Here is a 53,050-nt window from a genome sequence, read left to right as displayed (position 1 = left end):
GCGGCCGGCACTACCCCCTGCAACAACCGCCGCATCGCCCTGGTAGGTGCCAACCTTGGTTGGCCCGAAACCCACAGCGCCGACCAAGGTCGGCATCTACCAAAACCGGTTGCCGGCCAGCGGCCGGGACTACCCCTGCAACAACCGATGCATCGCCCTGGTAGGTGCCAACCTTGGTTGGCACGAAATCCACAGCGCCGACCAGGGTCGGCATCTACCAAAACCGGTTGCCGGCCAGCGGCCGGCACTACCCCTGCAGCAACCGACGTTGCAACCGCTCCACCGCACGCTGCAGCAGCACCCGGTTGCGGCCCAGCTTCATCCACTGCGGCAGGCGCGAGAACATCGAACCGTTGGTAACGCCCGCGCGCTCGCGCAGAGGCGCGGCAGCGTAGTCGTGCAGTGCCTGCAGATGGGCTTCGTTGTAGGCCCACAGCACTCCGGCCGCAGTCTTTTCGACCAGCCGCAGCGGCAAGCCAAAATGCGGATCGATCGCCTCATTGCCACGCCATCGCGACAACGTGACCTCCACCTCGCTGCTGCGTCCGCACTGACTGCAGTCCGCCGCCAGCGTCCGCAACGGCGACACTGCACGCGCACGGTGCAGCTCGGCGCGGACCCATTTGTGCCCGCAGTATCCGCAGGGACGATAGCCGCTGTAGCGCACGGGCCCGACCCAGTCGCCCGCGGCACAGCAACCGCAGCCGCATCCACTGTCGAGGGCTGCGCTGCAGCCCAGGCAGCGGAAACGTCGCGATTCCGGCGTCCGCACCACCCAGCCGGGCGTATCGCAGCGGTGGCAGCGCACCGCGATGCGGTCCGAATAGCGCCACAGGGCGTGGCCGTCATCCAGATGCCGGCCCGGCAGCGGCGCAGGCCGCAGGTCGCGATTGCGCCGCACCGTCATCAGACGTAGATCCGCGTCGGCGCCTCGTCGACGATCGCGTGCGGCACGAAGCGCGCACTGTCGCGGGTGATCGCGCTGTCGTCCTCGCGGATGCCGATGCCGCAGGCATGGTCACCGATCACCCAGCTGCCGATCAGCGGGTAACCGCCTTCGAAGCGGGTGAGCGGATGGGCGCGCTGGATGATCGCCGGGCCGTCGTAGGGCCCGTCGCTGCGTTGGGTGCTGCCATCGGCCAGGTGCATCTCGATGTTGGCGCCTTCGCGCGAGAACAGCGGTTTGCGTACCCAGCCCGACGCCAGCGTGCTGCCGTCATCGAAATGCGCTTCCAGCAGGTTCGGATGGCCCACGTTGCGCTGCCACAGCAACGGCAGGATGCCCTTGTTGCTCAGCACCGCCTTCCAGGCCGGTTCCAGCAGCTGCACGCCCGAACCGGGCAGCGCGCGGCCGAATTCCTCGGCCATCAGGTCTTCCAGCGGATACAGCTTGAACAGCGTGCCGATCACCGAGTCGTCCAGCGCGGTGAAGCGGCCGTCCTCGGACAGGCCAATGTCCTCGATGGCGATGGCCTGCCCGAACAGGCCGGCCTGGGATGCGCAGTCACGTAGGTACTCGACCGTGCCACGGTCTTCCTCCGAAGTGCCGACCGCGCTGAAGTACAGCGGCGGCGGCAGCTGCGTGGCGAGGTCGCCGAAACGCTCGACCAGCGCTTCGTGGATCGCGTTGAACTGGTCGGCATGCTGCGGCAGGCGGCCGGCATTGCGCTGGTCTTCCAGCCACTGCCACTGGAAGAAGCTGGCTTCGAACAGCGAGGTCGGCGTGTCGTAGTTCAATTCGTACAGCTTGGCCGGGCCGGTACCGTCGTAGGCCAGGTCCAGGCGGCCATAGAGGTGCGGCTGGCGCTGGCGCCAGCTGTCGGCGATCCAGTCGCGGTAGTGCGACGGAATCGCCAGCTGGTCCATCAAGCGTTCGCTGCCGATGACATCACCGACCAGATCCAGCGCCATCTGGTGCAGCTCGGCGCTGGGGTCTTCGATGTCCTGTTCGATCTGGCGCAGGGTGAAGGCGTAATACGCGCGTTCATCCCAGTACGGCTGGCCGTCGATGGTGTGGAAGCGGAAACCCGCCTCTTCCGCGCGCGCCCGCCACTGGGCACGCTCGGCAATCCGGATGCGCTGCATGGGTTGATCAGCCGCCGTAGCTGCCGCTGGTGCTGCGGCGTGCGCTGGTGTTGCCGAAGCCACCACGGCTGGCAGTGACCGCACGGTTCGGCTCGCTGGTGACCGGGGCCAGGCCGGCCTTGCCAGCACCGATGCCGCTGGCGGTGTTCAGGCCACCGGTGCCGCCCGGTGCCGGGCGCGCCCAACCCGCATTCTTGTCCTGGTAGGCCGGTGCCGACGCCGGCGCCTGCGGGGCGAGGCCGCCGCGGTTGCTCAGCATCTGCGACATGAAGAAGCCCATCATCATCGGGCCGATGAACGAGGTACCGGCCGAGGTGTGCTGCTGCACGCACTGCTCCGGCTTGTAGTCCTTCTCGCAGGCTTCCTTGCTGGCGTACTTCGGCGCCGCATCGGCGGCCTGCTTCTGCGCTTCAGCGAACGCATTGCGGCACGACGACGGATCGCCGGTGGCCTCGGTGCAGGCCTCCACCGAGGTATACAGGCCTTCCTGCACCTTCACCTCCGGCTCCTTCTGGCAGGCGGTGAACAGCAGCGGCGCGGCGCTCATCAGCAGCAGCGCGGTGGTGCGGGAACGTTTCATGGCCTCATGCCCTGTCGACGGATCAATGCCCCAATGATGCCAAATCCGGGCCAGCAACCGGAATCGGCAAAGTGCGAAAGATGAACGGACTTTCATTTTCGTCGGCATTGGGGTCAGAGCCCATCGCGCCGCGATGGGATCCGACCCCAGGCGACGCACCGCTCTGGTAGGTGCCAACCTTGGTTGGCACACATCCCGCGGCGCCCGGTCATGCCCGGCGCGCGCAGCCAAGTCTCCGGCAAGAAGCCCCCTTGTTGTTCAAGGGGGGCGCGCCGAAGGCGCGGGGATAAGGGGAAATGCGCGGACCGCCAAGCCGCTGCAAGCGGTGAAGGTGGTTGCAGCAGCAACCGAAAAAATTGGCCATGATCGGCTGACCCCCACGTCGTACGGCCCGCCCGTTCCGCCCGCCATGCCCGAATACCGTTCCCGCACCTCCACCGCCGGTCGCAACATGGCCGGCGCCCGCGCCCTGTGGCGCGCCACCGGCATGAAGGACGGCGACTTCCACAAGCCGATCATCGCCATCGCCAACTCCTTCACCCAGTTCGTGCCCGGCCACGTGCACCTGAAGGACCTCGGCCAGCTGGTCGCGCGCGAGATCGAACAGGTCGGCGGTGTCGCCAAGGAATTCAACACCATCGCCGTGGACGACGGCATCGCGATGGGCCACGACGGCATGCTGTATTCGCTGCCCAGCCGCGAGATCATCGCCGACGCCGTGGAGTACATGGTCAACGCGCACTGCGCCGACGCGCTGGTGTGCATCAGCAACTGCGACAAGATCACCCCCGGCATGCTGATGGCCGCGCTGCGCCTGAACATCCCGGTGGTGTTCGTCTCCGGCGGGCCGATGGAAGCGGGCAAGACCAAGCTGTCCGAGCACAAGCTGGATCTGGTCGATGCGATGGTGGTGGCCGCCGATGACAGCGCCTCCGACGAGAAAGTCGCCGCGTTCGAGCGCAGCGCCTGCCCCACCTGCGGTTCCTGCTCGGGCATGTTCACCGCCAACTCGATGAACTGCCTGACCGAGGCGCTGGGCCTGTCGCTGCCCGGCAACGGCACCACGCTGGCCACCCACGCCGACCGTGAGGCGCTGTTCCGCCGCGCCGGCCGCCTGATCGTCGAACTCTGCCATCGCTGGTATGGCGGCGAAGACCCCAGCGCACTGCCGCGCGGCATCGCCACTCAGGCCGCGTTCGCCAATGCGATGACCCTGGACATCGCCATGGGCGGCTCCACCAATACCATCCTGCATCTGCTGGCCGCAGCACAGGAGGCGGAGGTCGACTTCGACCTGACCCACATCGACGCGCTGTCGCGGCGCGTGCCGCAGCTGTGCAAGGTGGCGCCGAACACGCCGAAGTACCACATCGAGGATGTGCACCGCGCCGGCGGCGTGTTCGGCATCCTCGGTGAGCTGGACCGCGCCGGCCTGCTCGATACCACGGTGCCGACCGTGCACAGCGCCAGCCTGGCCGACGCGCTGGAACGCTGGGACGTGGTGCGCAGTGACAACGACACCCTGCATGCCTTCTTCAAGGCCGGCCCGGCCGGCATCCCCACCCAGGAGGCCTTCAGCCAGGCCACGCGCTGGCCGACCCTGGACATGGACCGCGCCGAGGGCTGCATCCGCTCGCTGCAGCATGCGTACTCACTGGAAGGCGGCCTCGCCGTGCTGCGTGGCAATCTGGCCGTGGATGGCTGCGTGGTGAAAACCGCCGGCGTGGACGAATCGATCCACGTGTTCGAAGGCCCCGCGCGTGTCTATGAAAGCCAGGACGCGGCCGTCGCCGGCATCCTCGCCGACGAGGTGCAACCGGGTGAGGTAGTGGTGATCCGCTACGAAGGGCCGAAGGGCGGCCCCGGCATGCAGGAAATGCTCTACCCGACCAGCTACCTGAAGTCGAAGGGACTGGGCAAGCAGTGCGCGCTGCTCACCGATGGCCGTTTCTCCGGCGGCACCTCGGGCCTGTCGATCGGCCACGTCTCGCCGGAAGCCGCCAGCGGCGGCACGATCGGTCTGGTGGAGAACGGCGACCGCATCCGCATCGACATCCCCGCCCGCCGCATCGACCTGCTGCTGGATGAGGCCACGCTGGCCCAGCGCCGCGCCGACGCCGACGCACGTGGCTGGAAACCGCGCGCGCCACGCCCGCGCAAGGTTACCAGCGCGTTGAAGGCCTACGCCCTGCTGGCCACCAGCGCCGACAAGGGCGCCGTACGCAACACCGCCCTGCTCGGCGATTGATGCCGATCCGGTAGTGCCGGCCGCTGGCCGCCATCTGGGAAAAGGGGACGGAGGGGATTAAGTCGTTTGTGCCTCAAACGACTTAATCCCCTCCGTCCCCTTTTTTCAGCCGATCACGCGCTTGAACGGGGGCAGCGCGTCGATGATGCGCTTGCCGTAGCGGCGGGTCAGCAGCCGCGAATCAAGAATGACCACGCGGCCGGTGTCGGTGGAGGTGCGGATCAGGCGGCCGGCGAACTGGGTCAGCGTGCGCAGCGCATGCGGAATGGCGATCAGGTTGAACGCGTTGAGCCCGCGTCCCTCGAACCACTCGCTGAGGGTGGCGGTCTGCGGGTCGGTCGGCACGGCGAACGGCACCTGGGTGATCACCACCGTGGTGCAGGCCTCGCCGGGCAGGTCGAGGCCCTCGCCGAACGAGTTCAGGCCGAACAGCACCGAGCCCTCGCCTGCCTCGACACGCCGCAGGTGTTCCTCGATCAGCCGGGTCTTGGACATCTCGCCCTGCACCAGCACCTGCTTGCGGCGCGCGGCCGGCATCAGCCCGGCCACCTTCTCCATCTTCCAGCGCGAGGTGAACAGCACCATCGAGCCCTTGGCCCAGTCCAGTTCGGTGTCCAGGTAGCGCGCCACTTCGCGCGGGTGGCCTTCGCGGTCGTCCGGCGTGACCGGGAACTTCGGCACGATCAGTTCGGCCTGGTTGGGCAGGTCGAACGGCGACGACAGCGAGACCATCTCGGCCTCTTCCGGAATGCCGTTGTCGATCGCCAGCGCCTGGAAGTCGCCACCGCCGGTCAGCGTCGCCGAGGTCATCACCACCGAGTCCACTTCATCCCACAGCAGCTTGCGCAGCACGTGCGCGGCCGACACCGGCGAACCGTGCAGCACCAGGTCGCCATCGCGGGTGGCAGTCACCCAGCGCGCCATCGGCGGCGCGCCGTCCTTGTCTTCGCGGCGCCACGCCTGCCACAGGTTGTACTGCTGCTCGATCATCTCCAGCGCCATGCCCAGGTTGCGCTGCAGGCGCTCGCGCGCGGCATCGTCCGGCTTGCCCTTGGCCACCTGCGTGGTGGCCGCATGCGCCCAGTTGTAGAGGCTGCGGGTATCGTCGGCCAGTGCCTCGATCGGCTCGCGCCAGGCCTCGGGCAGGCGTCCATTGGCCGCGCGCCACATCGGCTCTTCGTCCGCCGGCGCCGGCATCCACACCCGCTCGATGTGATCACGGAACGCGCGCAGCTGCTTGGCCACGTTGCTGGCGACTTCGATCGCTTCGTTGGGCAGCAGGTTGCCCAGCCGGTCCTTGTCGACCGCGCGGTACGCACCGGCGATCAGGATCTGCAGGCGGCCGGTGCGCTTGGCCATCTCGTCCAGCGCGAGGCTGGCCGCGCCCTGGTCGATCGCCACGTTGCCGATGTGATGGCCTTCGTCCAGCACCAGCAGCATGTCCGAGGGCGGCGCGATCAACGGCTGCCCGTTGTCGCTGTCACCGATCGACAGCGCCGACAGCAGCAGCGCGTGGTTGGTGACCACGATCTGTGCGTCGCGCACCGTATTGCGCGAGCGCAGCACCGCGCACTGCGCCGAATAGGCGCAGCGTCGCCCGGCACAACCCGAGGCCGGCGTGGTGATGCGGCTGCGCAGGCCGGGACTGATGGTCTCCGGCGCATTGTCGATATCGCCATCCCAGCTGCCGCTGGTGAAGGCGTCGGTCAGGCGTTTGGCGATGTCCATCTCGATCGGCGCCAGCGGCCGGTCGAACAGTGGCGCGTCATCCTCGAACATGCCGCCCTGCGAGCCCTCGCCCTGCGCCTCGGCGGCATTGCGCGTGCACAGGTAGCGGGTGCGTCCCTTGGCCAGCGCCACGGTCGCTTCCAGGCCGGTGGCCTTCAGGAAATTCGGGATATCGCGCTCGACCAGCTGCGACTGCAGCGCCACGGTGCCGGTGCTGATCACCAGCTTCTTCTTGGTGGCCAGCGCGATCGGCACGCCTGCGGTGAGGTAGCCCAGGCTCTTGCCGACGCCGGTCGGCGCCTCGACCACGCCAACGCCACCGCTTTTCGACAGCGCGCGCGACACCACGCCGATCATCTGGCTCTGCGAGCGACGGGTGGAGAAGCCGGGGGTATTGGCCTGCAGCGTCGTGTACGCCTTGCGGATCGCGTCCTTCAAGGTGTCATCGAGCGTGCGCGGAGCGGCGACGGTTTCGGTCACGCCGGGAACTACCGTAGCTGGATCAGGCCGGTCATTGTCGCATGGCCGGCCGCGTTCACTGTTGCTGGCACCCTGAACGAGCCAGCGACGACGCCCGTCGGCGCGCACGGTCCGAAGCCCGCGCCGCACAGGGGCGAAACACGCCGGGCGTGGCCCGGCGCCAGCGCTCAGGCGACCGGGGCGGGACGGCTACGCAGCAGGCGCACCAGCGCCCACACCAGCAGCACCACGCCGATGGCCTCGACCATCGCCAGCGCGAAGTGCACCACGCCGAAGATGGCGCTCATGCCCGAGATGGCGCTGAAGTTGCCGCTGCTGACCAGCCACATCGGCAGCATGCCCGCCGCCAGGCCACCCAGGCTGGACAGCAGCAACAGCAGCAGGCCGACCAGCGCGCCGGTGCGGGTGGCATCGCGCGGCGCACCGACCACCCAGACCAGGCCGACGCACAGCGCGATCAGCACCGGCAGGCGCACGCCGACCATGCTCAGCACGGTCACCATCAGGGTTGTGCTGTCCATCGGTCAGTCCTCGCCGGCCAGCACGGCCGAGCCCTGGCGCAGCGACTGGTAGACCTCGCCGGTCTGCGGGCGCACGCCGTGCCACTGCAGGAAGCTCTCGGCGGCCTGCTCGACCAGCATGCCCAGGCCGTCGACGGTATTGCGGCACTGCGCCGCACGGGCCCAGGCCAGGAAGGCGATGGCCGCCTCGCCGTAGTTCAGGTCGACAGCAGTGGTCATCGAATTGACCAGCGACAGCGGCAGCTTGAACTCGACGTCGCGGTCGCGGCCAGCCGAGGTGGCATTGACGATCAGTTCGAAGTCGCCGAGGTCGCGCAGGTCTTCCCAGTAGCGGCTGATCGCACGGCCGGGCTCGCCCATCGCGTCGATCAGTTCGTCGGCGCGCTCCGGCGTGCGGTTGACCACCACCAGTTCGGTGATGCCGGCATCGAGCAGCGCCGGGGCGACGCTGCGCGCCGAGCCACCGGCGCCGATCATCAGCACGCGGCGGCCGCGCAGGTCCAGGCCGTGGCGGTCGGTCAGGTCGCGCACCAGGCCGATGCCATCGGTGGTGTCGCCGTGCCAGCGGTCGCCCTTGCGCAGCAGCGTGTTGACCGAGCCGGCGCGGCGCGCGCGCGCGGTCAGCGTGGTGCACACCGAGAACGCGGCTTCCTTGTGCGGCAGGGTGACGTTGGCGCCGACACCGTCCTCGGCGGCGAAGGCCTCCAGTCCGGCCAGGAACGCATCCGGGGCCAGGTCGATCGCGCGGTAGTCGATGGCGATGCCTTCCTGGCGACCGAACGTCGCGTGGATCTGCGGCGACTTCGAGTGGGCAACGGGGTGTCCGAAGACGGCGTAACGGTCGGTCATGGAATCCTCAAGCTGGCTAGACTGATGCTCTTTCGTGCACGGAACCGGATGATGCGCATCACCCCGCCCCTGCTGGTGCTCGCCGCCAGTCTACTCTCTGCCCCCGTGGCGATGGCGTTGAACGAGTACGGCATCGAAGGCATGGGCGTGGTCTCGACCCGCGCCGACGAGGGTCGCGCCACGATCAGCGCCGATGGCCAGCGCATCGTCTTCGCCCGCCGCGGCGAGGCCGGCTGGGGCCTGTGGGAGGCGCGCGTGGTGGACGGTCGCTGGCAGCAGGCACAGGTACTGCCGGTAGGCGTGGCCGGTGAAGCCCGCGATCCCTACTTCAGCCGTGACGGCCGCTGGCTGCTGTTCGCGGCCGGCCGCGAGGGCGCGCTGGCGCTGTACCGCGCCGCGTTGGCCGCCGACGGCCGGCTGGGCCCGGCGCAGCCGCTGGCCGGTGACGGCGGGCGCCGGGAAGAGCGCGGGCCGGCCCTGAGCGCGGACGGCAAGCAGCTGTTGTTTGCCCGCCAGCAGGGCCGTGGCGCCGGCTGGGACCTGTTCGTGGCGACGCTGGATGCGCAGGGCCTGCGCGGCCCGGCCAGCGCACTGAGCGCGTTGAACAGCGCCGACGACGAGACCGACGGCGACTGGCTGGGCCAGGACGGCGCCGTGGTGTTCAGCCGCGGCAACGGCAGTACCGCGCAGGTCTGGAGCAGCGGCTGTGCGTGGAGCGGTGTAGCGCTGCAGCCGCTGGGGCTGTCGTTCAACCAGGCCGGCGGCTGGACCGGTGCGCCGGTGGTCGACAACGCCAAGCCGGGCGAGATGATGGTGGCCAGCAGTGCAGCGAAGGCGCCGCGTGCCGGTGGCGTGGACGTGTACCGGTTGGCGGTGCCGAAGGTGGCGGCGGTGGCCGGGTGCGCGCGGTAGATCCACGCCATGCGTGGATGGCCGTTTGGTAGATGCCAACCTTGGTTGGCATACGTGAAAGCGCCAACCAAGGTTGGCGACTACCAGTAGATCCACGCCACGCGTGGATGAAACGCCCCGTCAGCGCGACAACACCTTGGCGCGCAACTGCTCGTACTCCATCTCGCTCAGCTGGCCGTTGTCCTTGCGCTGGTTCAACGCGGCCAGCTCGGCCTGCACGGTCTCCGGCAGCGCCTGCTCACGGGCCACGTGGCGGGCAGCGGAGAGCTGTTCCGGCGGGCGCTTGCCGGCCCGCCAGGCGGCGATGAAGACAGCGACGATGATGGCGCCGAACACCAGCGTACCGGTGCCCCAGATCAGCCATTGCACCCATCCCAGTTCGGGTCCCATCGCGCAGTCCTCCGTCTATCGTGGCGCTATTGTCAGCGCTCGCGCAGCCATCGCGCCACCTGCGGCGCGAAATAGGTCAGCACGCCATCGGCACCGGCCCGCTTGAAGCCCAGCAGCGACTCCAGCACGCAGGCGCGCTCGTCCAGCCAGCCATTGGCGAAGGCGGCCTTCATCATCGCGTACTCGCCACTCACCTGATAGGCGAAGGTCGGCACGCCGAATGTCTCCTTCACCCGGCGCACCAGGTCCAGGTACGGCATGCCCGGCTTGACCATCACCATGTCGGCGCCCTCTTCCAGGTCCAGCGCGATCTCGCGCAGGGCCTCGTCGCCGTTGGCCGGGTCCATCTGGTAGGTCTTCTTGTCGGCCTTGCCGAGGCTGGCCGCGCTGCCCACCGCATCACGGAACGGGCCGTAGAACGCCGAGGCGTACTTGGCCGAGTAGGCCATGATGCGCACGTTGATGTGGTTGTCGGCATCCAGCGCACGGCGGATCGCGCCGATGCGGCCGTCCATCATGTCCGACGGCGAGACGATGTCCACACCGGCCTCGGCGTGCGACAGCGACTGCTTGACCAGCGCTTCGACAGTGATGTCGTTGAGCACGTAACCCTTGTCGTCGATGATGCCGTCCTGGCCGTGGGTGGTGTACGGGTCCAGCGCCACGTCGGTCATCACTCCCAGTTCCGGGAAGCGCGACTTCAGCGCGCGGATCGCACGCTGCGCCAGGCCGTCCTCGGCCCACGCCGCCGACGCGTCCAGCGACTTCAGCGACGGGTCGATCACCGGGAACAGGTCGATCACTGGAATGCCCAGTTCCAGCGCTTCTTCGGCCACCTTCAGCAGCTCTTCGATCGACAGCCGCTCCACGCCCGGCATCGACGGCACTGCGGTGCGGCCCGCACGTTCGTGCACGAACACCGGGTAGATCAGGTCGTCGGTGGTCAGCGTGTTCTCGCGCATCAGGCGGCGCGAGAACTCGTCGTGGCGCATGCGGCGCGGGCGGTAAAGCGGGTGGGACATGGCAGGCTCCGAGGAGTGGCTATTGCAACAGGTAGCCCTGCGGCAGCAGGGGTTCGGGCAACGGGCGTTCGCCGAGCGCGTCGAGCTGGTCGATCTCGATCGTGCGCACCAGCGCGTCCAGCGGCAGGTCGTTCGGCTCCAGGCCGAACGGGTCTTCCATTTCTTCGCCCAGCTGGTCCAGGCCGAAGAAGGCGTAGGCCAGCACCGCCGACAGCACCGGCGTGCCCCAGCCCAGCGAGCTGGCCAGGCCGAACGGCAGCAGCACGCAGAACATCCATGCGCAGCGATGCAGCAGCAGGGTGTAGGCGAACGGCAGCGGCGTGGTGAGGATGCGCTCGCAGCCGGCCTGGATCGACGACATCGCGTGCAGGCGCTCTTCCAGCTGGGTGTAGAGGATCGGGTCGAGTTCGCCGGCGCGCAGGGCCTGGGCCAGCTCGGCAGCGATCATCGACAGCAATGCGTCGGGCACGTTCTCGCGCTGGCCCAGCTGCTCGCGCTGCGGCTTGTCCAGCCACGGCAACGCCGCCAGGGCCACGATGCGCCCGCGCAGGCGCGCGGCCAGCGCATGGGCAAAAGCCGTAGTGAGGTAGGCGATGCGGCGGCGGCGACCGGCGTCATCGGCCAGCAGCAGGTTCACCTGGCGGGCCAGCGAACGCGATTCGTAGACCAGCTGGCCCCACAGCTTGCGGCCTTCCCACCAGCGGTCGTAGCAGGCGCTGTTGCGGAAACTGAGGAAGATCGACAGCACCAGGCCGAGCAGGGTGAACGGCGTGACGGAAACGCGCTCGATGCCGGTCGGCGGCGCCAGCTCCACCACCGCGGCCACCGCGATGGACAGGATCAGGATGGCCAGCACCTTCGGCGCGATCGCTTTTACGATCGAGCCGCGCAGGATGTACAGCAGTTGCCAGCCGTGGGGACGGGGTCGGATGATCATGGGGCAGCCGCGCCGGGCGCGGATTCACAGGCACGCGGGGGGCTCGCGCAGCCGTTCATTGTACGCCCCTGCCCGGCCCGCGGCCGTGTACCTGCGACGCCCTGTCGCACCCGGCGATGCGGCTCAGATCACGCCGCCCCCCAGGCCCAGGCGCAGGATGCCGACCACCACCACGATGCCGTTCAGCACCAGCCCGGCCCAGGCCCGGCCGCGCTTGGTCGGGTGGGTGAACAGGATGCCCAGCGCGGCGATCACCGCGCCCACGGCGGCGAACGGGATCAGGAACCAGTTGCCCCAGCCCAGCAGCGGAATCAGCGCCAGGATCATCCACAACAGCGCCAGTACGCCCCACAACAGACTGATCACGCCCATTCCACTCTCCCGCAGTTGGTTCCTGTCTGTGCACCATAGTCGTTCCCGCCGTCGCCGCCTACTGCCGTTGGCGGGGCTGTCACCGGCACCGTGCTAGCGTGCCGCCGTGCCTGCTCTGGGCCGGGTGTTGGCGCCGATTCAGAGTAGCCCGCCGATGATCGCAACCAGTCCTACAGGGGTCGTGCCATGAACATCCGTTGGGCCGCGTTGGCGGCCATCCTGCTGGTCGCCGCCGGCTGTGCCAGCACCTCCAAGGTCATGCTGGGGCGCGCCCGCGCGCCGATCGATCCGGCACTGGTGCAGATCTATTCGACGCCGCCGGCCGGCTCCCAGGAAATCGCCCAGCTGGAATCGGCGTCTGCCGTGGGCTTCGGCACGCAGGGCCAGACCGATGCAGCGGTGGCGCGCCTGAAGCGCGAGGCCGCAGCGCTGGGCGCCAATGGCGTGGTGCTGATGGGCGTGGGCAGCAGCGGCTCACCGGTGGGCATGTCGGTGGGTGCCGGCACGTTCGGCTCGCATGTCGGCGGTGGCGTCGGCATCGGTATTCCGACCACGCAGAAGCGCGCCGCCGGCGTGGCGATCTGGGTGCCGAACCCGGAACCCCCGGCACGACTGCCGACGCAGGTGATCACCCCGCAGCGGTGACGCGGCAGCATCACCGCGGGTAGTGCCGGCCGCTGGCCGGCAACCTCAGGAATCCTCCCGACGTCAGGGGAATGCCGGCCAGCGGCCGGCACTACCGGGGGGTGTTCAGCGCTTGTACTTCGGCACGAACACCTTGTTCACCGCGTCGGCCAGCTGGTCCGGCGGCAGCAGGCCCTGGTCGAGCAGGAAGTTGTTGAACGCCAGGCGGTCGAACTTCGCACCCAGTGCCAGCTCGGTCTGCATGCGCAGTTCCAGGATACGGGTGTAGCCGTAGAAGTAGCTGCCGGCCTGGCCCGGCATGCGCACCATGTAGCGGTCCAGTTCCTGGGTGGCCATCGCCTTGGACAGGCCGACCTGCTCCATCAGCACGCGCTCGCCGTTGGCGCGGTCGGTCAGGCCGAGGTTGAGCATCGGGTCGAGCATCGCGCGTGCGGCGCGCAGCAGGCGGAACTGCAGGGCGATCATCTGCCCGTCCAGCGGCTCGTACGGCACCATCTCGGCCTCGGCATACAGCGCCCAGCCTTCCACGTTCACCGAATTGAACGCGAACATGGTGCGTGCCAGCGACACGCCGCGCTCGACCATCGCGGTGAACTGCAGCTCGTGGCCGGGGCGGCCTTCATGCGCACTCAGCGTCCACGCCGCCGCACCGAAGTTGAAGTCGTCGTACTGTGCGCCCGGGCCCGCGGCCGGGTTGCCCAGCGGCAGCACGAAGGTGCCCTGCTGCCCGGTGTTGTTGACCAGCGGCGCCGGCAGGAAATGCGGGGCCGGGCTGGCCGCGCTCTCGGCGGCCGAACCCAGGCGCATCTGCATGGCGCGCTTGGGCACGTCGACGATGGCATGCTCGCGGATCAGCGGATCGATGGCATCGATCACCTTGCGGTAGTGGCCTTCCAGATGGTCGTCGGCGATCTTGTCGGCCTTCAGCGCGCGGATCACCGCCACCGGGTCGCTCGGGTCGGCCACCTTCAGGCCCTTCTCCTTCACCACCAGCGGCGCCAGCTGCTGCATCGCCGAGCGGGTTTCCATGAACTCCAGCTGCGCACGCTGCATCAGCAGCTTCGGGTCGATGTCGATGCCGACCTGCTTGAGCTGGTAGGCGTACAGCGGCGCCGGCAGCCGTGCGTCGGTGCGCGCCTTCGGCAGCACGGTCGAGCGCGTCCAGCTGGCGTAGTCCTTCATCTGCCCGGCCAGGGCCTTCATCGCTTCATCGGCGCCGGCGATCTGGTACTTCTTCAGCAGCGACTCGATGCCGCTGATGTAGGTCTCGACGTTGTCCAGCGACTGCTGCACTTCGATCTTCGTCGGCTGCAGCAGGCTGCTGTCCTTCAAGCGCTCTTCGTAGCGCTGGCGGGCCAGCGTGGTGAACGCGGTGCCGCCCGGCTGCAGGCCGGCGTAAGCCTTGAGGCGGTCGATCGCCTTGGCCCGGCGCTCGGCCGGCACCTGGTCGGACAGCAGCAGGTTGAGGCCGCTGAACACCGTCTGCGGCGCGTCACTCCACGGCAACAGGTACTTCTCGTTGAGCTCACTGCCTTCGATGTTCTGGTTGGCGGCGTGGATCATGATCTCCAGGTCCTGGCGGACGTTGGGATCCTGCTCGGTGGCCAGCTTCGCCTTCAGTTCGTCGCGGGCCTTGGCCATCGCGGCGCGGTAGCGCTTGCCGTTGTCCGCGCCGAGGTCGGCCACCTTGTCGTCGTAGCCGGGCACGCCGAAGAAGCCGGTTTCTTCCGGCTGGAACGGGCCCTGCGCATCGAGCAGGATCTGCGCCAGTGCGTTGCTGCGGGCGACCCAGGCCGGGCTGGCCGGTGTGGCGGCCTTGGCGGCGGGTGCCGCCAGCGCCGGCGGTGCGGACAGCAGCGGGGCGGCGGTCAGGGCCAGGGCAACGGCCAACGCGATCGGCTTCATGGTGCACTCCAGGACAGGGTTGCCCGCACCCTACGCGCTCAGCGCGGTGGCGACAATCGGCCGGAGGTCACAACGCTGCGGTCAGCGGGCATTCGCCGCGTTCGCGGCAGGCCTGCAGTTCGCATTCCTGCGCGGCCTCATCGTCATCCAGCGCAGTCAGGTCGAAGGTCTGCTTGTTCTCGCCCAGCACGTACATCACCGGGTAGTCCCACACGTCGTCACTGCGGGTGCCCTTCACGAACAACCGGCCGTGTGCGCGGGGGCCTTCCAGGGCCACGGTCAGGCCGACATCGCGCTGGCCGTTGAGCGCGGTCTGCATGCTGCCCAGCGGCATCGATTCGGCACGCAGCGGCTCGCCGAAGGCTTCCACCAGTTCGATGCTGCAGCCGGCGCGACGCATCGCCTCGCGCATCGGTGGGCTCTCGCGTGCCGCCTCACTCCAGCGCAGCACGCTCCAGGCCACCGTGCCACCGGCCCCGGCCAGCACCAGCAGCACGGCCACGGGCATCGCCCAGCGCCAGTGGCGGGACCACCAGCCGGCGGGCTTCGGGCCGTGGGTGGGAATCGGCGGCGGCAGTGTCATCGGCGGGCTCCTTCCCGTCTGTGTTTCAAGGCTTCAGGCAGCGCCCCAGGAAGGCTTCGGCCACACGGTAGCGATGCAGGGCATCGGCGCCGGACAGGCCATGCTTGGCACCCGGGTAGGTCATCAGCTCGAACGGCTGGCCGCGCTTCTGCAGCGCGCTCATCAAGCTGGTCGAATTGGTGAACAGCACGTTGTCGTCCGCCATGCCGTGGATCAGCAGCAACGGCGAGCGCAGCCCATCGATGTGGGTCAGCACGCGCGCTTCACGGTAACCGGCGTCGTTGCGCGCCGGCAGGTCCATGTAGCGCTCGGTGTAATGGCTGTCGTACAGGCCCCAGTCGGTGACCGGGGCACCGGCCACGCCGCAGGCGTACTGGTTCGACGCCTTGGCCAGCAGCATCAGGGTCATGTAACCGCCGTTGGACCAGCCCTGCACGCCGATGCGCGCCGGGTCCACCCACGGCTGCTGCTTGAGCCAGGCCACGCCGTGCAGCTGGTCGGTCACTTCCACCGTGCCCTGCTTCCCGTACAGCGCACCACCGAAGTCGCGGCCACGGCGCGGGGTGCCGCGGTTGTCCAGCGAGAACACGACGTAGCCCTGCTGGGCCAGGTACTGGTTGAATAGATGGTCGCCACGGCCGGGCCAGCTGTCGGTGACGGTCTGGCTGGCCGGGCCGCCATAGACATACACCGCCACCGGGTAGCGCCTGGACGGATCGAAGCCGGCCGGCTTGATCAGGCTGTAGTGCAGTGGCGTCTTGCCGTCGGCGGCGGTGAGCGTGCCGAACTCGACCGGGCGCTGCGCGTCGCGGTAGCGCGCATACGGGTGCTTGGGATCGGCCAGGTTGTTTTCCACCAGTGTGGCGATCTTCTCGCCGTTGGCGCGGAACAGCTCGATCTGCGGCGGCGTGGTGCTGTTGGACCAGCTGTCCACATAGACGCTGGCGTTGCGGGCGAAGCTGGCGCTGTGCATGCCCGGCGCCTTCGACAGGCGCTGCGGCTCGCCGCCCTGCAGCGATACCGCGTAGATCTGGCTTTCGCGCGGGCTTTCGATGCCGGCGCGGAAGTAAGCCTTGCCGGCCGTCTCATCCACCGCCAGCAGCTCGTCCACCGGCCAGTTGCCGTGGGTCAGCGCGGTGGTCTTGCCGTTGCTGTCGATGCGGTACAGGTGCTGGAAGCCGGTGCGCTCGGACGACCACAGCACGCTGCCGTCTTCAAGGAAGCGCAGGCTGTTGTGCAGCGGCACCCAGGTCGGGCTGGTTTCGTGGGCGAGTACGCGCTGGCGGTTGGAGTCGAGTGCCACTTCCACCAGGTCCAGCTGCTTCTGGTCGCGCGACTGGCGCTGGAAGCTCAGGTGCTGCGCATCGCGCCAATCGACGCGGGCCAGGTAGATGTCCTGTTCCTTGCCCAGGTCGATCCAGCGCGGCTGCGCCTCGGCGGCCGGTGCGATCACGCCCAGCTGCACGCGCACATTGGCGTCACCGGCGGCCGGGTAACGCTGTTCGATCACATCGGTGCGGTCGGCGTAGACCTCGTAGCGCTTCTGCACCGGCACCGGTGCCTCGTCGATACGGGCAAAGGCAATCGCCGAATCATCCGGTGCCCACCAATAACCGGTGTGGCGGTCCATCTCTTCATCGGCGACGAACTCGGCCACGCCGTTGCCGATGGTGGTGCTGCCGTCGCGGGTCAGCTGCAGCTGCTTTCCACTGGCCAGGTCGATCACCCACAGGTTGCGGCCGCGGATGAAGCTGACGAAGCCGCCCTTGGGCGACAGCTTGGCGTCGGTGGCGAAGCCCTCACCGTGGGTCAGCTGGCGCACGGCCGCCACCCCCTGCTGCTTCAGGTCGTACAGGTAGAGTTCGCCGCCCAACGGGAACAGCAGGCGCTGTGCGTCCGGCGACCACTGGTAATCGACGATGCCGGTCATCGCGGCGATGCGCTGGCGCTCGCGGCGCGCCTTTTCCTCATCGCTGAGGGTCTCGGTGCCGGGCAGCACCACCTTGGAATCAACCAGCAACCGGGTCTGGCCACTGCCGATGTCGTAGGTCCACAGATCCAGCTGGTTGCGATCGCTGTCCTTGCCGCGCAGGAAACTGACCTGCGAACCGTCCGGCGCCACCTTGGGCTTCATCAGGGTCGGGCCGGACAGCGGCAGCGGGCCGGTGATGGCCTCCAGGGTCAGCTTTTCGGCGTGGGCGGCGGTACTGGTGGCGAGCATGAGGGCAAGCGAAGCGAACAGGTGGCGCATGGAGGATCCCGGCAAACGGCAGGTCCGCCCGGCGGCGGGCGCGGGGCGGTCGTTCCCCCATCCTAACCAAGCCCGTGCAGGAAGGCAGCATGACCTTCTGCCCATGCTGCGGTGCTGGGGTCAGGGCCCTTTGCGTTGCAAAGGGATCCGACCCCGCGGCGGGTCAGCGCTGGCCGAACAGGTGCTTGCGCTCTTCGTCGCTGAGCGGCTTGCCGGCGTTCGGGTTCACCTGCTGGCGCAGCGCATAGGCGCGCTGGGTGGCCGGGCGCGCGGCGATGGCCTCGTGCCAGCGCTTGAGGTTCGGGAACGCGGCGAAGTCCACCGGCAGCTTGTCGTAGGCGCCGATCCACGGGTAGCTGGCCATGTCGGCGATGGTGTACTCGTCGCCGGCCAGGAAGGCGTGCTGGGCCAGGCGCTTGTCCATCACCCCGTGCAGGCGGCGCACTTCGTTGTCGTAGCGCTCGATGGCATAGGGAATTTTTTCTGGTGCGTACACGTTGAAGTGGCCCATCTGGCCACTCATCGGGCCCAGGCCGGCCATCTGCCAGAACAGCCATTCCAGGGTGGTCACGCGGCCGCGCGGGTCGCTGGGCAGGAAGCGGCCGGTCTTCTCGGCCAGGTACAGCAGGATCGCACCGGACTCGAACACGCTCTGCGGGGCACCGCCATCGGCCGGGGCGTGGTCGACGATGGCCGGCATCTTGTTGTTGGGCGAGATGGCCAGGAACTCTGGCTTGAACTGGTCACCCGAGCCGATGTTGACCGGGTGGATGCGGTACTCCAGGCCGGCTTCCTCCAACAGCAGGGTCACTTTGTGGCCGTTCGGGGTGGGCCAGTAATACAGGTCGATCATGGCGTCGGCTCGGGGTGCGGAAAGGAACCTGAAGTCTAGTGCGTGAGTTGGGTTGGCACCGTCATGGCGGGCCGGTAACCTCGCCTCTCCCCCGAAACGCAGCATCCCCCGCATGAGTGCAAACCGCCCGCCGCTCTCCCCGTTGTCCACGCTGATCTTCGCCTCGCGCTGGCTGCAGCTGCCGCTGTACCTGGGCCTGATCGTGGCGCAGTGCGTCTACGTGTTCCTGTTCGGCAAGGAACTGTGGCACCTGATCTCGCATTCCGCCTCGATGGGCGAGCAGCAGATCATGCTGATCGTGCTGGGCCTGATCGACGTGGTGATGATCTCCAACCTGCTGGTAATGGTGATCGTCGGCGGCTACGAGACCTTCGTCTCGCGCCTGCGCCTGGAAGGCCACCCGGACCAGCCGGAATGGCTGAGCCACGTCAATGCCAGCGTGCTGAAGGTGAAGCTGGCGATGGCGATCATCGGCATCTCCTCGATCCACCTGCTGAAGACCTTCATCGCCAGCGGTGCGCTGGGCGGTATCCCGCTGTGCACGCCGGAGCAGATGAGCGTGGCCGCCGCCAACATCGGTGTCGCCCGCTGCTCGATGCTGACCCAGGAAGGCGTGCTGTGGCAGACCATCATCCACTGCGTGTTCATCCTGTCGGCGATCGGCATCGCCTGGACCGACAAGCTGATGTCCAACGGCCACAGCAAGTCGCACGACAAGGCACACGACCACTGAGGTCGCCGCCGGTCACGACATGATCGCCGCGGCCCCACCCGGCCACCACCCCTTGTGCGGGGCGGTGGCCGGGATGCTAGATTGCATCCTCGCCGTTGCCGGCGGTGGCGTCGGGAAACGCCACCCTGCCGCGCCTGGACCACGGGTCCCGGCCATGCATATCAATGATTTACGTCACGTCGTCTTCTAAAGGGGAGCAGGATGTCGCACGTCTCAACGATCACCGCCGCGCGCCGGTGGCTGCCGGTTGCCTTGGCACTGGCGCTGGCCGCCTGCTCGGGCAAGGAAGAATCCGCAGCACCGGCTCCGGCCGCCGCCCCCACCGCCGCTGCACCGGCCGCACCGGTGGTCGCCGCCAAGGTGCAGTCGATGGGCACCGAGCAGCTGCGTGAGTCGGCCAGCCAGGCCCTGCGCGAGAACCGCATGTACGCGCCGGCCGGCGACAACGCCATCGAGTACTACCTCGCCCTGCGCGACAAGACCCCGGACGACGCCTCGGTGAAGAGCGCGCTGACCGACCTGCTGCCGTACACCCTGATCGCCGCCGAGCAGCACCTGGGGCGCGAGGACTACACCGAAGCGCAGCGGCTGGTGGCGCTGATCGAGAAGGTGGATGCATCCGCGCCGGCCCTGCCGCGCCTGAAGGACGGCCTGGCCAAGGGCGTGCAGAACGCGGCCAAGCGCACCGAGGCCGAAGCCGAGAAGGCCAAGAAGGACGCCGAGGACCGCAGCAAGCAGCAGACCGAACAGCAGCGCCTGGCCGAGCAGCGTGCCAAGGAAGCCGACGCGGCCAAGCAGATCGCTGCGCAGCAGGATGCCGCCCGCCGCGACAACGAGCGCCAGGAAGCCGAACGCCAGGCCGCCGCGCGCCGCGAAGCCGAGCTGAAGCAGCAGCAGGCCGCCGCCCAGCAGGCCAGTGCCGCACGCCAGGCCGCGGCTCCAGCGGCCGCTGCGGCGCCGAACCTGCGCCCGGTCAGCACCCCGGCGCCGCGCTATCCGTCCGAGGCACTGCGTGCAGGCACCTCCGGCGAAGTGCTGGTGGAAATCACCGTCGGCACCGACGGCTCAGTGACCAACGCCCGCGTGCTGCGCGCAACACCGTCGCGCGTCTTCGATCGCGAAGCCATGAACGCGGTCAAGCGCTGGCGCTTCGAGCCGGTCAGCGCACCGGTCACCACCCGCCGTACCCTGGTATTCGCCCCGGGCGGCACCTGACCGCAAAAAGGGGACGGAGGGGATTAAGTCGTTTCCGCCCCCGCAATGAGGACACGGCCCGGCATGTCCGGGCCGTGTTCGTTTCAGGAGAGGCTGTCGATCAGGCGTTGCAGTGCCGGATCGCGCGCGGCCAGCACCTGGAACAGGCCCAGCGCATGCAGGCCCGGCAGCAGCCCACGCAGATCTGCTTCGGCGGTGACGCGGGTGGCGTCATCGCTGGCGGGGTCCTGCCAGTCACGGACGCTGGCGAGGAAGGCGCCGACGCTGCCCTTGCGCACGGTGAGGCCGTTTACCTGCACCTCGTTCTGATGGTCGGGAAGAATGTCCTGCGGCTGCATGGGGCGGCTCGTGTTGGAATGGGCGCCCAGTGTGGCGCGCGCGGATCGGCGCTTCTGCCGTATAACTGCCAATGGATATGGCAGATCAGACACCGACCGGCTTGATTGATCCGGCATTGGCGGACGCCGACGACGGCCCCATCGTGCTGGCCGGCCAGCTGCGCGTGCCCGGGAGGCGGCGCACCGCCCGCCACCAACACCGGCGCGGTCAATTGCTGGGCGCCCATCAGGGCCTGTTGCGGATCGAAGCCGGGAATCTGCAGTGGCTGCTTCCGGCCGGGCACGTTGCCTGGATACCGCCGCTGCTGCCCCATGCGCTGCTCGGGGCAGACGGGTTCGATGGCTGGAGCCTGTACGTCCGCGCCGATGCCGGCCTGGATCTGCCCCCGCTGCCCCGTATTTTCCAACCCGATGCGCTGTTGCAGGCGGCGGTGACGCGCGCACTGCGCTGGCCGCATCAGGCACTGGACGCTGCGCAGGCACGCCTGGCCGGCGTCATCGCCGATGAGATCCGTGCCAGCACTCCCTTGCCATTTGCCCTGCCACAGCCGCGGGATCGCCGGTTGCGGCGGATCGCGGCGGCGCTGGCGCGTTCGCCGGATGACCTGCGCAGCGTCGAAGCGTGGGCAGCCGCCAGCGGACTGTCCAGCCGCAGCCTCGCCCGCCGTTGGCAGGCCGAAACAGGCATGGCCCTGGGCCAGTGGCGGCAGCGCCTGCGCGTGCTGCTGTCACTGCCACGCCTGCTGGCAGGCGAACCGGTGATCAGCGTCGCCCTGTCGATGGGCTACGACACGCCCAGTTCCTTCATCAACGTGTTCAAGCGCGTGATGGGGGTAACGCCCGCGCGGTACGCAAAAGGGGACGGAGGGGATTAAGTCGCTTCTGACTCCTCCGATACGCCTGCGCGGCATTACCTGATGCCCTACGCCACGGTGCCGATGCCAGGCTGAGGCCCCCTTCGACCTGGGAATCCCATGCCCCGACAAGCGCGCCTGATGCTGGCCGGCCAGGCCTATCACGTGATCCAGCGCGGTGTGAACAAGGGTGCGATCTTTGTCGACGACATCGACCGGCAACTGTTCCTGCATCTGCTGCACAGCGCTTTCCTCAAGCACCGCGTCGCACTGCATGCCTACGTACTGATGGACAACCACATCCACCTGCTGGCCACGCCATCCACGCAGCGTGGGCTGGCCGATGCAATGCGCATGCAGGGCAACAACTATGTGCAGGCTTTCAACCAGCGGCACGGCCGCACCGGTCCCCTGTGGCAGGGCCGCTTCCATTCCTCGATGATCGACAGCGACGCTTACCTGCTCAGCGTATACCGCTACATCGAACGCAATCCCGTTCGTGCCGGCATTGCGGTCAGTGCTGAAGATCATCCGTGGTCCAGCGTGCACGGCAACCTTCAACGACGCGATGACCCCATGCTGACCCCGCATCCCGCATTCAGAGCGTTGGCCGCGACCGCTCGCAACAGGACGACGGTGTATGCGCGATTCCTGCGCGATGTGAATGCGTCCGCCGATCTGCCCGCAATCCGCAGTCATAGCGCCAAACAGCGTCCGCTGGGGGATGCTGCGTTCCTGCGGATGGTAGAGAAGACGCTCGGGCGGCCGGTGGCGATGCGAAGACAAGGCCGCCCGCGCAAGGAGGGGACGGGAGGGGCAGAAACGACTTAATCCCCTCCGTCCCCTTTTTGGGGTCAGCCGGAGATGGCCAGGCGCTCGTTGTGGTAGCGGCGCACGGCGGCGAACCACAGCACGGCGGCCAGGCCGAGGCTGGCACCAAGGTAGATCGCCCAGACCGTCGGGGTGATGGTCTCGTGGCGGATCACCTTCAGCAGCATCTGGTTCTGCGACAGGAACGGCACGGCGTACTGCCACAGTTCGCTCTTCAGCGGATAGGCCACCAGTGCGTAGCCGGGCAGCATCGGCAGCAGCATCAGCCAGGTCATGTGGCTTTGTGCTTCCTTCATGCTCTTGGCCGCGGCCGACAGGAAGGTCAGCAGCGAGGTGCCGATCAGCAGCATCGGCAGCATCACCAGCAGCATCTGCAGCATCGAGCCGACGTTCATGTTGAACTGGCGGCCGATGTTGCCGGGTGCGATCTGCGCGCTCACCTTGAACGCGACCAGGGTCAGCAGCAGCGACACGAAACCGACCACGCAGGCGGCGGCGATCTTGCCGCTGACGATCGCGCTGCGCGAGCCCGGCGTGGCCAGCAGGGGTTCCAGCGACTGCCGCTCGCGCTCGCCGGCGGTGGCGTCCATCACCAGGTAGGCACCCCCGATGAACGAGGTCAGCGTCAGCAGTACCGGCAGCAGCATCGACAGGATCATGCCGCGCTTGGCCTCGGCACTGGCCAGGTCCTGGCGCGCCACGTCCAGCGGGCGTGCCACCTGTGCATCGATGCCGCGTGCCATCAGGCGCAAGGCACCGACCTGGCCGTTGTAGGTGGCCAGCGCCGCCTCCAGGCGTGCACTGGGTACCTCGGCCGCGCGACGCGTGCTGTCCTTGATCACCTCCACCAGCGCCGGCTTGCCCTCGGCCCAGTCCTTGCCGAAGTCCCCGCTGATGCGCAGCGCCACATCGATATCCTGGCTGCGGATGGCCTCGGCCAGGTCCTTCGGCGCCGGTGCGGCATTGAGGCCCTGTGCGGCGAGGAAGCGCACCAGGTTCGGCGCGTTCTCCGCGCCGATCGTCGGGATCTGCAACGGCTCCTCGATCTGGGTGCGCACCCGGCTCTCGGCCAGCTTGCCCATGCCCAGCAGCAGCACCGGGTACAGCAGCGGCCCGAACAGCAGGGTCAGCAGCAGCGTGCGGCGGTCACGCGACAGGTCGCGCAGTTCCTTGCGCATCACCGTCATCAGGGTCGACATCATGCTCATGCGTGCAGGCCCTCTTCGCTGCCGATCAGTTTCACGAACGCGTCCTCAAGGTTGGCTTCACCGGCCTGCGCACGCAGATCATCGGCGCTGCCCGCGGCCATCACCGTGCCCTTGGCGATGATCACGATGTGGTCACACAACGCGCCCACCTCCTGCATGATGTGGCTGGACAGGATCACGCAGCGACCCTCTTCGCGCAGGCCCAGCAGGAAGCGGCGCAGCGCGCGCGTGGTCATCACGTCCAGGCCGTTGGTCGGTTCGTCGAGGATGACGTTGCGCGGATCGTGCACCAGCGCGCGGGCAATCGCGGTCTTGGTGCGCTGGCCCTGCGAGAAGCCATCGGTCTGCCGGTCGAGGATGTCGCCCATGTCCAGCGCGTGCGACAGCACCTCGATGCGTTCGCGGATGCGCTCGGCCGACAGGCCATGCAGCTCGCCGAAGTAGGCGATGTTCTCGCGCGCGGTCAGACGCTTGTAGACGCCGCGCGCATCGGGCAGTACGCCCAGGTGGCGACGTACCTCCACCGGATTGCCGGCGGCATCGATGCCATCGACGCTGATGCTGCCCTGGTCCGGGGTCATCAGCGTGTAGAGCATGCGCATGGTGGTGGTCTTGCCGGCACCGTTGGGGCCGAGCAGGCCGGTGATCTGCCCATCGCCGGCGCGGAAGCCGACGTTGGCGACCGCCTGGATGCGGCCCGTGCGGGTATCGAAGGCCTTGTGCAGGTTGTCGGCGACGATCATGGTTCCCATCCGTTGAACGAGGTGAACGCCGGCACGTAGCTCAGCGTGTCCAGGCAGCCGGCATCCAGCGCCTTGGCATCGGTCTTGTCGATGAACTGGCCGAGCAGCCGCGGCATGCAGCCGGCGGTCAACGTGCCATGGCCCTGGCCACGGGCGACCAGCGCACGGCCATTGGGCAGGCCCTTGAGCACCTGTGCGGCGTAGCGCGGGGGGGTCACCGGGTCCAGCTCACCGGACAGCAGCAGTGCCGGCACGTCGCTGCGCAGCGGCACGGCATCGGTTGCCGGCGCCGGACGGTGCGGCCACACCGGGCAGGCGGCGAAGAAGGCGCTGGCCACTTCGTTGCCGAACAGCCGCTCGGGGTCCTCGGCCGGCGCGTGGTAGCGCGGCGCATCCTCGCTGCAGATCACCGACCACTGCATGCCGCGGTTGATCTGGAAATCCATGCTGCGGTTCGCGCCGCGCGCCAGCGATGCCAACGGGGCATAGCGCCCGTGTGCGGCTTCATCCAGCACCAATGGCAGCAGCGAGGAATACTGCGGCACGTAGGAGAAGGCGAAGGCCAGGCCGACCACGCTGTCCGGCGTCAGGACATCCTGCCGCGGTGCGTTGGTACCCGGGTCGCGATACTCGACCGAGACCGGTGCACGGCGCAGGGTGTCGACCACGCTGCGCAGCTGCGCGCGGGTGTCGGTCGGGAAACGCTTGCTGCACGCGGCATCCTTGCGGCACTGCGCCGACTGCAGGGCGATCGCATCCTCGAAGGTGGTCGCGAAGTCGCCACCGACCACCAGCTCGTTCGGTACCACGCCATCGATGACGATGCTGCGGGTGTGCTGCGGATAGGCCCCGGCATAGCGCTGGGCCACGCGGGTACCGTAGGAGCCGCCAACCAGGTTCAGCTGGTCCACACCGAGCGCCGCACGCACCGCATCCAGATCGGCGATCGCCTCGGTGGTGGTGTAGAAGCGCGCATCGGCACGCCCCTGCAGCGATGCGGCGCAGCGCTGGGCGTAGTCGCGCAGCGATGCCTCGGAAGGCGCGGCATCCTCGTCCATCTGCAGCGGCTTGCCGTCCGCGCCCAGGCAGCTGAGCGGGTTGGAGCCGCCGGTGCCGCGCTGGTCGATCAGGAACACGTCGCGCTGCTTGCGCACCTGGCGCAGTGCGGTATCGACGATGACCGCCACCTCGCTGGCCGCCTGGCCGGGGCCGCCGGCTAGGAAGAACACCGGGTCGGGCTGGCTGGCGCCGCTGCTGCCCGATTCCAGCCAGGCGATGCGCAGGCCGATCCGGCGGCCATCGGGCTGGGCCCGGTTCTCCGGCACCTGCAGGGTGGCGCACTGCGCCTCCACGTTGGCGCTGGCGCCTTCGGTGGACAACGTGCAGGGCTGGAAGTCGATCGTGCCGAAGCGGCGGCTGGGTGCATCGCTGGCGCTTCCGGCGGCGGCCGGCGGCGGTTGGCTGCACCCGGCAAGCATCAGGCTGGCCAGCATCCCGGCCAGCGCGAGGTGGTGTCTTTGCATCGTGCTCGTTTCCCCTGGAGGACGTTCCTGTCGACCACGACGGGCTGCCGCGGAAGATGTGACCCAACTTACACGCGCAGCGCGCCGACGGCGATGGGCAATGACGAATCCGCCGCCGACGGCGCGCAGACCTGGCAGTCCCGCGCTCGGCCTTGGCCCGTGCAGGGCGGCATCGGCGGCGGCCAGCAGCACCCCAAGGGGCCAGTGTTCCGGCCCGACGGCGATGCGGGGTCTGAAAACGGCGAGCACGGCGACCGGCGCATGCGCACAATCCGCGGAAAACCCAAGGAGACGCCCATGCACGCGTGGTACCTAGGCGGCATCGACCACCGCCCTTTCCTGCACCTGTTCGAGATGAGCGACAGCGCGCTCGCCACGCTCGGCATCCAGCGTCGCTGGGCCGGCGCCAACGGCGGACATCCCTGCCGGATCAGCCTGAGCGACCCCGCGCCTGGCAGCGAGCTGCTCCTGCTGTCCCACGTCCACCTGCCGCTGCATTCGCCGTACCGCGCCGCCGGCCCGATCTTCGTGCAGCGCGGCGTGACCCGTTGCGTCCTGCCGCCGGGCGAGGTGCCCCCGTATGTGCAGCGCCGGATGATCTCGATGCGTGCCTATGACCACGCCGCGCTGATGTGCGGTGCCCAGGTCTGCGCGGGCACCGAGGTGGCCGACCACCTGGATGCACTGTTTGCCGACCCGTCGGTGGCGTTCGTGCAGCTGCACAACGCGGCGCATGGCTGTTTCTCGTGCCAGGCAGATCGGGTGGGTACCGGGACTGCGTCGCGTGATCTCCATGACGTGATCGATGCCACGCCGGTCACGTGACGTCCAGCGCATCCGTTCAGCCCTGCGTGAAGCCTGCGGGAAGGGCTTCACATGCGCAGTCACGGATCGGCACTGCGATGGTTCCGTCCCCTGCAGTGCGACTCGATACTCGCCGTGGTGCCGCCGAAAGTCCGCCGCGCAGCGCAGCTCCTGCGGTCACCGTTCCCTTTCGACGACCACAAGGATGCGCCATGTCATTCCGATCCACGCCGCTGTTGCTCGCCACCTCGTTCGCCGCTGCGGGCCTGTGCCTGGCCGGCAACGCGTTCGCCCACGGCACGATGACCACGCCGGTCAGCCGCGTCTATGCCTGCTTCCAGGGCAATCCCGAGAACCCGACCAACCCGGCCTGTGCCGCTGCAAAAGCGATTGGCGGTTCACAGGCGTTCTACGACTGGAACGGCATCAACCAGGCCAACGCCAACGGCAACCATCAGGCCGTGGTGCCCGACGGGAAGCTGTGCAGCGGCAACAACCCGACCTTCCGCGGCCTGGACGTGAACCGCAGTGACTGGCAGACCACGCCGATCCAGGCCGATGCCAATGGCAAGTTCACTTTCGTGTTCAAGGCGACCGCACCACACGCCACGCGCGACTGGCGCTTCTTCGTCACCCGCGAAGGCTGGCAGCCGGGAAGCCCGCTGCGCTGGGCCGACCTGCAGGAGTTCTGCACGCTGGGCAATACGCCGCTGTCGGCCGACGGCACCTACAAGCTTCAGTGCACGTTGCCGCAGCGCACCGGCCAGCATGTGATCTACAACACCTGGCAGCGCTCGGATTCGACCGAGGCGTTCTATACCTGCATGGACGTGCGCTTCCAGGGAGGCGGAGGGACCGCACCGGCACCGCAATGGCAGGACGCCGGCCCGGTCACCGCACGCAGTGAGCTGCCGGTTGGCACGACGCTGGCGCTGCGCGTGTTCAACGCCAACGGCAATGACGTCGAACGTGTGGAGGCCACCTTGGCCAGCGGCCAGACCGCACCCGCGCAGTGGCCGTTGGTGCTCGCCCGCAAGGTCAATGCCAGTGCCCAGCACGCGCGCGTGGGCGTGCTTGCCAATGGCGTGATCACGCCGACCGCCTCAGCCACCGACAACCGCGTGTACCTGAAGGACGGCAACCGCTTCCAGCTCGATACCCAGGTGCCCGACCCGGGTACACCGTCACCGGGCGGTGATTTCGACCACGTGTACCCGGCGGGCATCGGCAGCTATGTGCCGGGCCAGACCGTGGTGAAGGGCAGCGACGGCAAGTTGTACGCCTGCCGCCCGTTCCCGGAAGGTGCATGGTGCAACGTCAACGCCGAGGCGTACCGGCCGGGTGTGGGTGCGGCCTGGCGCGATGCGTGGATTGCATACTGAGACCGGATACAGGGAACGGTGGCAGAGCGCCGTTCCCTGCATAGCGTGAGACGCGCCAGCGCGTGAGTGTGAAGCCGTTCCCATATGCAACCACGCGATGCTTTTTTCAACGTAATCCGATGGATGCGGGCGGGCGGGATGTCGAGACTTCGCGGGGTTTCACCACCCACAGGAGATCTCCATGCATCTGTCACACCGGACCGTCATCGCGCTGTCTGTGATCGCAGGCATTGCCACCTCTGGCAGCGCGTTCGCCCACGGCACCCTGTCCACACCCGCCAGCCGTGTCTATGCCTGTTACCAGGGCAATCCCGAGAATCCGACCAACCCCGCCTGCGCTGCCGCCAAGGCCATCGGTGGTGCGCAACCGTTCTATGACTGGGCCGGGATCAACCAGGCCGAGGCCCATGGCAACCACCAGGCCGTCGTGCCCGATGGCGAGTTGTGCAGCGGCGGCAACAGCAAGTACCGCGGCCTGGATCTGAACCGCAGTGACTGGCAGACCTCGCCGATCCGTGCCGACGCCCGTGGCCGCTACACGTTCGAGTTCAAGGCGCCGGCCCCGCATGCCACCCGCGAGTGGAAGTTCTATGTCACCCGCGATGGCTGGCAACCGGGCAGCCCGCTGCGCTGGGCCGACCTGCAGGAATTCTGCACGCTGGGCAACGTGCCGGTCTCCGGTGACGTCTACAAGCTGGACTGCCCGCTACCCAAGCGCAGCGGCCAGCACATCATCTACAACACCTGGCAGCGCTCGGATTCGGGCGAGGCGTTCTATACCTGCGCAGACGTGCGCTTCGAGGGGGGCGGTGGTGTGACCCCGCCGCCGCAGTGGCAGGACGCGGGTCCGGTCACTGCCCGTGGTGCGCTGGACGTGGGCACCATCCTGACCCTGCGGGTCTTCAACGCCCAGGGCAACGATCTGGAAAGCCCGCAGATCACCCTTGCCGCCGGCCAGACCGCTGCGAACCAGTGGCCGCTGGCACTGGCCCACAAGGTCAATGGCACTGCGCAGCAGGCGCGCGTGGGGGTGATGAAGAACGGCGTGATCACGCCCGTCGCCTCGGCTACCGGGAACCGCGTCTATCTGAAGCCAGGCCACCTGTTCCAGCTCGATACCCGCGTGCCGGATCCGGTCGATCCGATCGATCCGCCGCCGGCTGACGACTACGACTTCGTATACCCCGCGGGTATCGGCAGCTACACGCCGGGCCAGACCGTGGTGAAGGGCACCGACGGCAAGCTGTATGCCTGCCGCCCGTTCCCGGAAGGCGCCTGGTGCAACATCAATGCAGAGGCCTACCGCCCGGGTACCGGCTCTGCCTGGCGTGATGCCTGGATCGAGTACTGAAGGCAGGGCACCGGGGGCGGCGTGGGGTCGCCTCCGGTTTCCAGGGTTGCCGGCCAGCGGCCGGCACTACCGGGGTTCGTGGGGTTGCCGGCCAGCGGCCGGTACTACCGGGGTTCGTGGGGTTGCCGGCCAGCGGCCGGCACTACCAGGTTCGTGGGGTTGCCGGCCAGCGGCCGACACTACCAGGTTCGTGGGGTTGCCGGCCAGCGGCCGGCACCAGCCGGACTTACTTGCTGCTGACGTACTTCTCGCGGCGGATCTGCGGGTTGCCCAGGCCGGCGGCCTTCAGCAGCTCGGCGCAGGCATCCACCATGTCCGGGTTGCCGCACAGGTAGGCGATGTCCGTGGCCGGGTCCGGCGTGAAACCGGCCAGCGCCTGCTGCACGTAACCGTGCTGCACGTCCGGATGCGGATCGGCGGGCAGTTCGCGCGACAGGCATGGAACATAGCGGAAGTTCGGGTGTTTTTCGGCGAAGCTGTAGAAGTCCTCGCTGTACAGCAGCTCGCCCGGGCTGCGCGCGCCCTGCAGCAGCACGATCTGCGCACCACGTTCGGCCATGGCCTTTTCCAGCAGCGGCAGCATCGAGCGGTACGGGGTAACGCCGGTACCGGTGGCGATCAGCAGGTAGCGGGCATTGTGGTCACCGGGATTCAGGCAGAAGCGGCCGTAGGGGCCGGACGCACTGATCTGGCCGCCGTGCTCCAGCGCCTCGAACAGCGCGGTGGCGGCGCCACCGGGCACGAAGCTGACCGCGATATCCACCGCCTCGCCCGGGCCCAGTGCGTGGTCATGAATGGTCGCCAGCGAGTAGCTGCGCTTGGTTTCGGTGCCATCGGCGTAGCTGAAATGGACCTGGATGAACTGGCCGGGCTGGAAATCCAGCGGCTGCCCATCGTCACGCACGAACTGGTAGTGGCCGACGGTCGGGGCCAGCATGCGGCGGCCGACCAGCTTGAGGGGGAATTGAACAGGCACGACTTTTCGGGACAGTGTGTAGCCGGGGCAAGCCCTCGGGGTCTTCTATAATAGCCCCTCCCCGCCCCTCTCCAGCGCCAGCCCATGGGCGCGAAGGCTTCGAGCTTGGCATCCCAGAACGATACGGCGCCCGCCCTGCGCGTGCGCGACCTGCGCAAGACCTACGACAACGGCACCCAGGCCCTGAAGGGGGTTTCCCTGGAAGTGGCCCCGGGCGACTTCTTCGCCCTGCTGGGCCCCAACGGTGCCGGCAAGTCGACCCTGATCGGCATCATCAGCTCCCTGGTCAACCTCAGCGAGGGCCAGGTGGAGGTGTTCGGCAGCGACCTGGTGCGCAACCGCAGCGCCACCATGCGCCTGATCGGGCTGGTGCCGCAGGAAATCAACTTCAACCTGTTCGAAAAGCCCTTCGACATCCTGGTGAACTACGCCGGCTTCTACGGCGTGCCGCGCGAGGAAGCGGAGCAGCGCGCCGAAGAGGAACTGAAGCGGGCCCACCTGTGGGAAAAGGCGCAGGTGATGAGCCGCACGCTGTCCGGCGGCATGAAGCGCCGGCTGATGATCGCCCGCGCAATGATGACCCGCCCACGCCTGCTGATCCTGGATGAGCCGACCGCCGGCGTGGACATCGAGATCCGCCGCGACATGTGGCGCGTGCTGAAGGAGATCAACGCTGCCGGCACCACGATCATCCTCACCACGCACTATCTGGAAGAAGCCGAGTACCTGTGCCGCCACCTGGCGATCATCAACCATGGCCAGATCGTCGAGCAGGGGCCGATGCGCACCCTGCTGGCCAAGCTGGACGTGGAGGGCTTCCTGCTGGACATCGACGGTGACCTGCCGGCGCAGCTGCCGGTGATCGAGGGCGCGACCCTGACCGCGCCGGACCCGCACACGCTGGACATCGACATGCCGCGCGCAATGGACCTCAACCGCGTGTTCGCCACGCTCAACGAGGCCGGTATCCGCGTGCGTTCGATGCGTACCAAGAGCAACCGCCTGGAGGAGCTGTTCGTGCGCCTCACCGGCAACCTGGAGAAGCCTGCATGAGCACCACCGAGCTGACCGACGGCCAGCGCAACCGCATCGCACTGATGACCATCGTGCGCCGCGAAGTCGCCCGCATCATGCGCATCTGGGGCCAGACCCTGGTGCCGCCGGCGATCACCATGACCCTGTACTTCCTGATCTTCGGCAACCTGATCGGATCGCGCGTGGGTGACATGGGCGGCTACACGTACATGCAGTTCATCGTGCCGGGCCTGGTGATGATGAGCGTGATCCAGAACAGCTACGGCAACATCAGTTCCTCGTTCTTCGGTGCCAAGTTCGGCCGCCACGTGGAAGAGCTGCTGGTCAGCCCGATGCCGAACTGGGTGATCCTGTGGGGCTACGTGGCCGGCGCCGTGCTGCGCGGCCTGATGGTGGGCGTGATCGTGCTGATCATCGCGATGTTCTTCACCCCGGTGCGCATTCCGCACCCGCTGGTGATGCTGACCACGGTGATCCTGGGCGCGACGATCTTCTCGCTGGCCGGTTTCATCAATGCGGTGTATGCGAAGAAGTTCGACGACGTGGCGATCGTGCCGACCTTCATCCTGACCCCGCTGACCTACCTGGGTGGCGTGTTCTATTCGGTGAAGCTGCTGCCGGGCTGGGCCGAAGCGGCCACGCACGCGAACCCGATCTTCTACATGGTCAATGCGTTCCGCTATGGCCTGCTGGGCAGCAGCGATGTGCCGCTGCCGGTGGCCTATGGGTTGATGATCGGCTTCGTGGTGGCGCTGACGGCGCTGGCGCTGTGGCTGCTGCGCCGTGGCGTGGGCATGCGCAGCTAAGGGTGGCCTGCAGGGCCTGCGGCCCTGCACCCGCCGAATCAACGTCAACTTCAACGGCAACGTCAAAAGCTGGCATTCCTTGGGTTGGCGAGGTGGGTCCGATTGCGGGGGACGCCGTAAACCCATCCCTGGGGGCTTGGCCGCGGCATCCATGCCGCGGACACCCCCGCAATCGGCCCCACCCCGCCTTCGACAAATTCCGGCGATCTGCCGGGATGTCGTTCTCCGCTGCTGCTGGTAGGTGTCGACCTTGGTCGACACGATGGATCGACGCCATGCGTGGATGGAGCTTTCACGGCAAAGCCGATGTTCCGCTTTTCTCGTTCGGAATTGCAGCTAGGCTGTGGCGATGAAGATCACTTCCATTGCGCTGGACAAAGCCGTGTCGGACGGCCCCATCGATGCCTTCAGCCATGCGTTGCTGGGCGATTCACCCACGCTGGATGAGGTGCTGGAATACCTGGCCTCGCGGCACGCGGCTGATCCCCGGTATCGCTACCTGTGCACGCTCGATGATGCCGGCCAGTGCCGCTACACCAGCATGCACGCATCAGACGACGCGCGCATCGCGCTCTACGAGGACGAAGACCCGGCAACCCCCGACGATGCGTTGGCGGCACGCGGGCGGTTGCTGGCGCATGTGGTCGCGCAGCTTGAGCATTCGACGCATCGGCTGGAATGGAGCACGCTGGCGGGCACGCTGATGTGCAATGACGCAGACATCGAGGCATTGGTCGCGGCCAATGCCGCACCGGATCTCATCGTCGACGAGGTGGTCTGCGTGCAACAGGTGCCCGTGGATCGTGACGACCTGCTGATCGCCGCCCTGCCCAACGGCTACTTCAGCGCGGACTGGAACATCTTCCAGAACCACGCCCTGATCCGGCACCTGCAAAAGCACCACGACTACCGCCTGTTCGGGCTTGGCGCATCGTGGCTGGGCTTCCAGCGTGACAGCGCGCCGTCGCCTGCGGAAGCGGACGCTCTGGTCGCGGACCTGCAGCGCGTCTACGCTGCCGGAACGCACGACACCTGGTCACAACTGGCTGCAACGCTGTCCTCCCGCACCGCGCTTCTATTGGGATACACCGAAGGCTTCAGCGAACAGCTGCCCTGAGCGCGGTTCTACACGCGCTCGCGCAGCGAGCGGCCCGCTTCCGCTCCTGATCTGTTTTCCGTGGTGGCCGCACCCGGCCAACCCCACTGAACCGTGCTTCCCGCGAACCACCACGAGGGGCACCGCCGTTGGCCGCGATCTCCGGCACAATCGAAATCCTGATTCCCCAGAACACGGTGAACGTGCAATGCGCATCCTGATCCTCGGCGCCGGCGGTACCGGCGGTTACTTCGGTGGTCGCCTGGCCCAGGCCGGTGTGGACGTGACCTTCCTCGTGCGCCCCGCGCGCGCCGCCCAGCTGGATCGCGACGGCCTGGTCATCCGCAGCCCGCTCGGCGATGCCAGCTTCCCCGTGCAGCATGTCACCGCTGATGCACTGCCCGCATTGGCCGCGCAGAAGCCGTTCGACCTGATCATCCTCAGCTGCAAGGCCTACGACCTGGACAGCTCGATCGACGCCATTGCCCCGGCCGTGGGCGCAGGCACCACCGTGCTGCCGATCCTCAACGGCCTGCATCACTACAACGCACTGGACGCGCGCTTCGGCCGCGACGCCGTGCTTGGCGGCCTGTGCTTCATCAGCGCCACCAAGGCCCCCGACGGTGCGGTGCTGCACCTGGGCAAACCGGCCAAGCTCACCTTCGGCGAGCGCGACAGCGGCGCGGCCTCGGCGCGCGTGCGCGCCTTCGCTGCGGTCTGCGCGCAGGCCCATCTTGATCACCTGGCCAGCGAACACATCGGCCAGGAACAATGGATCAAGTACACCTTCCTGACCGCGCTGGCGGCGGCGACCTGCCTGCTGCGCGCCGACATCGGCACCATCGTTGCCACCGATGATGGCGAGGCGATCGTGCGCGGCCTGTACGACGAATGCCTGGCCGTGGCCGAAGCCGCCGGTGAACCGGTTCCCGAGGCCGCGCAGGACACCGCGCGCGGCACCCTGACCCAGGCCGGCTCGGCATTGAAGGCATCGATGCTGCGTGACCTGGAAGCCGGCCAACAGGTGGAGGCCGAACAGATCGTCGGCGACATGCTGGCCCGCGCGCGCAAGGCCGACCAGGAAGCCCTGCTGCTGCAGGTCGCCTACAGCAGCCTGCAGGCCTACCAGGCACTGCGCGGCGCGTGAGCATCATCTCCGCCGCCAGTGCATCGCCCTCGCGGGTGCTGATCCTCGGGCTGGGCTGGAGTGGCTGTGCGCTGGCCCGACATCTGCAGGCATTGGGCGCACACGTCGCCGGCACGGTACGCGATCCCGCATCGGCACCACGCGATGGTCTGCGTCGCCATCCGCTGGGTGCTGATGCCACGCCATCGCCCGCCCTGCTCGATGAGATCGCGCAGGCCGAGGCCGTGCTGTGCAGCGTGCCACCCGATGCCGATGGCGATCCTGCACTGCGCCTGCTGTTGCCCGCGCTGCTGGCCAGCCCGGCATTGCGCTGGGTGGGCTATCTGTCGTCCACCTCGGTGTATGCCGACCGCGCCGGCGGCTGGGTCGACGAGCGCAGCGCAGCCGATGCCACTGAAGCAGCCGGCGTGCAGCGCCTGCGGGCCGAAGCGCAATGGCGTGCGCTTGCAGGAGAACGCGGCATCGCATCGGCAGTGTTCCGCCTGCCCGGCCTGTACGGGCCGGGGCGCAATGCGCTGCTGCAGCTGGCGCAGGGACGTGCCCGCCACGTAGTGCGTCCCGGGCTGCTATTCAACCGGCTGCACGTGGATGACCTGGTGACGGTCGTTATCGCGTCGATGCAGCGGCCGTGCGTGGATGGCCTGTATCTGCCGGCCGATGACGAGCCGGCACCGCCGCAGGAGGTACTGGCCTTCGCCGCGCAGCTGGGCGGGTTTGCGATGCCACCTGCCGTGGCATGGGACGACCCTGCACTCAGCCCGACCCTGCGACGCTTCTACCAGAGCAACAAGCGCATCGACAGCCGTGGCACGCGTGAAGCACTGGCGTGGGCGCCGCGGTTCCCCAGCTACCGTGAGGGCCTGCGCGACCTGCTCCGGTAGTGCCGGCCGCTGGCCGGCAATCAACCGTGTTGCCGGCCAGCGGCCGGCACTACCATCAACCTGCGCCGGGCAGGCGGAAGAACGTACGCGTCGCGGCCGTTGCATTCGCGGCGGTCACTGCCACGTCCTCGCCACGGTCACGCGCCAGTTCTTCCACGATGTGCGAGAGAAACATCGGTTCGTTGCGGCGGTCCTTCGGCATCGGCTTCAGCGTGCGCGGCAGCAGGTACGGTGCGTCGGTCTCGATCATCAGGCGGTTGGCCGGGATGTTCTTCACCAGTTCGCGCAGGTGCGCGCCACGGCGCTCGTCGCACAGCCAGCCGGTGATGCCGATGTACCAGTCCTGGTCCAGGTAGTCGAACAGCTCGTCACGCTCACCGGTGAAGCAATGCACCACCGCCGGGCCGATGCGGCCTTCGAAGTTCTTCATCTGTGCCATGAAATCGGCATGCGCATCGCGCTGGTGCAGGAACAGGGGCTTGCCATTGTCCGCGGCCAGCTGCAGCTGGCGCTCGAACGCGCGGTGCTGGGCCGGGCGCGGCGAGAAATCGCGGAAGTAGTCCAGCCCGCACTCCCCCACCGCCACTACTTCCGGGTGGGCATGCAGCGCGCGCATTTCGGCATCGCATTCCTCGGTGTATTCCACCGCGTGGTGCGGGTGCACGCCGGCGGTGGCGTACAGGAAGCCGGGGTGCTGCTGGGCCAACTGCAGGGCCAGTGGCGAGTGCTCGCGGCTGGCACCGGTGATGACCATCTGCACCACGCCGGCCTGGCGCGCGCGGTCCAGCACGGCATCGCGGTCGCGGTCGAAGGAGTCGTGGGTCAGGTTGGCGCCGATATCGATCAGGTGCATGGTCATCGCGGGGGAAAAGTGCCCGCGCATTGTACCTGCGCCTGCCGTGGCCCCTTATCCTTTGCATATGAACGCCCCGCTCTTCCCGATTTCCCCGCTGCTGCCGCAGATCCAGCAGCAGCTGGCCGTGCAACCACGGCTGGTGCTGGAGGCCCCGCCCGGTGCCGGCAAGACCACCCAGGTGCCGCTGGCGCTGCTCGACGCGCCGTGGCTGCAGGGCCGCAAGATCATCCTGCTGGAACCACGCCGGGTCGCCGCGCGCAGCGCGGCGCTGTTCATGGCACGGCAGCTGGGTGAGGAGGTCGGCGGCACGGTCGGCTACCGCATCCGCTTCGAGAACAAGGTATCCGCGCGCACCCGCATCGAGGTGGTCACCGAGGGCATCCTGACCCGGATGCTGCAGGACGACCCGATGCTGGAAACCGTCGGCGCGATCCTGTTCGATGAATTCCACGAGCGCCATCTCAGTGGGGATCTGGGCCTGGCGCTGGCGCTGGACGTGCAGGCGCAGCTGCGCGACGACCTGCGCCTGGTGGTGATGTCGGCCACGCTGGACGGCGAGCGGCTGGCACGCTTCCTCGATGCGCCGCGGCTGAGCAGCGAGGGCCGCAGTTATCCGGTGGCGATCAGCCACTTCCCGGCGCGCCGCGATGAAGCCCTGGAACTGCAGGTGCGCCGCGCGGTGCAGCAGGCACTGGCCGAGCACCCCGGTGACCTGCTGGTGTTCCTGCCCGGCCAGCGCGAGATCGCGCGCGTCCAGGCCGGCCTGCAGGAGTCACTCGATGGCAACGTCGAGGTGCTGGCGCTGCATGGCGAGCTGCCGGTCGAACAACAGGCGCGCGTGTTGCAGGCCGCCAGCGATGGCCGCCGTCGCGTGGTGCTGGCGACCAACGTGGCCGAGTCGTCGGTGACCCTGCCCGGCGTACGCGTGGTGATCGACAGCGGCCAGGCGCGCGAGCCGCGCTACGACCCCAACAGCGGCTTCACCCGGCTGGACGTGGTGGCCATCGCGCAGGCGTCGGCCGACCAGCGCGCGGGCCGTGCCGGTCGCGTGGCCGAGGGCGTGGCCTGGCGGCTGTGGCCGCAGTCGCAGCGGCTGGAGCCGCAGCGCCGCGCGGAGATCGACCAGGTGGAACTGGCCGGACTGGCGCTGGAACTGGCCGCGTGGGGCAGCAGCGACCTGCGCTTCCTCGACCCGCCACCGGCCGGCCCGATGGGTGCGGCGCGCGAACTGCTGCAACGCCTGGGTGCACTGTCGGACTCGGGCGCGATCACCGCACTCGGGCGCCGTGTACTGGCGCTGGGTACGCACCCGCGGATGGCGGCGATGCTGCTGGCAGCGCCCGATGCCCGCGCGCAGGCGCTGGCCGCCGATCTGGCCGCCCTGCTGGAAGCGCGCGACCCGCTGCGCCAGGGCGGTGACGCGCTGGCGGCCCGCTGGCGCGCACTGGCCGCGTTCCGCACTGGCCGCGCGCCGGGCGATGCCAACCGCAGCGGGCTGGCCGCCATTGATGCCGCCGCCAAGCAGTGGCGTCGCCGCCTGCGCTGCGAGGCTGCGCCGCCGGCCAGCATCGAGGCGCACGAACTGGGCGATCTGCTTGCACACGCCTTTCCCGACCGGATCGGTTTCCAGCATCCCGGCGATCCGCTGCGCTACCTGCTGGCCAATGGCCGCAGCGCGCGCCTGCACGAACTGAGTGACCTGCGCGGTGAGCCGTGGCTGGTGGCCAGCGAACTGCGCTTCGAGGCGCGCGATGCGCTGCTGCTGCGTGCCGCACCGGTGGATGAAGGCCAGCTGCGCAAGGCATGGCCGGAGCGCTTCGTCACCGAAGACGTGGTGCGCTGGGACAGCGAGCGACGCGCCCTGGTGGCGCTGCGCGAGACCCGTTTCGACCGGATCGTGCTGGACAGCCGCTCGGCCGGCCGGGTCGATCCGCAGCACGCCGCGCAGGCGCTGACCGATGCGGTGGCCGAGCTCGGCCTGCAGGCGCTGCCGTGGACCGAGGGCCTGCGCCAGTGGCAGGCACGGGTGGAATCGCTGCGGCGCTGGATGCCCGAGCTCGGCCTGCCCGACTGCAGCGACGATGCCCTGCTGGCCACGCGCGCACAATGGCTGCAGCCCGCGTTCGCCGGCAGGACGCGACTGGATGCGCTGGATGAATCCAGCTTCGGCGAGGCGCTGAAATCGCCACTGGAGTGGTCACAACGGCAGTTGGTCGAGCGTCATGCGCCGACCCGCATCACCGTGCCGTCCGGACTGGAGCGGCCGATCACCTATGCGCTGGACAGCGAGAGCGGCGATCCGCTGCCGCCGGTGCTGGCGGTGAAGCTGCAGGAACTGTTCGGCCTGGCCGACACGCCGCGCATCGCCGATGGCCGCGTGCCGCTGACCCTGCACCTGCTCTCCCCCGGCGGCCGCCCGCTGCAGGTCACCCAGGATCTGCGCAACTTCTGGGAAAGCACCTACGCCGAAGTGAAAAAGGAGATGAAGGGCCGTTACCCGCGCCACCCATGGCCGGATGATCCGTGGACGGCGACGGCCACGCACCGGGCCAAGCCGCGCGGAACCTGATTGGTAGTGCCGGCCGCTGGCCGACAGCCCTCTGGCACCAGGCGGAGAGCATTGCCGGCCAGCGGCCGGCACTACCGGGTGCGGAGCCTGCCTGATCCTGAATGGCTGCGGTAAAGTCACACCACGTGCGTCCCCGACTGACATACCGTTTACGGGCAACACGCGACACTGGACTTCGACCCGAGGCAAAGGACCCCCGCATGAGCAAGCTGACCGTAATCACCGACCGCGCTCTGGAGCGCGCCCTGGAGCTGGCCCACACCGCCGGCGATGGCCTGAAGAGCGCCGGTGGCAGCCTGCGCAACGCGGACTGGATCAAGACCGGCGCCGCCCTCGGCGCAGTGAAGACCGGCGGCAAGGTCGCCACCAAGTTCGCCCGCCGCAACCCGGCCGTGACCATTGCCGCGGCTGCCGTCGGCGTCGGCCTGCTGGGCTATGCGCTGTACCGCAAGCAGCAGAAGAAGAAGGCTGCCAATGGCCACGTGGTGAATGGGCAGGCGCAGCGCATCAACGCACGCGACCGCCGCAACGACACCGTGGTGGACGAGCACAGCGATATCGGCAGCGACGCGTGAAGCTGCCCGGGTCAGACCCCTTCCGCAGGAAGGGCTCTGACCCTACCAGCTACGAGAGGGCCGGATGCCGCGAGGTATCCGGCCCTTTCTGTTTCAACCGATCTGCCGCCACTGCCCCGGCTGCAGGTCGTCCAGCCGGTAGGGCCCCATCGCCACCCGCACCAGCCGCAGCGTTGGCAGGTTCACTGCCGCGGTCATCCGCCGCACCTGGCGGTTGCGGCCCTCGCGGATCGTGATCGCCAGCCAGGCATCGGGCACGGTCTTGCGGAAGCGCACCGGCGGATCGCGTGTCCACAGCGACGGCGCCGGATCGAGGCGCTCGATCTTCGCCGGCAAGGTCGGCCCGTCATTCAGCTCCACCCCATCGCGCAACCGTTGCAGCTGCTCATCGCTGGGCGTGCCTTCCACCTGCACCCAGTAGGTCTTGTCGGCCTTGTGCTTCGGGTCGGTCAACGTGTGCGCCAGCGTGCCGTTATCCGTCAGCAGCAGCAGGCCTTCGCTGTCATGGTCCAGGCGACCGGCGGCATACACGCGCGGCGGCAGGCCGAACCCGGCCAGCGTCGGCCGCGGCGGTACGCTGCGGTCGGTGAACTGGCAGAGCACGTTGAAGGGCTTGTTGAAGGCGATCAGCATTGCGGGCACGGCAGTCAGCGGGTGGCGCATTGTCCCATGCCGCGCCACGCGCCACTCGGCTGTAGAGCCGAGCCCATGCTCGGCTCATCGCGCACAGCACGGCGGAACGCAACAGCAGCCGAGCATGGGCTCGGCTCTACAGAGTCAGCATGCGCCAGCCCGGCACCCCTCTTACGGCTTGATGAAGCGCAGGGTCATGCGGTCGCTTTCGCCGATCGCCTGATACTTCGCATCATCGGCCTTGTCGTGCTGGTTGGTCGGCGGCAGCGTCCACACGCCGTTCGGGTGGTCCTTGGTGTCGCGCGGGTTGGCGTTGACCTCACTGCGCGCGTCCAGCTTGAAGCCGGCGGCCTCGGCCATCGCGATCACCTGCTGCTGGCCGACATAGCCGGTGTCATCGTCGTCGGCCACGTCGGCCTTGGCGCGGTGCTCGACCACGCCCAGCACGCCGCCCGGCTTGAGCACGTTGAAGAAGCCCTGGAACATACCCTGCGCCTGGCCGGCCTTGCGCCAGTTGTGCACGTTGCGGAAGGTCAGCACCACATCGGCTGAACCGGCCGGGCCGAACACCGGCTTGGCCGGATCGTAGGCCACCACGGCAGTCTTGCCGAACTGTGCCGGTGCAGCGGCGTACTTCTTTTCCAGGCTGTCGCGGCTGCGCTGCTGGTAGTCACGGCCGCGGCCTTCGGGCACCGTCATCGGATCGACCACCGCAGCAACGTAGTGGCCCTTGTCGTGCAGCAGCGGCGCCAGGATCTCCGAGTACCAGCCGTTGCCGGGGGTGATCTCGATGACGGTCTTTTCCGGCGTCACCTTGAAGAACGACAGCGTCTGCGCCGGGTGGCGGAAACCGTCGCGCTTGACGTTGTTGGCATCGCGGGTGGGCGCCTTCACCGCCGCGTCGATGGCCGGCGACACCTGGATCTTCGTCGGCGCGACCGTGGCCGGTGCGGCAAACGCGGGAACAGCGGCAAGCAGGGCCGAAGCAAGCAGCAGGCGGCAACCACGCAGGGACGAAGCAGGCATCATCGGAGCGACTCCAGCGGAAGATGCGGCGAGACTAGCAGCCGCGGCGCCCCAGGTGTTCACAAAACGTTAGCCGCGTGCGTATCGCGGAACACTGTTTTGTGGTCGCCGCCGCAGCACGGTCACACTACGCGTTCTATTCTGGAGCACTTCCCCCAAGGAGTCCGTGCCCATGACGGCAACCCGCGAACTGGGCCGTTCCGGCCTGCATGTACGTCCGCTCGCCTTCGGTGGCAACGTGTTCGGCTGGAGCGCCGATGAGAAGGCCAGCTTCGCCCTGCTCGATGCCTTCGTCGACGCCGGCTTCAACCTGGTCGACACCGCCGATGTGTATTCGGCCTGGGTGCCGGGCAACACCGGCGGCGAATCGGAAACGCTGATCGGCAAATGGTTCGCGCGCAGCGGAAAGCGCGACAAGGTGGTGCTGGCGACCAAGGTGGCCAAATGGGCCGAACGCCCCGGCCTGACCCCGGACAACATCAATGCGGCGGTCGAGGATTCGCTGCGCCGCCTGCAGACCGACGTGATCGATCTGTACCAGGCCCACGAGGATGATGAGTCGACGCCACTGGAAGCGACCCTGGCCGCGTTCGGCCGCCTGATCGAAGCCGGCAAGGTGCGCGCCATCGGTGCCTCCAACTACAGCGCCACGCGCCTGGCCGATGCGCTGAAGGTGTCCACCGACTACAAGCTGCCGCGTTACGAAACCCTGCAGCCGGAGTACAACCTGTACGACCGTGCCGGCTACGAGAAGGAGCTGGAACCGCTGGTGCAGCGCGAACAGATCGGCGTGATCGGCTACTACGCCCTGGCCAGTGGCTTCCTCAGCGGCAAGTACCGCACACCGGCCGATGCGGCCAAGAGCCCGGCACGTGGCGAAACGGTGGTGAAGCGCTATCTGAACCCGCGCGGCCTGCGCATCCTGCAGGCGCTGGATGACGTGGCCAGCAAGCACAGTGCCAGCGCCGCACAGATCGCACTGGCATGGCAGATCGCGCGGCCGTCGATCACCGCGCCGATCGTCAGCGCCACCAGCGTCGAACAGCTGCACGATCTGCTGGCAGCGGCCAACGTGTCGCTGAGCGTTCAGGATGTCGCGCAGCTGGACGCCGCCAGCGCCGAAGCGTGAGGCCCGGTAGTGCCGGCCGCCGGCCGGCATTGCCCACGTGCCGAAGAAAACAATTGAACAAAATGGTTGCACGCGACTAAATCGTGGTTTATCGTGCGCACCTCGTTTCAACAACCACTGGAAACTTCCCTTGAACGCGCATTCCGTCGCCATCGCCAAACTGCTGCCATGCCTGCGCATGGACGGGCTGGCGCGCGCGTTCGGCAAGGAAGACCAGCTGAGAACGGCCTGATACCCGCCCTGCGGAGATCGGCCACCCCGATCTCCGAGGCCTGACGACGCCCTCGGAACGCAAGTCCCGGGGGCGTTTTCGTTTGCGTCGGCACAAGGACCCGCGATGCCAGAACTGCACCCCGCGCGGCAACCCGCCGCTCACTGACCCAGGTTTCTCCCGCCCCGCCGAAGGATTTACTTCGCGCGATCGGCTGCGCCAGGACATTATCTGCATCGCATCAAAACATTATCGCTCGTCGATAATGTCGGTGGCCTGCACCCTCGATTCTCCAACGGTCCCGTTTCCATCACGGGCTGGTGCGCGCGGCGTTGCCGTGGCGTATGCCGGAGGTCGCGGACATGCCATCGCCTGGATCGCCTGCTGGAGGCAGGCGCCGGTTCGCCGGTACGCGGTTCGATTCCGCGCGGTCCCCAACTGGATAGCTCAGCAGGGTAGAGCAACGGATCCTGATTCCGTCTGTCGTGGGTTCGACTCCCACTCCAAACCACATGACCTGTCACGTCATGACTTGAAGCAACACCCGGGGCGCAAGCCCCAGCGGCCATCGTCGCCGTCCACCGCCATCGCCTTCGGGCGGGGCGTGGAAGGCAACGGACCGCACGCCGGGCCCCGGCCCGCCGCCACTGCCAGCCACGTTCCGCCCCGGTGCTGCCTGCCGGGAACGGCGATGGCAGCACTGCCGGCGCACCGAAGGCTCCGCGCGCGGACCGTCCGCCGATGGCCGCCCTCTTCCGCTGCCTGCACGTGGTGTGCAGGCGGCCGCGCCACGACCTGATCGACCCGGGTCATGGCGATTCATCCGCAACGGGTCGAACCACCAGAGCCATACAAGGAGAGACTCCCATGTTCTGGACCATCAAGGTCGTGATCGGCGACGGCGAGCGCGGCCTGGTGTATCGCAACCGTCGTTTCCAGCAGATGCTGCTGCCGGGCGTGCACCGCCTGTCGCCGTTCGGCGGCCGCCCGCACGTGGACATCCACACCGCATCGAAGGGCGCGGCCTATACCGGCAGCGACCAGGACAGCCTGATCGAGGCACTGGGCGCGACGCTGGACACGCACTTCGTGCTGGCCAATGTCAGCGCCACCGAAGTCGGCCTGTTGCTGCGCAACGGCCGCATCGATGAAGTGCTGCCGCCGGGCAGCCGCCGCCTGTACTGGCGGGGTTCGGTTGACACCCAGGTACGCGTGATGGCGCTGGGTGACGAGCCGCGCATCCCGGCGGACGTGCAGCAACGCCTGGGCCAGCTGGGGGTGCTGCCGCGTGTGGCGGTGATCAGCACCGTGCCAAGCGAGTCGGTCGGCCTGCTGTTCATCGATGGCACGCTGCGGCAGACGCTGGACGCCGGCCTGCACGCGTTCTGGAACTTCAACGGCAACGTGTCGGTGGAGCGCGTGGAACTGCGTGCACGTTCGCTGGACGTGTCCGGCCAGGAGCTGCTCAGCCGCGACAAGGTGACCCTGCGGGTGAACCTGGCCGCGACCGTGCAGGTGATCGACCCGGTGCGTGCACACCGCACGCTCAGCAATGCCGATGAGTTCGTCTACCGGCAGCTGCAGTTCGGCCTGCGCCAGGCGATTGCCGCGCGCAGCCTGGACGAGCTGCTGGGCGACAAGGCGGCGCTGGACGGCGAGATCGCCGCCCATGTGCAGGCCGCGATCGAGGGCCACGGCGTGCGGCTGCTCGGCGTGGGCATCAAGGACGTGATCCTGCCGGGCGAGATGAAGGAGATCCTCAATGGCGTGGTGCTGGCCGAGAAGCAGGCCCAGGCCAGCGTGATCCGTCGCCGCGAGGAGGCCAACGCCACGCGTTCGCAGCTCAACACCGCAAAGCTGATCGAGGACAACCCGGTGCTGATGCGCTTGAAGGAGCTGGAGGCACTGGAGAAGGTCACCGAGAAGATCGACACGCTCACCGTGTTCGGCGGCCTGGATGGCGTGCTGAAGCAGCTGGTGACGATCAGGTAGGGGGTAGCGGCGGCGCAGGGACGCGCCGCCGGCCCATCAAGGACATACACGAAGACATGGACACTCAACACAACTATCAATGGTTGCACGCCGAGGGCACCACGCCGATCAAGGGCTGGGTCAACGGTGTGCCGCTGGAAGCGCAGGCGCATGAGCAGCTGCGCAACATCGCCGCGATCCCGTTCGTCGGGCCGTGGGTGGCCGTGATGCCGGACGTGCACCTGGGCAAGGGCGCGACCGTCGGCTCGGTGATCCCGACCCGCGGTGCGATCATCCCGGCCGCGGTCGGCGTCGACATCGGCTGCGGCATGGCGGCGGTACGCACCACGCTGCGCGCCAACGACCTGCCCGACGACCTGCGGCAGCTGCGCAACAGCATCGAGCGCAGCATTCCGGTCGGCAACGGACGCGGCGGCGAGCATCACCGCATGCCCGACAGCATCCACACCCGGCTGGTGCAGTCCGGGCTGGCCGCCGGCCTGGAGAAGATCAAGGACAGGCATCGCAGAATCCGCACCGACAAGCTCGACCGCCAGCTGGGTACGCTGGGTGGTGGCAACCACTTCATCGAACTGTGCCTGGACGAGACGGACACGGTGTGGGTGATGCTGCACAGCGGATCGCGCGGCACCGGCAACCTGATCGGCACCTACTTCATCGAGAAGGCGCGCGAGGAACTGGCCCGGCGCGTGCTCGGCTTCCACCTGCCGGACAAGGACCTGGCGTTCTTCATGGAAGGCGAGCCGCTGTTCGATGACTACGTCGAAGCCGTGTCGTGGGCGCAGGACTACGCCCAGCAGAACCGCGAGGCGATGATGTCGCGCGTGCTGGCCGAGATGCGCCACCGCTTGCCGAAGTTCCAGCTGGCAGCGATGGCGGTGAACTGCCACCACAACTACGTGCAGAAGGAGACGCACCACGGCCAGGAACTGCTGGTGACCCGGAAGGGGGCGGTGAGTGCGCGCGAAGGCGAGCTGGGCATCATTCCCGGCAGCATGGGCACGCGCAGCTACATCGTGCGCGGCAAGGGCAACGCCGACAGCTTCCACAGCTGCAGCCACGGTGCCGGCCGGGTGATGAGCCGTGGCACGGCGCGCCAGCAGATCACGCTGGCCCAGCACCGCGAGGCCACCGCGCACGTGGAATGCCGCAAGGACAGCGGCGTGCTGGACGAGTCACCGGCCGCGTACAAGTCGATCGACGATGTGATGGCCGCACAGCTGGACCTGGTCGAGGTGGTGCACACCCTGCGCCAGGTGCTGTGCGTGAAGGGGTAACGGAGCGGTGCCGGCCAAGGCCGGCCTCTACCAGAGCAGCACGTCGCGTCGGGGGTCAGATCGCTTTCTGCGAAAGGGATCTGACCCCGGCACATTCAGCGCGGCACGCTGTCTTCGGCCACCAGCGCATGATGCACGCCGATGCCCGCGCGCACGCCTTCGGCCATGGCCAGGGTGATGTTGCCGACCGTCGTCGCATCGCCTGCGGCATACACGTTCGGCACCGAGGTCTGCTTCATCATGTCGACCTCGATCAGCACCCCCAGCGGGCTCTCGACCAAGGTGCAGCCAAGCTGCTGCACCAATGGCGTGGCCATCGCCTGGGTGGCCGGTACGAACAGCGCACGCTGGGCGATGCGGCGGCCATCGGCCAGCTCCACTTCCAGCCAGGTCGGCTGGTCGCCCTGCACGCCCAGCACCGGCGAGGTCTCGATCTGCACGCCGCGCTGCTGCATGGCAGCCCGTTCCTCATCGGTGATCGGCAGGCCCTGGCTGAAGAAGGTGACATTGCCCCAGTCGGCAAACAGCGGCGCCTTGCCGGCGGACATCGGATGGCCGCCAAGCAGGCCGATGGCGCCGCCACCCACTTCGTAACCATGGCAGTAGGGGCAGTGCAGCACGGTGCTGCCCCAGCGCTCGGCCAGCCCGGGCAGTTCCGGCAGCTGGTCGGCGATACCGCTGGCCAGCAGCAGCTTGCGCGCGGCCAGCACCTGGCCATCGGCGGTACGTACTTCCACGCCCTCTGCGCTGGCGTTGGCCTGCACAGCCTCGGCATGCACCCAGCGCACGCTGGGGTAATCCAGCAGCTGCTGGCGCGCGGTCTTCAGCAGCTCGGCGCCGCTGATGCCATCCAGCCCTGGCACCCCGTGCGAATGGCTGGCGAAGCGGTTGCGCGGCGAGCCGGCGTCGATGACGGTGACCGGCCGCCGGGCGCGGGCCAGGATCAGGCCGGCGGCAATGCCGGCGTAGCTGCCGCCGACGATGAGCACATCAGGATTCATGAGGACCTTCCAGGGAACGGTGATGGGCGAGATGGCGGGCGAAGTCGGCGCCGAGCTGGTCCAGCGTGGTCGCCCGCAGGCGCGCCTCCAGCAACCGCTGTGCCTCGCGTGCTCCCTCCAGCAGCGCGCTGTTGACCAGCTGCTGGATCGGGCAGCCGCCGCCGGCGTCGCGGGCGCCGACCTGCACCAGCGGTGGTGCGCCCACGGCCAGGTAGATGTCATGCAGGGTGATCGTTGCAGCGTCGCGGGCCAGCTGGCTGCCACCGCCATGACCGCGGGTGCTGCGTACCAGGCCGGCCTTGTGCAGCTGCGCCAGCAGACGGCGGATCACCACCGGATGGGTCGGCAGGCAGGACGCCAGCTGCCCGGACGTGCGCGGGCCATCCTGGCCGACCAGATGCGCCATCACGTGCAGGGCGTCAGAGAGCGGGTTCGCGGATTTCATGTAACTACATTAGTTACATTTATATCCCCTGTCCAGGGTCCGTATTTGTTCCATATGGACACATTTGTCCTATGAAACACTTCCTTCACATCACTAAACGAAACGCTAATGTGATGTTCGTCGCACTTCAGCGGAAGCGTAGCGGGTCGATACCGCATTGCCCCTTCCCGAGAGTGCTTCCCGATGAATGCGTCTGTCCGTGCTCCGCGCCTGCAGTCCAAGCTGCTCGGCGCGGTTTCTGTTGGCTTGGCCGTGGTCCTGCTGTGCGCGCTGGCAGGCCTGGCCTCCGCCTGGTTGAAGTTGTCCACCGAGGTCCCGCCCGAAGTCGCGCACAGCCGCGATGCCGAACGCCTGCAGCGTGAGTTCCGTGGCCAGGTGCAGGAATGGAAGAACGTGCTGCTGCGCGGGCACGACGATGCGCTGCGCCAACGCCACCTGGATGGCTTCGACAGCGAAGGCCGCCTGGTCGGGCAACTGGCCAAGGGTCTGGCCACCAGCCCGGACCCGCGCACGCGTGAGCTGGCGCAGGCGTTCGTTGGCCTGCACGCGCAGCTGCAGCAGGACTATCACGCGGCGCTGCAGGCATTTGCCGCGGCCGGCTACGATCCCGCGGCCGGCGACAACCTGGTGCGCGGCAAGGATCGCCCGGTGGCGATGGCTCTGGATGCGCTGAGCACGCACGCCACGCAGGTGGCTGAAGCGGCGCTGGCGGCACGTTCGCAGCAGGCCCGGCAGACCCTGCTGCTGTGCGCGGCGCTGACCGTGCTGGCCGCCGTGCTGCTGCTGATCGGTCTGGCCTGGTGGCTGCGGCGTGCGGTGGTGCAGCCGGTGCTGGCAGTGGAAGCAGCGGCGCGCGCGGTGGCCGCCGGTGACCTGCAGCACGCAGTACAGGTGCGCAGCCGCGACGAGATCGGTCGCCTCGCGCAGGCCATGCAGGCGGTGCAATCCACGCTGCGCAGCGTGCTGGATGCACAGGCCGCGATGGCGCAGGCGCACGAAGCCGGCACCATCAGCCATCGCATGGACGCCGCTGCCTTCCCCGGCGCGTTCGGCACCATGGTGGCCGACTGCAACGCACTGGTCGATGCGCACATCCGGGTGAAGATGCGCGCGATCTCGATCATGGGCCGCTACGCGGTCGGCGACCTCAGCCAGGACATGGAACGCCTGCCCGGCGAGAAGGCCGTGATCACCGAAGCGCTGGACATGGCCAAACACAACCTCGGCCTGATCAATGGCGAGATCCGCCGCCTGGCCGAAGCTGCCGGCGCGGGAGACTTCAGCCAGCGCGGCGACAGTGCCCGCTTCGAGCATGATTTCCGTGCAATGGTCGAAGGCCTGAACCGCCTGATGCAGACTACCGAACTGAACCTCGGCGAAGTCTCGACGATGCTGCGCGCCATCGCCGATGGTCGTCTCGGCGCACGCATGCACGGTGATTTCCAGGGGGTGTTCGCCCGTATCGCCGGCGATGCCAATACCACCGCCACGCAGCTGGCCACCATCGTCACCGACATCAAGCACGCCTCCGGCAACATCCACACCGCCGCCGCGGAGATCGCCGCCGGCAACAATGACCTGTCGCGCCGCACCGAGCAGCAGGCGGCCAACCTGGAGGAGACCGCGGCATCGATGGAGGAGCTGACCTCCACCGTGCGCCAGAACGCCGAACATGCGCGCCAGGCCAACCAGCTGGCGATCGGCGCCCATACGGTCGCCTCGCACGGTGGCAGCGTGGTCGGCCAGGTGGTGGCGACGATGGGCGCGATCGAGACCTCGTCGCGGCAGATCGCCGAGATCATCAGCGTGATCGATGGCATCGCGTTCCAGACCAACATCCTGGCGCTGAATGCCGCGGTGGAAGCGGCACGCGCCGGCGAACAGGGCCGCGGCTTCGCGGTGGTCGCCAGCGAAGTGCGTACGCTGGCGCAGCGCTCGGCGGCAGCCGCGAAGGAGATCAAGTCACTGATCGAAGCCTCGGTGGAACAGGTTGGCCATGGCGCACAGCGCGTGCGCGAGGCAGGCGACACCATGGCCGAGATCGTTGCATCGGTGCAGCGCGTGACCGACATCATGGCCGAGATCTCCGCGGCCTCGCAGGAGCAGAGCGCGGGCATCGAACAGGTCAGCCAGACCGTGATCCAGATGGACGGCACGACCCAGCAGAACGCCGCGCTGGTGGAAGAAGCCAGCGCCGCCGCGCGCAGCCTGGAGCAGCAGGCCAACCGCCTGATCGATGCGGTGGATGTGTTCGACCTGTCGACCACAGCGGCGGCGAAGGGCGGGCTGGCACGCGCGGCTTGATTGATCCGGTTGCCGGCCAGCGGCCGGCACTACCGTGGAGCGCAGACAGGGGGAGTGCCGGCCGCTGGCCGGCCGCGTCCAACGCTGCACGGGTGGCGGCATGAACAGTGCGGACCAACGGTCCGCACCCACCACTACCTGCCGTCGTACACGTCGATGCAATGCACCGTTGCCGGCATGCACACGGCCGCTGGCCTACCCTTTCGTGGACATTCCCGCCTCCCTCCCCCTCTGCTGGAGCCCCCATGACTGTCCCCGCCTTCGGTCTCGGCACCTTCCGCCTGAAAGACCAGACCGTGATCGACTCCGTGCGCAACGCGCTGGCGGTCGGCTACCGCGCCATCGATACCGCGCAGATCTACGGCAACGAAGCCGAGGTCGGCCAGGCCATCGCCGATTCCGGCGTGCCGCGCGACGACATCTACCTGACCACCAAGGTCTGGATCACCGCGTTCAAGCGCGATGCGCTGCTGGCCAGCCTGCGCACCAGCCTGGAAAAGCTGCGAACCGAGTACGTCGACCTGGCGCTGATCCACTGGCCATCGCCGAACGACAAGGTCGACGTGCCGATGGAGGAGTACCTGGCCGCACTGGCTGAAGCCAAGGCGCAGGGCCTGACCCGCGAGATCGGCATCTCCAACTTCACCATCGCGCAGACCCGCAAGGCGATCGGCATCCTCGGCGCCGGTGCCATTGCCACCAACCAGATCGAAATCCACCCCTACCTGCAGAATCGCCTGCTGGTGAAGTTCCTGCAGGACAACGGCATCCACATCACCGCCTACATGAGCCTGGCCTACGGCGAGGTGATCAAGGACCCGGTGATCCAGGCCATTGCCGGACGCCACCAGGCCACGCCGGCGCAGGTCGCGCTGGCCTGGGCGCTGCAGCAGGGTTTCTCGGTCATTCCGTCCTCGACCAAGCGCGAGAACCTGGCGAGCAACCTGGAAGCGGCAGCGATCCGCCTGACCGACGAAGACATGGCACAGATCGCCAAGCTCGACCGCGGCCATCGCCTGGCCAACCCGGAAGGCATCGCCCCGGCCTGGGATTGAGGCAGTGGTGCTGTAGAGCCGAGCGCACGCTCGGCTGCTGCCTCCCCGGAGCCGAGCATGGCTCGGCTCTACAGGTAGGTGCCGACCTTGGTCGGCACTGAGCCCTGATCGATCGTTGGAACACCGTGCCGACCAAGGTCGGCACCTACGAGAGGGTGGGGATCATCCCCTGCCCTGCAGCAACCACCCACGCATCGCCGCACTGACCTCGTCCGGTTTCTCCATCGGTGCCAGGTGCCCGCAGTCAGGCACCACCACCAGCTGCGAGTGCGGCACCATCGCGTGCATTTCCTCGCTCACCGCCAGCGGCGTGATGCGATCGTTCGCGCCGCACACGATCAGCAGCGGATCGCGGTAGCCGGCCAGCACATCATGGCCATCGCGGCGTTCCAGCGCGCTCTGGCGCAGGAACACGTCCGCGCCCAGGCGGGCGGTCATGTCGCGCACGCGCTGCACCAGCACGTAGTCATCCAGCCGCGACGCATCGATGTAGCTGCGCATCAGCACATCGCCGAAGCCGTGGAACTTCCCCGGCAGGCGCACGCTGGCACGTTGGCTGCGGCGCTGCTCGGCACGTTCCGGTGAATCGGCGTGGATCGAGGTATCGATCAGCGCCAGCTGCAGCACGCGCTCCGGCGCAATGCGCAGGATCTGCTGGGCGACGAAGCCGCCCAATGAGAAACCGGCCAGCGCAAAGCGCTCCGGTGCCTGTGCGAGCACGTCCTCGGCCACCGCCTGCAGGGTCTCGCCACGGGTCTGGTCGCCTACTGTGCAGTCGGCGATGTCGGCCAGGTCGGCCAGCTGCGCGCGCCACAGCTCGGCATCGTTGAGCAGGCCGGGCAGCAGCAGCAGGGGAATACGGTCGGTCATGGGGGTATTGTCGCGCCAGCACGGTGACGGAACCATGCCGCAACAGGCGGTTGCGTTGTAGAGTCGCGCCATGCTCGACTGCTGCACGGCCCGTCGAGCATGGCTCGACTCTCAGAAGGCAGCGATACGGACGCGACCATGGCAGACCCCTACAACAGCGGTACCCCCACCCCACCCGCGCTCCGCTTCGATGATGCGCTGGTCACCACCGCCTTCGAGCTGCCTGGGCACCGCGTCGTGCGCAACCTCGGTGTGGTGCGCGGCATCACCGTGCGCTCGCGCTCGATCGTCGGCAACTTCCTCGGCGGTATCCAGACGCTCTTCGGTGGCAACATCACCATCTATACCGAACTGTGCGAACAGGCCCGCGAGGAAACCTACCGCGACATGGTCAAGCATGCGCGGCAGCTGGGTGCCAACGCGATTATCGGCATGCGCTACGACGCCACCGATGTGATGACCGGGCTTACCGAAGTGCTGTGCTATGGCACGGCGGTGGTGGTGGAGCCGATGCGTTGAAGCTATAGAGCCGAGCCCATGCCCGGCTCAGGCGTGCCCGTGTGATGCAAGGCAGCCGAGCATAGGCTCGGCTCTACAGGAATCAGGCCACCGGCGGGACGTCGGGCACCTCGACCTGCTGCACCGGCAGGGTCACCATCATCACCGTCGGGTCGTCCGGGTCCAGCTTCGTCTTGAAGCCCAGGCTCTGGCACATCGCCAGCATGGTGCTGTTCTCGCGCAGCACCTGGCCTTCGACCACGTCCAGCCCCAGCCACTTGGCGTACTCGATCATGATCGCCATCAGCCGCCAGCCGATGCCGTGGCCCTTCAGATCCGAGCGGATCAGGATGCCGTACTCGCCACGGTGGTAATCGGCATCGGCGTGCAGGCGCACCGCGCCCAGCATCTCGCCGCTGCGCGGTTCGATCGCCACCAGCGCAATCGAGCGCGCGTAGTCGAGCTGGGTCAGGCGCGCGATGAACTCGTGGCTGAAGTGCTTCACCGACTGGAAGAAGCGCAGGCGCAGGTCCTCGTCGCTGACGCGGGCGAAGAACGCACGGAACAGCGCGTCGTCCTCCGGCCGCACCGGGCGCACGAAGGCACGGCCGCCATCGGACAGTTCGATGGTGCGCTCCCACTCCTTCGGGTACGGGAACACCGAGAAACGTGGATGGCCGCGGCCCTTGTGCAGGATGCGCGACGGCGCCACCGCCACGCGGGCGTCGAGGGCGAGGATGCCCTTGCCGTCGACCAGCAACGGGTTGATGTCCAGCGTACGCACTTCGGGAATGTCGGCGGCCAGTTGTGCCAGCTTTACCAGCGCCAGCGCCAGTGCGCGCTCGTCAGCCGCCGGCACGTCACCGTAGGCCTTGAGGATGCGCGAGGCGCGGGTCTGGCCAATCAGCTCGTGGGCCAGGCGCAGGTCCAGCGGCGGCAGCGCCAGCGCCTTGTCGTTGATCACTTCGACGGCAGTGCCGCCGCGACCGACCACGATCACCGGGCCGAACGTCGCATCATCGGCGATGCCGACAATCAACTCGCGCGCCTTCGGACGCACGATGGTCGGCTGCACCAGCAGGCCGTCGATACGCGCATCCGGCCGCAGCTGGCGTGCGCGCGACAGGATCGCGTTGGCCGCGCTCTGCACCGCCGGCAGCGTGGACAGGTTCAGGCGCACACCATCCACTTCCGACTTGTGCGGAATATCCGGCGAGAGAATCTTCAGCGCGACCGTGGCACCGCGTTCCAGCAGCGGCTGCGCCAGGTCCATCGCCTCGTGCGCATCACGCGCATGCATCACCGGCGCGGAGGGAATGCCGTAG

The 53,050-nt window shown here is 68.1% G+C and carries 49 protein-coding genes and 1 tRNA gene (1 of these 50 only partly in view); 24 read left to right on the top strand and 26 right to left on the bottom strand.

The window, feature by feature from the left end; all coding sequences use genetic code 11:
* Positions 1–247: 247 nt before the first annotated feature.
* Genes AC5P7I_RS19690 through AC5P7I_RS19680 form a run of 3 tightly spaced genes read right to left on the bottom strand, consistent with a single transcriptional unit; the run spans position 248 to position 2,665 of the window.
* Positions 248–907 carry a hypothetical protein gene (locus tag AC5P7I_RS19690; RefSeq protein WP_032957033.1) on the bottom strand — a complete coding sequence of 220 codons (660 nt, stop codon included), beginning with the start codon at positions 905–907 and terminating at the stop codon, positions 248–250.
* On the bottom strand, positions 907–2,085 hold the full coding sequence (locus AC5P7I_RS19685; protein ID WP_169411996.1) for a glutathionylspermidine synthase family protein: 1,179 nt from the start codon (positions 2,083–2,085) through the stop codon (positions 907–909). Before AC5P7I_RS19685 ends, AC5P7I_RS19690 begins: the two co-directional genes overlap by 1 nt.
* Before the next feature lie 7 nt (positions 2,086–2,092).
* Positions 2,093–2,665, bottom strand: a complete 573-nt coding sequence (locus tag AC5P7I_RS19680; RefSeq protein ID WP_005420172.1) for a DUF1190 domain-containing protein — start codon at positions 2,663–2,665, stop codon at positions 2,093–2,095.
* A 409-nt stretch (positions 2,666–3,074) separates the two neighbouring features.
* Between AC5P7I_RS19680 and ilvD the strand changes: the two genes are divergently transcribed.
* A complete protein-coding gene (gene ilvD / locus AC5P7I_RS19675; protein WP_262087778.1) occupies positions 3,075–4,913 on the top strand; it encodes a dihydroxy-acid dehydratase in 1,839 nt (612 codons plus the stop codon).
* Positions 4,914–5,018: 105 nt separating this feature from the next.
* On the opposite strand, the gene dinG is transcribed toward ilvD, so the two are convergent.
* The 3 genes from dinG to aroE all read right to left on the bottom strand — a co-directional run bounded on the left by dinG (position 5,019) and on the right by aroE (position 8,491).
* Positions 5,019–7,121, bottom strand: a complete 2,103-nt coding sequence (gene dinG, locus AC5P7I_RS19670; protein ID WP_049404916.1) for an ATP-dependent DNA helicase DinG — start codon at positions 7,119–7,121, stop codon at positions 5,019–5,021.
* Between the two features lie 167 nt (positions 7,122–7,288).
* On the bottom strand, positions 7,289–7,642 hold the full coding sequence (locus tag AC5P7I_RS19665) for a hypothetical protein (RefSeq protein ID WP_014648789.1): 354 nt from the start codon (positions 7,640–7,642) through the stop codon (positions 7,289–7,291).
* A gap of 3 nt (positions 7,643–7,645) precedes the next feature.
* A complete protein-coding gene (gene aroE / locus AC5P7I_RS19660; protein WP_014648790.1) occupies positions 7,646–8,491 on the bottom strand; it encodes a shikimate dehydrogenase in 846 nt (281 codons plus the stop codon).
* 48 nt (positions 8,492–8,539) lie between these two features.
* Here aroE and AC5P7I_RS19655 point away from each other — a divergent pair, with 48 nt between their 5' ends.
* Entirely contained in the window at positions 8,540–9,403 is an 864-nt protein-coding gene (locus AC5P7I_RS19655) for a TolB family protein (protein WP_014648791.1), read from the top strand.
* Between the two features lie 120 nt (positions 9,404–9,523).
* Here the strand turns inward: AC5P7I_RS19655 and AC5P7I_RS19650 are convergent, their stop codons facing one another.
* From AC5P7I_RS19650 to AC5P7I_RS19635, 4 genes are all read right to left on the bottom strand, one after another.
* A complete protein-coding gene (locus tag AC5P7I_RS19650) occupies positions 9,524–9,793 on the bottom strand; it encodes a gas vesicle protein GvpG (RefSeq protein ID WP_014648792.1) in 270 nt (89 codons plus the stop codon).
* Positions 9,794–9,825: 32 nt separating this feature from the next.
* Complete coding sequence (hemB, locus tag AC5P7I_RS19645) at positions 9,826–10,815, bottom strand: porphobilinogen synthase (protein WP_014648793.1); 990 nt, start codon at positions 10,813–10,815, stop codon at positions 9,826–9,828.
* 19 nt (positions 10,816–10,834) lie between these two features.
* Positions 10,835–11,752 carry a bestrophin family protein gene (locus AC5P7I_RS19640; protein ID WP_014038878.1) on the bottom strand — a complete coding sequence of 306 codons (918 nt, stop codon included), beginning with the start codon at positions 11,750–11,752 and terminating at the stop codon, positions 10,835–10,837.
* Between the two features lie 123 nt (positions 11,753–11,875).
* Entirely contained in the window at positions 11,876–12,124 is a 249-nt protein-coding gene (locus AC5P7I_RS19635; protein ID WP_005420185.1) for a hypothetical protein, read from the bottom strand.
* Positions 12,125–12,310: 186 nt separating this feature from the next.
* Here AC5P7I_RS19635 and AC5P7I_RS19630 point away from each other — a divergent pair, with 186 nt between their 5' ends.
* On the top strand, positions 12,311–12,769 hold the full coding sequence (locus AC5P7I_RS19630; protein WP_005420187.1) for a hypothetical protein: 459 nt from the start codon (positions 12,311–12,313) through the stop codon (positions 12,767–12,769).
* 105 nt (positions 12,770–12,874) lie between these two features.
* Here the strand turns inward: AC5P7I_RS19630 and AC5P7I_RS19625 are convergent, their stop codons facing one another.
* The 4 genes from AC5P7I_RS19625 to AC5P7I_RS19610 all read right to left on the bottom strand — a co-directional run bounded on the left by AC5P7I_RS19625 (position 12,875) and on the right by AC5P7I_RS19610 (position 18,361).
* Entirely contained in the window at positions 12,875–14,674 is a 1,800-nt protein-coding gene (locus AC5P7I_RS19625; protein ID WP_046433089.1) for a DUF885 domain-containing protein, read from the bottom strand.
* Positions 14,675–14,741: 67 nt separating this feature from the next.
* Positions 14,742–15,257 carry a cytochrome c oxidase assembly factor Coa1 family protein gene (locus AC5P7I_RS19620; RefSeq protein ID WP_049442038.1) on the bottom strand — a complete coding sequence of 172 codons (516 nt, stop codon included), beginning with the start codon at positions 15,255–15,257 and terminating at the stop codon, positions 14,742–14,744.
* Between the two features lie 25 nt (positions 15,258–15,282).
* Complete coding sequence (locus AC5P7I_RS19615) at positions 15,283–17,508, bottom strand: S9 family peptidase (RefSeq protein WP_262087777.1); 2,226 nt, start codon at positions 17,506–17,508, stop codon at positions 15,283–15,285.
* A 163-nt stretch (positions 17,509–17,671) separates the two neighbouring features.
* Positions 17,672–18,361: a glutathione binding-like protein gene (locus AC5P7I_RS19610; protein WP_014648797.1), complete on the bottom strand. Its 690-nt coding sequence runs from the start codon at positions 18,359–18,361 to the stop codon at positions 17,672–17,674.
* A 112-nt stretch (positions 18,362–18,473) separates the two neighbouring features.
* On the opposite strand from AC5P7I_RS19610, the gene AC5P7I_RS19605 reads away from it, so the two are divergent.
* Positions 18,474–19,094 carry a TIGR00645 family protein gene (locus tag AC5P7I_RS19605; protein ID WP_041863948.1) on the top strand — a complete coding sequence of 207 codons (621 nt, stop codon included), beginning with the start codon at positions 18,474–18,476 and terminating at the stop codon, positions 19,092–19,094.
* Between the two features lie 201 nt (positions 19,095–19,295).
* Positions 19,296–20,309, top strand: a complete 1,014-nt coding sequence (locus AC5P7I_RS19600) for an energy transducer TonB (RefSeq protein WP_014648799.1) — start codon at positions 19,296–19,298, stop codon at positions 20,307–20,309.
* An 83-nt stretch (positions 20,310–20,392) separates the two neighbouring features.
* Here AC5P7I_RS19600 and AC5P7I_RS19595 read toward each other — a convergent pair whose 3' ends face one another.
* Entirely contained in the window at positions 20,393–20,647 is a 255-nt protein-coding gene (locus AC5P7I_RS19595; RefSeq protein WP_032959056.1) for a hypothetical protein, read from the bottom strand.
* 77 nt (positions 20,648–20,724) lie between these two features.
* Here AC5P7I_RS19595 and AC5P7I_RS19590 point away from each other — a divergent pair, with 77 nt between their 5' ends.
* Complete coding sequence (locus tag AC5P7I_RS19590; protein WP_262087776.1) at positions 20,725–21,522, top strand: AraC family transcriptional regulator; 798 nt, start codon at positions 20,725–20,727, stop codon at positions 21,520–21,522.
* A gap of 99 nt (positions 21,523–21,621) precedes the next feature.
* Positions 21,622–22,332, top strand: coding sequence for a transposase (locus AC5P7I_RS19585; protein ID WP_014648802.1), 711 nt, complete (start codon positions 21,622–21,624; stop codon positions 22,330–22,332).
* Between the two features lie 23 nt (positions 22,333–22,355).
* Here AC5P7I_RS19585 and AC5P7I_RS19580 read toward each other — a convergent pair whose 3' ends face one another.
* The 3 genes from AC5P7I_RS19580 to AC5P7I_RS19570 are packed head-to-tail and all read right to left on the bottom strand — an operon-like array spanning position 22,356 to position 25,806.
* Positions 22,356–23,540 (bottom strand): ABC transporter permease, encoded by a 1,185-nt coding sequence (locus AC5P7I_RS19580; RefSeq protein WP_126411496.1) that lies wholly within the window; start codon positions 23,538–23,540, stop codon positions 22,356–22,358.
* On the bottom strand, positions 23,537–24,283 hold the full coding sequence (locus AC5P7I_RS19575) for an ABC transporter ATP-binding protein (protein ID WP_046433110.1): 747 nt from the start codon (positions 24,281–24,283) through the stop codon (positions 23,537–23,539). Before AC5P7I_RS19575 ends, AC5P7I_RS19580 begins: the two co-directional genes overlap by 4 nt.
* Positions 24,280–25,806: an alpha/beta hydrolase gene (locus AC5P7I_RS19570; protein ID WP_041863953.1), complete on the bottom strand. Its 1,527-nt coding sequence runs from the start codon at positions 25,804–25,806 to the stop codon at positions 24,280–24,282. The genes AC5P7I_RS19575 and AC5P7I_RS19570 overlap by 4 nt, the downstream gene beginning before the upstream one ends.
* A gap of 297 nt (positions 25,807–26,103) precedes the next feature.
* Between AC5P7I_RS19570 and AC5P7I_RS19565 the strand changes: the two genes are divergently transcribed.
* The 3 genes from AC5P7I_RS19565 (at position 26,104) to AC5P7I_RS19555 (ending at position 29,343) form a co-directional block, all read left to right on the top strand.
* A complete protein-coding gene (locus AC5P7I_RS19565; RefSeq protein WP_041863955.1) occupies positions 26,104–26,631 on the top strand; it encodes a DUF1203 domain-containing protein in 528 nt (175 codons plus the stop codon).
* A gap of 191 nt (positions 26,632–26,822) precedes the next feature.
* Positions 26,823–27,992, top strand: a complete 1,170-nt coding sequence (locus AC5P7I_RS19560; RefSeq protein WP_032959046.1) for a lytic polysaccharide monooxygenase — start codon at positions 26,823–26,825, stop codon at positions 27,990–27,992.
* A 181-nt stretch (positions 27,993–28,173) separates the two neighbouring features.
* Complete coding sequence (locus tag AC5P7I_RS19555; RefSeq protein ID WP_262087775.1) at positions 28,174–29,343, top strand: lytic polysaccharide monooxygenase; 1,170 nt, start codon at positions 28,174–28,176, stop codon at positions 29,341–29,343.
* 226 nt (positions 29,344–29,569) lie between these two features.
* Here the strand turns inward: AC5P7I_RS19555 and AC5P7I_RS19550 are convergent, their stop codons facing one another.
* On the bottom strand, positions 29,570–30,319 hold the full coding sequence (locus tag AC5P7I_RS19550; RefSeq protein WP_014648809.1) for a ferredoxin--NADP reductase: 750 nt from the start codon (positions 30,317–30,319) through the stop codon (positions 29,570–29,572).
* An 84-nt stretch (positions 30,320–30,403) separates the two neighbouring features.
* Between AC5P7I_RS19550 and AC5P7I_RS19545 the strand changes: the two genes are divergently transcribed.
* The 5 genes from AC5P7I_RS19545 to AC5P7I_RS19525 all read left to right on the top strand — a co-directional run bounded on the left by AC5P7I_RS19545 (position 30,404) and on the right by AC5P7I_RS19525 (position 35,284).
* Positions 30,404–31,372 (top strand): ABC transporter ATP-binding protein, encoded by a 969-nt coding sequence (locus AC5P7I_RS19545; RefSeq protein ID WP_005411567.1) that lies wholly within the window; start codon positions 30,404–30,406, stop codon positions 31,370–31,372.
* Positions 31,369–32,160 carry an ABC transporter permease gene (locus AC5P7I_RS19540; RefSeq protein ID WP_014038898.1) on the top strand — a complete coding sequence of 264 codons (792 nt, stop codon included), beginning with the start codon at positions 31,369–31,371 and terminating at the stop codon, positions 32,158–32,160. The genes AC5P7I_RS19545 and AC5P7I_RS19540 overlap by 4 nt, the downstream gene beginning before the upstream one ends.
* A 349-nt stretch (positions 32,161–32,509) precedes the next feature.
* A complete protein-coding gene (locus AC5P7I_RS19535) occupies positions 32,510–33,277 on the top strand; it encodes a hypothetical protein (RefSeq protein ID WP_262087773.1) in 768 nt (255 codons plus the stop codon).
* A gap of 187 nt (positions 33,278–33,464) precedes the next feature.
* The gene (panE, locus tag AC5P7I_RS19530) at positions 33,465–34,403 is read left to right on the top strand and encodes a 2-dehydropantoate 2-reductase (RefSeq protein ID WP_262087772.1); all 939 of its coding nucleotides are present in this window, start codon (positions 33,465–33,467) and stop codon (positions 34,401–34,403) included.
* A complete protein-coding gene (locus AC5P7I_RS19525) occupies positions 34,400–35,284 on the top strand; it encodes a Rossmann-fold NAD(P)-binding domain-containing protein (RefSeq protein ID WP_262087771.1) in 885 nt (294 codons plus the stop codon). The genes panE and AC5P7I_RS19525 overlap by 4 nt, the downstream gene beginning before the upstream one ends.
* 55 nt (positions 35,285–35,339) lie before the next feature.
* Here the strand turns inward: AC5P7I_RS19525 and AC5P7I_RS19520 are convergent, their stop codons facing one another.
* Positions 35,340–36,137: a TatD family hydrolase gene (locus AC5P7I_RS19520; RefSeq protein ID WP_046433165.1), complete on the bottom strand. Its 798-nt coding sequence runs from the start codon at positions 36,135–36,137 to the stop codon at positions 35,340–35,342.
* 67 nt (positions 36,138–36,204) lie between these two features.
* On the opposite strand from AC5P7I_RS19520, the gene hrpB reads away from it, so the two are divergent.
* Entirely contained in the window at positions 36,205–38,709 is a 2,505-nt protein-coding gene (gene hrpB / locus AC5P7I_RS19515; RefSeq protein ID WP_262087770.1) for an ATP-dependent helicase HrpB, read from the top strand.
* A 200-nt stretch (positions 38,710–38,909) separates the two neighbouring features.
* Positions 38,910–39,284 carry a hypothetical protein gene (locus AC5P7I_RS19510; protein WP_005411574.1) on the top strand — a complete coding sequence of 125 codons (375 nt, stop codon included), beginning with the start codon at positions 38,910–38,912 and terminating at the stop codon, positions 39,282–39,284.
* A 93-nt stretch (positions 39,285–39,377) separates the two neighbouring features.
* On the opposite strand, the gene AC5P7I_RS19505 is transcribed toward AC5P7I_RS19510, so the two are convergent.
* A complete protein-coding gene (locus AC5P7I_RS19505; RefSeq protein ID WP_014648817.1) occupies positions 39,378–39,917 on the bottom strand; it encodes a pseudouridine synthase in 540 nt (179 codons plus the stop codon).
* 171 nt (positions 39,918–40,088) lie between these two features.
* Positions 40,089–40,946 carry a class I SAM-dependent methyltransferase gene (locus AC5P7I_RS19500; RefSeq protein ID WP_262087769.1) on the bottom strand — a complete coding sequence of 286 codons (858 nt, stop codon included), beginning with the start codon at positions 40,944–40,946 and terminating at the stop codon, positions 40,089–40,091.
* Positions 40,947–41,115: 169 nt separating this feature from the next.
* Between AC5P7I_RS19500 and AC5P7I_RS19495 the strand changes: the two genes are divergently transcribed.
* The 4 genes from AC5P7I_RS19495 to AC5P7I_RS19480 all read left to right on the top strand — a co-directional run bounded on the left by AC5P7I_RS19495 (position 41,116) and on the right by AC5P7I_RS19480 (position 45,552).
* Positions 41,116–42,072, top strand: a complete 957-nt coding sequence (locus AC5P7I_RS19495) for an aldo/keto reductase (RefSeq protein ID WP_046433152.1) — start codon at positions 41,116–41,118, stop codon at positions 42,070–42,072.
* 649 nt (positions 42,073–42,721) lie between these two features.
* Positions 42,722–42,794: transfer RNA gene (locus AC5P7I_RS19490), tRNA-Gln, on the top strand.
* Positions 42,795–43,150: 356 nt separating this feature from the next.
* The gene (locus AC5P7I_RS19485) at positions 43,151–44,275 is read left to right on the top strand and encodes a slipin family protein (RefSeq protein ID WP_014648820.1); all 1,125 of its coding nucleotides are present in this window, start codon (positions 43,151–43,153) and stop codon (positions 44,273–44,275) included.
* 56 nt (positions 44,276–44,331) lie between these two features.
* The gene (locus tag AC5P7I_RS19480) at positions 44,332–45,552 is read left to right on the top strand and encodes an RtcB family protein (protein WP_262087768.1); all 1,221 of its coding nucleotides are present in this window, start codon (positions 44,332–44,334) and stop codon (positions 45,550–45,552) included.
* A 95-nt stretch (positions 45,553–45,647) separates the two neighbouring features.
* Here AC5P7I_RS19480 and AC5P7I_RS19475 read toward each other — a convergent pair whose 3' ends face one another.
* Both AC5P7I_RS19475 and AC5P7I_RS19470 read right to left on the bottom strand, forming a co-directional pair.
* Positions 45,648–46,553 (bottom strand): NAD(P)/FAD-dependent oxidoreductase, encoded by a 906-nt coding sequence (locus tag AC5P7I_RS19475; protein WP_046433157.1) that lies wholly within the window; start codon positions 46,551–46,553, stop codon positions 45,648–45,650.
* Positions 46,543–46,998, bottom strand: coding sequence for an Rrf2 family transcriptional regulator (locus AC5P7I_RS19470; protein WP_046433160.1), 456 nt, complete (start codon positions 46,996–46,998; stop codon positions 46,543–46,545). The genes AC5P7I_RS19475 and AC5P7I_RS19470 overlap by 11 nt, the downstream gene beginning before the upstream one ends.
* 183 nt (positions 46,999–47,181) lie before the next feature.
* Between AC5P7I_RS19470 and AC5P7I_RS19465 the strand changes: the two genes are divergently transcribed.
* Positions 47,182–49,302, top strand: coding sequence for a methyl-accepting chemotaxis protein (locus AC5P7I_RS19465; protein ID WP_262087767.1), 2,121 nt, complete (start codon positions 47,182–47,184; stop codon positions 49,300–49,302).
* A 245-nt stretch (positions 49,303–49,547) separates the two neighbouring features.
* Positions 49,548–50,357: a 2,5-didehydrogluconate reductase DkgB gene (gene dkgB / locus AC5P7I_RS19460; protein ID WP_014648825.1), complete on the top strand. Its 810-nt coding sequence runs from the start codon at positions 49,548–49,550 to the stop codon at positions 50,355–50,357.
* Between the two features lie 162 nt (positions 50,358–50,519).
* Here dkgB and AC5P7I_RS19455 read toward each other — a convergent pair whose 3' ends face one another.
* Positions 50,520–51,227 carry an alpha/beta fold hydrolase gene (locus tag AC5P7I_RS19455; protein WP_032960593.1) on the bottom strand — a complete coding sequence of 236 codons (708 nt, stop codon included), beginning with the start codon at positions 51,225–51,227 and terminating at the stop codon, positions 50,520–50,522.
* Between the two features lie 138 nt (positions 51,228–51,365).
* On the opposite strand from AC5P7I_RS19455, the gene AC5P7I_RS19450 reads away from it, so the two are divergent.
* Positions 51,366–51,746 carry a YbjQ family protein gene (locus tag AC5P7I_RS19450; protein ID WP_014648827.1) on the top strand — a complete coding sequence of 127 codons (381 nt, stop codon included), beginning with the start codon at positions 51,366–51,368 and terminating at the stop codon, positions 51,744–51,746.
* A gap of 82 nt (positions 51,747–51,828) precedes the next feature.
* Here the strand turns inward: AC5P7I_RS19450 and AC5P7I_RS19445 are convergent, their stop codons facing one another.
* Positions 51,829–53,050, bottom strand: the end of a protein-coding gene (locus AC5P7I_RS19445) for a bifunctional acetate--CoA ligase family protein/GNAT family N-acetyltransferase (protein ID WP_088375393.1). Its footprint extends 1,505 nt past the window's final position; only the last 1,222 of its 2,727 coding nucleotides appear in the window; its start codon lies off the right edge, out of view — the gene reads right to left on this strand; its stop codon occupies positions 51,829–51,831.

This window comes from Stenotrophomonas sp. YJH_SMC_138, from assembly GCF_059369855.1.
The sequence above is the reverse complement of the archived record's forward strand: the minus strand, read 5'-3'. Positions and strand labels throughout refer to the sequence as shown.

Coding starts and splice junctions, on each gene's coding strand:
- AC5P7I_RS19540 (WP_014038898.1), top strand. CDS start 31,369: ATGAGCACCACCGAGCTGACCGACGGCCAGCGCAACCGCATCGCACTG.
- AC5P7I_RS19500 (WP_262087769.1), bottom strand. CDS start 40,946: ATGATGCCTGCTTCGTCCCTGCGTGGTTGCCGCCTGCTGCTTGCTTCG.
- AC5P7I_RS19600 (WP_014648799.1), top strand. CDS start 19,296: ATGTCGCACGTCTCAACGATCACCGCCGCGCGCCGGTGGCTGCCGGTT.
- AC5P7I_RS19620 (WP_049442038.1), bottom strand. CDS start 15,257: ATGACACTGCCGCCGCCGATTCCCACCCACGGCCCGAAGCCCGCCGGC.
- AC5P7I_RS19555 (WP_262087775.1), top strand. CDS start 28,174: ATGCATCTGTCACACCGGACCGTCATCGCGCTGTCTGTGATCGCAGGC.
- AC5P7I_RS19605 (WP_041863948.1), top strand. CDS start 18,474: ATGAGTGCAAACCGCCCGCCGCTCTCCCCGTTGTCCACGCTGATCTTC.
- AC5P7I_RS19565 (WP_041863955.1), top strand. CDS start 26,104: ATGCACGCGTGGTACCTAGGCGGCATCGACCACCGCCCTTTCCTGCAC.
- AC5P7I_RS19560 (WP_032959046.1), top strand. CDS start 26,823: ATGTCATTCCGATCCACGCCGCTGTTGCTCGCCACCTCGTTCGCCGCT.
- AC5P7I_RS19665 (WP_014648789.1), bottom strand. CDS start 7,642: ATGGACAGCACAACCCTGATGGTGACCGTGCTGAGCATGGTCGGCGTG.
- AC5P7I_RS19465 (WP_262087767.1), top strand. CDS start 47,182: ATGAATGCGTCTGTCCGTGCTCCGCGCCTGCAGTCCAAGCTGCTCGGC.
- AC5P7I_RS19680 (WP_005420172.1), bottom strand. CDS start 2,665: ATGAAACGTTCCCGCACCACCGCGCTGCTGCTGATGAGCGCCGCGCCG.
- AC5P7I_RS19690 (WP_032957033.1), bottom strand. CDS start 907: ATGACGGTGCGGCGCAATCGCGACCTGCGGCCTGCGCCGCTGCCGGGC.
- AC5P7I_RS19505 (WP_014648817.1), bottom strand. CDS start 39,917: ATGCTGATCGCCTTCAACAAGCCCTTCAACGTGCTCTGCCAGTTCACC.
- AC5P7I_RS19520 (WP_046433165.1), bottom strand. CDS start 36,137: ATGCACCTGATCGATATCGGCGCCAACCTGACCCACGACTCCTTCGAC.
- AC5P7I_RS19650 (WP_014648792.1), bottom strand. CDS start 9,793: ATGGGACCCGAACTGGGATGGGTGCAATGGCTGATCTGGGGCACCGGT.
- AC5P7I_RS19480 (WP_262087768.1), top strand. CDS start 44,332: ATGGACACTCAACACAACTATCAATGGTTGCACGCCGAGGGCACCACG.
- AC5P7I_RS19655 (WP_014648791.1), top strand. CDS start 8,540: ATGATGCGCATCACCCCGCCCCTGCTGGTGCTCGCCGCCAGTCTACTC.
- AC5P7I_RS19575 (WP_046433110.1), bottom strand. CDS start 24,283: ATGATCGTCGCCGACAACCTGCACAAGGCCTTCGATACCCGCACGGGC.
- AC5P7I_RS19535 (WP_262087773.1), top strand. CDS start 32,510: ATGAAGATCACTTCCATTGCGCTGGACAAAGCCGTGTCGGACGGCCCC.
- AC5P7I_RS19510 (WP_005411574.1), top strand. CDS start 38,910: ATGAGCAAGCTGACCGTAATCACCGACCGCGCTCTGGAGCGCGCCCTG.
- AC5P7I_RS19470 (WP_046433160.1), bottom strand. CDS start 46,998: ATGAAATCCGCGAACCCGCTCTCTGACGCCCTGCACGTGATGGCGCAT.
- AC5P7I_RS19625 (WP_046433089.1), bottom strand. CDS start 14,674: ATGAAGCCGATCGCGTTGGCCGTTGCCCTGGCCCTGACCGCCGCCCCG.
- AC5P7I_RS19475 (WP_046433157.1), bottom strand. CDS start 46,553: ATGAATCCTGATGTGCTCATCGTCGGCGGCAGCTACGCCGGCATTGCC.
- panE (WP_262087772.1), top strand. CDS start 33,465: ATGCGCATCCTGATCCTCGGCGCCGGCGGTACCGGCGGTTACTTCGGT.
- AC5P7I_RS19595 (WP_032959056.1), bottom strand. CDS start 20,647: ATGCAGCCGCAGGACATTCTTCCCGACCATCAGAACGAGGTGCAGGTA.
- AC5P7I_RS19495 (WP_046433152.1), top strand. CDS start 41,116: ATGACGGCAACCCGCGAACTGGGCCGTTCCGGCCTGCATGTACGTCCG.
- AC5P7I_RS19640 (WP_014038878.1), bottom strand. CDS start 11,752: ATGATCATCCGACCCCGTCCCCACGGCTGGCAACTGCTGTACATCCTG.
- AC5P7I_RS19485 (WP_014648820.1), top strand. CDS start 43,151: ATGTTCTGGACCATCAAGGTCGTGATCGGCGACGGCGAGCGCGGCCTG.
- AC5P7I_RS19580 (WP_126411496.1), bottom strand. CDS start 23,540: ATGAGCATGATGTCGACCCTGATGACGGTGATGCGCAAGGAACTGCGC.
- AC5P7I_RS19635 (WP_005420185.1), bottom strand. CDS start 12,124: ATGGGCGTGATCAGTCTGTTGTGGGGCGTACTGGCGCTGTTGTGGATG.
- AC5P7I_RS19585 (WP_014648802.1), top strand. CDS start 21,622: ATGCCCCGACAAGCGCGCCTGATGCTGGCCGGCCAGGCCTATCACGTG.
- dkgB (WP_014648825.1), top strand. CDS start 49,548: ATGACTGTCCCCGCCTTCGGTCTCGGCACCTTCCGCCTGAAAGACCAG.
- AC5P7I_RS19630 (WP_005420187.1), top strand. CDS start 12,311: ATGAACATCCGTTGGGCCGCGTTGGCGGCCATCCTGCTGGTCGCCGCC.
- aroE (WP_014648790.1), bottom strand. CDS start 8,491: ATGACCGACCGTTACGCCGTCTTCGGACACCCCGTTGCCCACTCGAAG.
- AC5P7I_RS19590 (WP_262087776.1), top strand. CDS start 20,725: ATGGCAGATCAGACACCGACCGGCTTGATTGATCCGGCATTGGCGGAC.
- AC5P7I_RS19685 (WP_169411996.1), bottom strand. CDS start 2,085: ATGCAGCGCATCCGGATTGCCGAGCGTGCCCAGTGGCGGGCGCGCGCG.
- AC5P7I_RS19455 (WP_032960593.1), bottom strand. CDS start 51,227: ATGACCGACCGTATTCCCCTGCTGCTGCTGCCCGGCCTGCTCAACGAT.
- ilvD (WP_262087778.1), top strand. CDS start 3,075: ATGCCCGAATACCGTTCCCGCACCTCCACCGCCGGTCGCAACATGGCC.
- AC5P7I_RS19450 (WP_014648827.1), top strand. CDS start 51,366: ATGGCAGACCCCTACAACAGCGGTACCCCCACCCCACCCGCGCTCCGC.
- hrpB (WP_262087770.1), top strand. CDS start 36,205: ATGAACGCCCCGCTCTTCCCGATTTCCCCGCTGCTGCCGCAGATCCAG.
- AC5P7I_RS19615 (WP_262087777.1), bottom strand. CDS start 17,508: ATGCGCCACCTGTTCGCTTCGCTTGCCCTCATGCTCGCCACCAGTACC.
- AC5P7I_RS19610 (WP_014648797.1), bottom strand. CDS start 18,361: ATGATCGACCTGTATTACTGGCCCACCCCGAACGGCCACAAAGTGACC.
- AC5P7I_RS19545 (WP_005411567.1), top strand. CDS start 30,404: ATGGGCGCGAAGGCTTCGAGCTTGGCATCCCAGAACGATACGGCGCCC.
- hemB (WP_014648793.1), bottom strand. CDS start 10,815: ATGTCCCACCCGCTTTACCGCCCGCGCCGCATGCGCCACGACGAGTTC.
- AC5P7I_RS19570 (WP_041863953.1), bottom strand. CDS start 25,806: ATGCAAAGACACCACCTCGCGCTGGCCGGGATGCTGGCCAGCCTGATG.